The organism is Longimicrobium sp., from assembly GCF_035474595.1.
In the GTDB taxonomy this organism is placed as follows: domain Bacteria; phylum Gemmatimonadota; class Gemmatimonadetes; order Longimicrobiales; family Longimicrobiaceae; genus Longimicrobium.
In genome coordinates this window covers 1-53,542 of the sequence record NZ_DATIND010000121.1, presented here as the reverse complement: position 1 = coordinate 53,542, position 53,542 = coordinate 1, and the positions used below count along the sequence as shown (strand labels likewise).

Genomic DNA, 53,542 nt, shown 5'->3' with positions numbered 1-53,542 from the left:
TTGCGTGCATGGGCGCCGCGGGGATGGCGGTGAGCGACGACAACGAGTTCTCCCAGGACGTGAAGGACGTGTCGAAAGTCGTAGCCATCGCGTGCGCTCTTGCGCTGCTCAGCTCGGATTTCCGGAGCGAGATCGCGGGTGTGCTGGACAGGCTGGTGCAGGCCGACTCGCAGGCGAAGAACCTCCGGTCGCAGATCCGCTCGCTGGACGACCAGATCGCGCAGGAGACGAACGGCTCTGCGGCGGACCAGGCGCGATACGACAGCCTCACCTCCGAGATCCAGCAGCTCCAGCTGCGGCTGCAATGAAACGCATCTCTGCGCCTGAATGACGAAGGGCCCGCGCTCGCCTCAGCGCGGGCCCTTCGCCTCCGGCATTCCGAAGCTGACGCCTACTTCGCGTCGCCGCCCGGCTTGCCGCGGCCGCGGGGCCTGGGGTCGAGCTCGAACTGCTCGTCCATGCTGTAGCGGCGCTTCACGCCCACGATGAACATCAGCAGCCCCGCCGCGCCCGCCAGCAGCGCCGCCGTCTGCATCGCCTTCTTCGCCCTGCTGCTGCCGCCCTTCTCGTACTCGCTCGCCATCTGCCTGTGCTCCCGTGGGTTCCGTGCGCGCCACCGCGATCGCGTCCACGATACCCGCGCCCATCCGTCCGCGCCAGCCCGCCATCCGACAGAAGCCGCGCGGTCGGTGCGGCGGTCACGCTCCCTGGCCGGGCGGCTGAAGCCACGGCAACAACAGCACAAAGTCCCTGCGGGACTGCCAGGCGCTATCTGCTCTCCTCCGAAGCATCTTCGCAGGACCGCGACCCCGGTATTCCCTCCACCCGCTCCGCGGGGGAGCGGGAACTGGTGGCGCGGAGATGTTTTCGGAAAGCCGGGATGCCGGCCCGCAGTCCCGCAGGGACTTTGTGCAGTTGTTGCCGCCGAATTCCATTCGGCGGCGGAGCAAGCAAAGCCGGGGCGCCGCACCTGCGCGACGCCCCGGCTCTTCATCCACCGATCCGATCCCGATCCATCCGGATCCCGATCGCGATCACCCGTTGGTGCGGCCGCCCGGCAGGGTCACGGCGGGGACGGGGATGCGTCGCGCGCCGTCGCTCCCCTGCGGCTCGCCGTCCAGAATGCCGGTCCGGGACACCAGCTGCGCGGCCAGCACCGTCTGGATCACGCTGGTGATGTTCCCCGCGGTGGCGTCCGGCGCGCCGCCCTCGCCGCCACCGGCGCTGATCGTCACCAGGCGCGCGTTCGACAGCGCCTCGGCGATCGCCGGGGCGATCTCCGGCAGCATCTCGATCTGCCGGTAGCGGAAGTACGCCTCGCCGCCCTGCTGGATGGCCTCGTTCACCTTGCGGATGCTCTCCGCGGTGGCCTGCGCCACGGTGGTGATGCGGATGGCCTCGGCGCGCGCGGCCGCCTCGGCCTCGATGCGCACCTTCTCGGCGTCGGCGCGGGCCTGCGCGATCTGCGTGGCCTCGAGCTCGGCGATGCGCTGCGTGGCCAGCGCCTCCTGCTTCTTGGCCTCGGCCTGCGCGATCAGCGCCGCGTTGGCCGCGCGCGTCTGCTCCAGCTCGCGCTGCTTGTCGCTGATGTTGCGCTCCGCCTCGAGCGCCGCGTCCTTGGCGCGCCGCGCCTGCTGCGCCGCCACGATGTCGGAGTTGGCCTGCGCCTCGGCCGCGCTCTGCCGGCGCCGCGCCTCGGCCACCTCGCTCTGCACCACCTTGATGTTCAGCGAGTTGAAGCTGAGCCCCAGGTCCGTCAGCTCGCGGCTGCACGCCTTGCGGATGATGATGGCCAGCGGGTCGTCGTCCTCCTCCAGCGGGCTGCCGGGGGCGGGCGTCTGCACCAGCGCCACGTGCTGCGACTCGCGCTCCGCCAGCGCCGTCTGCGCGGCCGCCGAGATGCGCGGCGCCGTCTTGGCCGAGAACAGCTGGTCGTGCGTCAGCAGGTTGATGGCCCGGCGCCCCGACGAGCTCAGCAGGTCGATCAGGATGTTGATCTGCTCTTCCTGCGGCTTGGGGAAGAAGCGGTTGGCCGCCGTCTTGATCATCGCGTCGCTGTCGCCCACCGACACGATGGCGCTGGCCAGCACGCGCACCTTGATGGGCTGCGGCACGCCGTTCTCGTCCAGGTCGGCCGTCTGGTCGGTGATGTCCAGGTCTACGTTGATGGCCTTGCTGGAGATGGTGGTGCCGGTGGTGAAGAGCGGCACCTCCTTGCTCTTGCCGGGGCCGCGGTAGATGAAGGTGCGGCCCGTGAGCCAGCTCACCAGGCGGATGGTGCCCGCCTCGACGTTGCGCAGGAACGCGCTGACCGTCATGGGGATGAGCACGAATACGGCGAACAGAACGATGATGGCCGTCCAGATCAGGTTCGAGTCCATCGGTCCTCCGGGGTGGGCGGCGCGCTCAGGCGCCGCTGGATTGCCCCGCCGAAACGGGGAGTGAAACGACGCAGCGGTTCCGCACGGGATCGACTTCTTCCACCACCAGGCTGTCTCCCGCGCGCACGCGGATCCCGGTCGCGCGGTCCGCGGGGGAAAGCCGTCCCAGCACCTGCACGATCTGCCCGTCCAGCTCGATCTTCACCAGCCCCTCGCCGTCGTGGTTGAAGCCGGTGACGGCCAGGGCGGTGTCGGTGATGGCGCTCTCCAGCGTGAGCGCGGGCTCGCTGCCGAAGCGGAAGAAGAAGTTCCACACCGGCCGCACCGCGAACAGCTCGAACACCAGCCCGCCCGCCACCGCGGCCACGGCCAGCAGCGGCTCGGGAAGGAACGCCGCCAGCAGCAGCCCCGCGGCGCCCAGGCCGACCAGGATGCTGAACAGCACGCGCGGGGAGAGGAAGGAGAGGAACCAGGTCCCCAGCGCCTTCCCGGCGTCGCCCGCGTGCGCGTGGTCGCCGTGGTGCTGCGCGTGGCCGTGGCCATGCCCGTGCGCGATGGCGTGGCCGGCGTCGTGGCCGCCCACGTGCGCGCCCGCGTGGCCGGTGGTGACGCCGTGGCCGCCGACGCCGTGCACGTTCACGTCGCCGTGGTGGCCGCCCGCGTGCAGGTGGCCGCCGCCGTTGGCGTGGCCGCCGTGGTGCCCGCTGTTTCCGGCCACGCCGCTCACGGCCATTACCAGCAGCCCGGCGAAGCCCAGCAGGAGCGAGAAGAGATAGAAGTCCATCCGTGAGGTCCTTGCCCGGGCGCTTCCCGGGCGAGCGGGACTACGAGGGTGCGGCGGAAGAAGTTGCGCAGCTACTCTGGATTGGCTGGAAGAACGGGGGATGCCCTTCCGTGAGCGTAAATATAAGCAGTTTCGGCGCGTGCGCCACGGCGTGGACGAACCGGGCGATGGATTCGGAAGAGGCGGGGCCGAACGGAGCCGGCGGAGTCAGCGGAGAACTTCCTCCGTCCGACTCCGCCGACTCCTGCCGTCCCGCGGATCAGACGCCGCGCCCCGTCTTCTCCTGCAGCTCGTCGATCTTCTTCGACGCCTCGGCCTTGGTCAGCTCGTCGTCGCCGATCTCCTCGCCCGCCTCTTCGGCGAGGGTGTGGAGATACGAGCGCTGGGCGCCCGTCATCGGCTCGTCGCCCGTGACCCAGTTGTCCGGGTCCTTGATCATGTTGCCTTCGGTCTGCTCGGCCGTGCGCTTGTCGGTCATCGTTCGACTCCTGTGAGAATCCCTTCTATCCCGTTCTCGCAGAAGACTTTACGCACGATCCATACCAAATGAAAACCGAAGATGGATTTCGCCAAGCATTGCGGAGAAGCGGAGGAGGCGAGGCTTCTTCCCGGCTCCTCCGCTTCCCTGCGTGAGATTTTCCCTCAGGCGCGCTGGCGGTCGTGGCGGCCCTCGGCGAACTCCTCCACCATCTTTCGGTTGAAGGCGGGGATGTCGTCCGGCTTGCGGCTGGTGACCAGGCCGTGGTCCGTCACCACCTCCTGGTCCACCCAGTCGGCGCCCGCGTTCTTCAGGTCCGTCTGGATCGACGGGAACGAGGTGACCCTGCGCCCCTCCACCACGCCCGCCTCGGCCAGCATCCACGGGCCGTGGCAGATGGCGGCCACCGGCTTGTGCGCCTGGAAGAAGTCGCGCACGAACTCCACCGCCTCCTGCCGCAGGTGGTCGGGGTTCATCACCCCGCCGGGCAGGAGAAGCGCGTCGAAGTCGTCCGCCCGCGCGCCGGAGAGCGGGCGGTCCACCGGGAACTCGTCGCCCCAGTCGGTGTGCTGCCACCCCTTCACGCTGCCGTCCTTCGGCGATACGATCACCGTCTCGGCGCCCTCGTCCTGCAGCGCCTTCCGCGGCTCGGTCATCTCCACCTGCTCGAACCCGTCGGTGATCAGGATCGCCACCTTCTTTCCCTGCAGCCGTCCCGGCATCTTTCCGTCTCCTTGTTCAGCGTTCGACAATCGCCACGAAGTGCGGAGGCGAGGCAAGGCGCGGGCCGGGCGGGCGTCACGAACCGCCTCCGCCGCACGTTTGAACCACGTCGAACCCGACTTCACCCCACCGTGAGCTGGATCCGATGAGGCGACTTCTGTCCGCCGCCGCCGTCCTCCTCCTCGCCGCCTGCTCCGGCGACCCGGCCGGCTCCGGCACCACCGACGTGATGGTGCGCACCGACCGCTCCGAGTACGACCGCGGCGCCATCGGCGAGGTCCCCGTCACCTTCACCGTCGCCAACCACACCTCCGGCCCCATCTCGCTTCTCTGGTGCGGCAGCGGCGCCATCGCGGAGCTGCAGCTGCTGAACGACGGGGAGTGGATGACCACCTCGCCCCCGTTCTGCCCGTCCATCTACTCCCCCGTCGAGGTCGCCCCCGGCGCGTCGGCCGGCGGGGTGGTGTTCGCCCCCGGCCCGGCGGGAACGTACCGGCTGCGCGTGCAGTACGGCGCGCCGGGGTTCCAGGCGGCGCGCTACGGTGTCTCGCCCATCTTCCGGGTGCGCTGAGCCGGCCCACCGCCTTCCCCGAGGGACGAGATGAAGAAGATCCTGTCCGCCGCCGTGCTCCTGCTGGCCGCCTGCTCCGACCCGTTCTCCTCCGGCGGCGTGCGGGTCGCTTCCGAGGAGGACACCTACGCCGTCTTCCGCCCGGACGAGGCGGTGACGGTGCGCTTCACGCTCACCAACACCACCTCGTCCACCATTCAGCTCCCGCTCTGCGGCTCGCGTTTCGTCGCGCAGGTGGAGCGGCTGGAGAACGGGAGCTGGGTGCTCGGGGAGCCCATCCTGGCCTGCCCGGCGGTGCTGCAGCCGCCGCTGGAGGTGGCGCCGGACGCGTCGGTGACCGACTCCGTGCGGGTGACGGGGTTCGGGACGTGGCGCGTACGGGTGCCGTATTCGCGCTCGGGCGCGGAGCCGCGGGCCGCTGTCTCCGGCGCCTTCCAGACGCGCACTCCGCCGGACTGAGGGCCGCTGGTCGCATCTCGCGCCGCCGCTTACCTTTCGCGCGCCAGGGCCCTCCGCTCCGGCGCGCGACCCTTTTTCCCCGTGCGAACCGATGCGCCCGATCCGCTTCTCCCTCGCCCTCCTCGCCCTGACGCCGCTCGCGGCGCGCGCGCAGACGCCCGCGTGGACGCGGCCGCTGCGCCCGGTGGCCACCTACTCCATCGTCGCGCGCGACTCGGCGACGGGGGAGATCGGGGTCGCCGTGCAGTCGCACTGGTTCTCGGTCGGCGCCACGGTGCCGTGGGCCCAGGCGGGCGTGGGCGCGGTGGCGACGCAGAGCTTCGTGGAGCCGTCGTACGGGCCGCTGGGGCTGGAATTGATGCGGCTGGGGCGCAGCGGCCCCGAGGCGCTCCGCGCGCTCATCTCCACCGACGCGGACTCGGCGGTGCGGCAGGTGGCCATGATCGACGCGCAGGGGCGCGTGGCGGCGTGGACCGGCGGCCGCAACATCCAGGCGGCGGGGAACCACGTGGGGCGCGGCTACAGCACCGAGGCCAACCTGATGGACCGGCCCACGGTGTGGGATGCGATGGCGCGGGCGTACGAGGGCGCGCGCGGCGACCTGGCCGAGCGGCTGCTGCAGGCGCTCGAGGCCGCGCAGCGCGAGGGCGGCGACATCCGCGGGCGCCAGTCGGCCGCCATCATCGTGGTCGCGGGGACCAGCACCGGGCGGCCGTGGGCGGACCGCATCGTGGACCTGCGCGTGGAGGACAATCCCGAGCCGGTTCGCGAGCTGCGCCGTCTGGTCACGCTGAACCGCGTCTACCGCTCGCTGAACGAGGGCGACGCGGCGGTCACGCGCAACGACCTGAACGCCGCCGCGGCGTCGTACGGCCGCGCCACCAGCATCCTCCCCGACTCGGCCACCAACGGCGAGGCGGTGTTCTGGACGGGGATCAGCTTCGCCAGCGCGGGGAAGCCGGACCAGGCGATCCCGTATCTCCGCCGCGCGTACGCCGTCTGGCCGAAGTGGGCCGACCTGGTCCGCCGCCTCCCCGCCGCCGGCCTCCTCCCCAACGACCCCGCGCTCATCGACCGTTTGGTGCGGGAGATGGCGGCCCGGTAGATCTGGAGGAACGATCCCGGGGACGGGGAGCGGGAGCCGGGGTATTCAATGGGAGAAGGTGAGCCGGTTCCTACTCCATCCCGCGAAAGGACGTTTCGAATGACCGCGAGTCTTCAGCACCTGATCACGATTGACCACCCCCTCGTCGCTGCCGGCGTTGGCGGCCTCGCTGCCCTGGCCGCGAAGGCGGTGCAGCGGCTTCCGAAGCTGGCGGCAAGCGCCCCTGTCCGCGCGCTTTGCACGGCGGCTCGCGAGGCACTGCGCGAGGAGCGGCGGGTGGCACACCGTTTGTTTGCGCGCCGTCGCGAGCTGCGCATCCTGCTCTTTGTGCTGATGTCTGCGGACGTGTACCTCGCGGCTGGCGTGCTGATCGCCTATGCGCTGGCTTTTTCGATCCTGCTCGCTGCGGAGCTGACGACCCTGGTCGACGCCTCGATGCCGGCGATGGCGGCAACCGCGGCGTTCACCCTGTTGTCAGCGTGGTTCGCGGTGCGGTCTCTGAATGTGGCGCGCTGGGCGCGGCTTCAGGCGAGGCGCGCTTATCCCCTGCCGGTGCGGCAGTGGGCCCGGGCTCATCCCCTGTTCTGACGCGCAGGTGGGTAATCTGGACGACGTTTTCGCGCGGCTGGCGGGCTCCGCCTTCCGGCGCAGGTTCCGCCTGCGCGGCGACGACCTGTCCTACCTGCGCCGCCGCGGCATGGACACGGTCCTGCGCCACGCCGACGAGATGATCGCCGCGCGCCTCGCTCCCGCCGGGCCGCCCAACGACGGCAGGCAGACGCCGATGCGCGGGCACCCCGTCTTCCTCGCGCAGCACGCCACCGGCACCTGCTGCCGCGGCTGCCTGGCCAAGTGGCACCGCATCCCCAAGGGCCGCGAGCTGACGGAGGACGAGCGCCGCTACGTCGTCTCCGTCATCGCCCGCTGGATCGCCGAGCAGGACCGCGCCGCGCCCCCGCCGCCGGCGGGGGAGGAGGCTGGGGCTGACGGCGAATCCCAATCTCCACCGAGCGATCAGTTGGGGTTGGGGGTGTAGCGGCGAGAGGCTCTGGCGCGCGGAGCCCTCCCCCCGCCGCTCGGGCCGCGTACCCCTGCGGCGAGGCGGACTCCCAATCATCGTTGCCGCACTCACGCACTCACGCACTTTCGCACTTTCGCACTCTCGCACTAGCTTTGCGGCCTCCGCGCGCGGGGGCACGCGCGCATCCACGCCATCACCCCCCATGCACATGCGAGCCACACGCACATCCCTGCTCGCCCTGGCGGCCCTCGCGCTCGCCGCGGGCGCGGCGCGCGCCCAGGCGCCGGGCGCCATCACCGCCAACGAGATCGACGCGCACCTGCGCTTCCTCTCGTCGGACCTGCTGGAGGGGCGCGCGCCGGCCACCCGCGGCGGCCGCCTGGCCACCGAGTACATCGCCAGCCAGCTGCGCGCGTACGGCGTGCAGCCCGCGGGCGACAACGGCACGTACTTCCAGCGCGTTCCCATCGATATCGTGGGCGCCGACCCGGCCACCATCCGCGTCACCGCCTCCGGCAAGGCGACGGGGACGCTGCGCTACCCCGACGACGTGGTGGTGTGGGCCGGCTCGGCGGCGGAGCAGGCCAGCGCGAACGCGGAGATCGTCTTCGTCGGCTACGGCGCCGCCGCGCCCGAGTTCCGCTGGGACGACTTCAAGAACGTGGACGTGCGCGGCAAGATCCTGATGGTGCTGGTGAACGATCCCCCCGCGCCGGCGAGCGAGGCCACGCTCTTCGGCGGCCGGGCGATGACCTACTACGGCCGCTGGACCTACAAGTTCGAAGAGGCCGAGCGCCGCGGCGCCGCGGGAATGCTCATCGTCCACACCACCGAGCAGGCCGGCTACCCGTGGCACACGGTGGTCGGCAGCTGGGCCAAGGAGCAGCGCATGCTGCCGCGCAGCCCGCAGCTTCCCGCGCCGCTCGCCTTCCGCGGCTGGATCACCGACAGCGCCGCTACCGCGCTGCTGCGGCAGGGCGGGCTGGACCTCGCCCGCCTCCGCCAGCAGGCGGCCACGCGCGGCTTCCGCCCGGTGGCGACCGGGATCACGCTGAGCGTGGGCTTCCGCAACCGCGTGCAGCACCTGGAGAGCGAGAACGTGGTGGGCACCATCCGCGGCGGCGACCCGCAGCTGCGCGACCAGTACGTGGCGCTCAGCGCGCACTGGGACCACCTGGGGATCGGGCCCGCGGTGGACGGCGACTCCATCTACAACGGCGCGTCGGACAACGCCTCGGGCGTCGCCGACGTGCTCGCCATCGCCCATGCGGCGGCCATGCGGCCCGCGCCGAAGCGCTCGCTCCTCTTCGTCTTCGTCACCGCCGAGGAGAGCGGGCTGCTGGGCTCCGAATCGTTCGCGCAGCATCCCACCGTCCCCATCGCCAACCTCGTCGCCAACCTGAACATGGACGGCGGCAACGTGCTGGGCGCCACGCGCGACTTCCGCGTGCTGGGCGACACCAAGTCCACGCTGGGGCCCATGTTCTCGCGGCTCGCCGCGCTGCACGGCTGGCGGGTGGAGCCGGACGACCACCCGGAGCGCGGCCACTTCTACCGCTCGGACCACTTCTCCTTCGCCAAGGCGGGCGTCCCGGCCGTCTCCATCGGCGCGGGGAACGAGGTGGAGGGGAAGCCGGCCGGGTGGGGCGCGCGGCAGGAGGACGAGTACACCGCGCACCGCTATCACCAGCCGTCGGACCAGTACCGGGCGGACTTCGACCTGGCCGGCGCGGTGCAGCTCTCGTCGCTGGTGCTGGACTTCGCCACGCAGATCGCGAACGGCGACGTGCTGCCGCGGTGGAATCCCGACGCGGAGTTCGCCTCGGTGCGGCGGTAGCAGGGGACAGGGGACAGGGGACAGGGGACAGGGAAGAGATCGCATCTCCCGTCCCCTCCGGATTCGGCGCTCCCGGGGCTCGGGCGCGAACGTGGATTTCACCTGAACGGGATGGGGCAGGGAAGGGGACTGGATGCGGGCGCGGCGGCGCGAAAGCCGTTGTTCCCTGTAACCTGTCCCTGTACCCTGTCCCCTCGGAGGCATGATGAAGAAGCTGATGCTCACCACGGCCGCGCTGGCGGTGGCCATTCCGTGCGCCGTCGTGGCGCAGGGCACGCCCGAGCAGGTGGCCACGCAGTACCTGCAGACCATGAAGGCGGCCGACTGGGCGGGGAATGCCGCGCTCATCCACCCGGTCGAGCAGGATTCGCTGAAGGCGGCGGTGCTCGAGGTCATCGCCAGCGACACGTCGACGGCGGGCCTGCGGCAGGTGTTCAACGTCGCCTCGGCGGCCGAGCTGCGCGCGCTGCCGGCACAGCAGGTGTACCAGCGCTTCGTGGCCAACACCATCGGCACGCAGCCGGGGATGCGCGAGATGCTGGCGGCCGCCAGCTTCACCGCCATCGGCCACGTGGACCAGGGCGACACCAGCTACGTGGTGTACCGCGTGACCGCGCAGGCCGAGGGGAACACGCTCAGCCAGGTGACGGTGCTCAGCCTGCGCCGCGACGGCGGCGGGTGGAAGGTGCGCCTTCCCGAGGAGCTGAAGGGGATGATGATGGGGATGCGCCAGGCCGCCGCCCAGCGCCGCGCCGCCGCCGCCGCCATTCAGCCGTCCGAGCGTCCGGCGGCTCCGCCCACGGCGCCGCCCGCGCGCCCGGCGACGCCTCCCGCGGCACCGCCCGCGCGCCCGTGACCGACGCGCTCACCGGCCCCGGCGCGGCCGACGGCGGCCTGGCGGAGCTCTGCATCCGCGCGGTCACCACCGCCGCGCACGACCTGGGGCTGGATCCCGCCCTCTTCGCCGAAGAGCTGGCCCAGGGCGAGATCGGGCTGCTGATCCACTACCTGGCCCGGGCGGCCGAGCACGTCCCCGACGTGGAGCTGCGCGAGCAGGCCGGGGCGCTGGTCCACCGGCTGACCGACTGGACCGGAAGCGCGGAGGACGGGTGACCGCCCTCCGCGCCCGTCTTCACCTCATCCCCATCCCGATGATCCCGACACGCTGGATGCACTTCGCCGCCGCCGCGGTGGCGATCGCGCTCGCCGCGGCGCCCGTGCGCGCGCAGGACGCCGGCGCGCGCGACTCGGCGCGGACGCGGCTCCCCGGCGCCCTCGCCGACACCGCCGCCGAGCCGCCGGCCCGCCACCGCGCGATCGACCTCACCGCGGGCGGCGTGGGGATCAGCATCGGCAACTCGCGCCGCGTCACCGGCGTCCGCATCAACACCGTGGACCACCAGGCGGAGCGCGTGAACGGGCTCAACCTCACGCTCTGGATTCCCAGGCGGAATCCCGACCTGGTGGTCACCGGCGCCGCGGTGGGCCTCGTGGCCCCGCGCGCGCGGCGGATCGACGGCGTGGCGCTGGGCGGCGTGGGCGTGCTGGCGTCGGAGGTGAACGGGATCGGCGCCGGCGGCCTGGCGATGATCGCGCGGGAGCGGCTGCGCGGCATCGGGGTCGGCGGGCTGGCCACGGTGGGCGACCACGGGATCGACGGCATCGCCACGGCGGGGCTGGTGACGCTCTCCGAGGGCGGCGTGAACGGCATCACCTCGGCCGGGCTGGCCGCCATCACCGAGGGCCGGCTGACGGGGATCAGCGTGAGCCCGGGCTTCTCGTACGTGGACGGCGAGGTGCGCGGCATCACCGCCGCGGGGCTGGTGAACCGCACGAAGGGGATCGCGCGCGGCGTCACGCTCGCCGGCGTGGCCGTCGTGGCCGACACCCTCGAGGGAATCACCGCCGCCGCCCTCTACGCGCGCTCGGCGGAGATGCGGGGGATCTCCGCGGCGGGGTGGAACGACGTGCGCGGGGTGCAGCGCGGCATCACCATCGGCATCTTCAACTACGCCCGCGACATCCGCGGCGCGCAGATCGGCTTGCTGAACTACGTGCGCAGCAACCCCGGCGGCCTGCGCCTCCTCCCCATCTTCAACACGAGATTCGGGGCGAGGTAGCACTCATCGCGGATGGTGGGCTGATACCAAATCCGGGAGATCAGCTTCTGCATCCGCACTGCACCTGCCCGACGTCATCCTGAGGCCGACCACACCGCAACTCGCATCAGAACAACACTTTGCAGGCCGAAGGATCTGTGGGCGTGGCAGCACGTGAGTTGGTCGGATGCACCAATCCCGTGCGGGGCCACCGACGGTGTGGTCGGCCTGAATCGAAAGTTCGCGGACTAGCCCCTCACCGGCGACTGAAGTCGCAGCAACAACTACGGGAAGCCTCGCAAACTGCGCGAGGCTGTTCAGCTCGGAAGCCAGTTCCAGCGCCGGAGGATGCCTCCCCTTTCACCATCGTGGTCGCGCGAAGCGCGGTGTTCGACTCAGGATGACGTCTCTCTTTGAATGACAGGTAATCGCCAGATCCGGTATGAGGCCTGACGAGAGCTGAGTTCAACCTCTCCCAGCAGTTTGAGAGAGGTCGAAAAAAGAAGGAGGGCGAGACGGCGGTCATGTCTCGTCCTCCTTCTTTTTTCGGGTGAAGGCCCCGGCGGCGCCTCGGGATCACGTCACAGTCGAGGAATCACCCTTGATGGGACCCGGCGGAAACGCGAAGATGCGGACGAGGCTGGTTGCATCGTCCGCATCGGTTTGTGCCGGTCTGGATCAGGTTCGGACCAGCTGCCGGGCGAATCCGCGCAGCCCCTGCACCACGTCGTCGGCGTAGGCGGGCATGTCGCCCACCATCAGCTCGGCGTCGCGGGGGAGGGCCAGCTCCAGCGCCTCGACGGCGCGGATGATGGCTTCGGCGCGGGCGTGGCGCGGGTTGGAGACCTCGGAGTGCGGGTTGACCACGCGGCGGCGGCGCAGCTTCTCGAACTCGGTCTTGCCGGAGTCCGTCAGCGACAGCCACCCCGCCTTCTCCTGCACCAGCCCGCGCGAGCGCAGCGCCCGCACCACGCGGCCGTCCAGGTTGTCGACCAGCACCGGCCCGGTCTGCCGGTACAGGCTCCGCAGCAGGTCGACCTGCTTGTCGTTCAGGGGAATGGTCAGGGACATGGTGTTCATTTTGATGTTCCCCGCGCAAAAGCGCAAGCAGTTTCTGCATGCCGCGCTCGTAACGCGCTATTTAAGCGCAGCGGGCGCAACACAGGTTCCGGCAAACGGATGGGCGGCAGTGAACGGAGGCTGGCAGCACATTGTCCGCTCGATCGCGTCGCTTGCGGGCGTGGGTACACGAAGCATTGCAAAAGGTTCCGGAAAGATGCGCCGCATCTTGAACGCGTGTTTTGTGACGCAGACGTGACGATATCCGGCCGATCCCGCCGCTCCGCGGAGTCGTGGGGCCCGTCGATCCCGGTGCATCGGATTCGCAGGCTACAGCGTGCACTCTTGCAGCAACCCGTTGCGGTTTCCGCGCAATATGGGAGCCGAACCATTGAGGCCGCGATGCGAACGATTTTATTGGCGATGAACGGTTCGCCGGACGTGTGGGATTTCATCGGCCGTGATCGGGCGTCCACGGCCCGGGACGGGCGCGCAAACGGATTGATTCGGGCCGGGCGCGCGTTATACTTCGGGCCAGCCGTCCGCCACCATCCGCGGGATCTCCGCGCATCTCCTCCGGTGGCATCGCTTTGCATCCCCACGGCCCCGGCGCCCGCCCGCGCGGCCCGCATCGCCCTTCCCGATCTTCATCCCCCACCGATGATCCTGATCCTTTACACCACGCTCTACCGCGACGGCGGCGACAAGTTCGCGCGCGCCGCCGCCACCCTGGCCGAAGACAAGCGCCGTGCGCACCCGGGCGCCACCGTGCGCGCGGCCGCGGTGGAGAGCAAGGCCGACGTCGTCGCGCACTTCCGCGCCGCGGAAGAGGAGCCGATCGACGAGCTCCACTTCATCGGGCACAGCGGGATGTACGGGCCCATGTTCCGCACCCGCGCCGTCCCCGAGCAGTTCAGCCCGCACGAGTGGCGCACGCTGCGCATCCCGTTCGCGCCGGGGGCGCGCGCGTACTTCCACGCCTGCCGCACCGCGCGCTGGTTCGCCCCGTTCTTCGCGCGCACCTTCAACGTTCCCGCGTGGGGCTACCACTGGTACACCACCGTCTCGCTCCGCCCCGACCGCTTCCGCTGGGAGCGGATGACGCTGCGCAGGGACGCGCCGGTGTACGTCCTGGGCTGCCCGGGGCGGAAGTCGCACGGCATCGCCGGCTCGCTGGGGAAGTACGTTACCGGCCGCGCGGAGGAGATGAAGCGCTTCAATCCCCATCCCCCCGAGGGCGACCCGACCTACGACTCGGTGGCGGAGCTGTACGACGACGTGTTCCAGGACATCACCGTGCGCGAGGACGAGTGGCGCTGGCTGGAGAGCCGCTTTCCGTGCGAGCCCGCGCGCGTGCTGGACATCGGCTGCGGCAACGGCGCGCTCCTGCTGCAGCTGGGCCGTCGCGTCGCCCGCGGCACCGGTGTGGACGCGTCCGCGGGGATGGTCGAGCGAGCGCGGCGGCGGGCCGCGGGGGCGCCGCACCTGGACTTCGTGCACGTGGACGGCCCCACGCTCCCGTTCCCCGACGCCTCGTTCGACGTGGTGACCAGCCTCCTGTCGTTCCGCTACCTGGACTGGGACCCGGTGATGAACGAGATCCGGCGCGTGCTGCGCCCCGGCGGCCGGCTGCTGGTGGTCGACATGGTGACGGCGCCGGTGCGCTGGCGCGAGACGCCGCGGCTGCTGGCCAGCAAGGGGCGCGGCTACGCCCAGCGCCTGCGCCGCCCCGAGTTCGCGCGGCGCCTGCGCCGGCTGGTGACGGACCCGCGCTGGGCCACCATGCTGCGCTACAACCCCATCCGCGCCGAGCACGAGATGAAGTGGTACCTGGAAAGCCGCTTCCCGGGGCGGAAGGTGGAGATGATCAACGTGGGGTGGAACGCGCGCGTGCTGGCCTTCGACAGCGGCCCGCTGGAGCCCGGCACCGTGCCGCCGCAGAGCTACCCGTGACGCTCGCCGTGGTGGACTGGGGGATCGGCGGGCTGGGGTTCTACCGCCTGTTCGCCGCGCGCCATCCCGGTGTCGCCGTGGTCTACGTCTCCGACACCGGATTCACGCCGTACGGCAAGGTGCCGCGCCGCGAGCTGGCCGCGCGCGTGGACCGCGTCCTCCGCCACGTGGGGGAGATGCACGGCGCCGCGCACGCCGTGGTTGCCTGCAACGCCGCCAGCACGGTGCTGTGCGACCTAAAGATCGTGCGCGACGGGATGCGGGTGACGGGGGTGATCGCGCCCGCCGTGGCCGCGCTCGCGGATGCGGCACCGGCGCGGATCGGGGTGATCGGCGGGCGGCGCACCGTGGTGAGCGGCGTGTACGGGCGGGCGCTGCGCGGCGCGGGGCACCACGTCCGGCAGCGCATCGCGCAGCCGCTTTCCGCGCATGTGGAGGCCGGCCGCCTCGATACGCCTGACGTCCGCGGCGACGTGGCGCGCATCCTGGCGCCGCTGCGCGCGGTGGAGGTGCTGGTGATGGCGTGCACGCACTATCCCGCGCTCGCGCCGCTCCTGGCCGAGCGCTGTCCCGCCGCCGCGCTCTTCGATCCCGCCGCCGCCACGCTCGCGCACGTCGAGCGCGAGTGGCCGCTGGCGGATGGCGGCGCCCCGCATCGCTTCCTCACCACCGGCGATCCGGAGGCCATGCGCCGCTCGGCACGCCTGGCCTTCGGCGTCGGCCTGCCCTCCGTCGAAGCCATCACCATCTGAACCGCTGCTCTTCTCTTCGCTCAGTCCTCGATCATCCGCCGGTGGCCGCGCGGGCAGGTGCCCCAGGTGCAGTCGAAGAACCCTTCGTCGAGATCCATCTCCATCCGCCAGTGGTCGCGGCAGTAGCACGCGTCGCACTCGGGGCAGAAGAACGGCGCCCACTCGAACCAACCCTGCCACAGCGTCCGCGCGTCGTGCGCGTCGATCGCCGCGATGGCTCTGGCGTACCTGCCGTCCTCCGGCATCTCCTGCCACATGGAAAAGAAGATGGAGAGGACCAGCCGGTGGCGGCCCGCGGTGGGGGAGGGAACCACCTCCACGCGCCCCGCGAGGGCACCGCATTCGGCGCAGGTGAACTCGGCGGCGTGAGGCATCAGGGGTGCGAAAGTGCGAAGGTGCGAGAGTGCGGAACCATCGCCGAGATGAAGTCCGCGAAGGCGGACTGCGTGCCGTTGTAGCCGCGAGTTCACTCGCCTTTTCGCGATTCATCTGCATCGCCCGATGCCGTTCTGTCGATAGGGGGAAGCAAAACGGCCGGCGGAACCCTCGTCCGCCGGCCGTCATCCGCCCGCTCAGTCGCGCATCGCGCCGGGGTCCAGCCCCACCTCGCGGCACCAGTCGGCGTAGGCGAAGGGGGAGATCTCGCTGGGCTTGATCTCGCTGCGGCCGCCCCAGAACACGTTGGTGTAGCCCACGTGGATCCCCGCCTCTTCCAGGTGCCGGTCGATGGCGGCCTTGTGAGCCAGCACGGCTTCCTTCTCGGTGCCGTGCGCCACGCCCATGATGTTCACGTTGGCGAACTCCGGCCCGCCCTCGCGCCAGTAGGCGTGCGTCATCACGTAGTGGCGCCCCACCTCGCGGCCGGCGTCGATCTCGCGGCCGGGCGGCACCTGCCAGTGGAAGAGCGCGTTGTAGCGCGTCACCCGCTCGCCCGCGGCGTTCGGCTTGTAGTGCTCCAGGAAGGTGGAGAAGCGCCCGATCACCTTCCGCTCGTTCAGCCCGCGCGCCACGCGCACGAACGTCTCCAGCGGCACGCCGGCCTCCCCGGCGCGCGCGGTCCACGGGTTCTCGCGCACCTCGTCGACGTCCAGCTCGCGCTTCAGCGCGATCAGCACCCGCCACTCCAGCTCGCTCAGTTCCACCACGTGGGTGTCGATCACGGCGCCCAGCTCGGCGGAGCGCGCGCCCGGCTCCAGCCCGCGCCGGCGCACGTGGCCCACGCCCAGCGTGAAGAGGTTCTTCGCGGGAAGGAGCTTGTACGAGAGCGCGCCGGTGCGCTGCGCCAGGTAGTCCGCGTGCTTCCGCATGGAGAAGCCCTGCGGCACCTTCAGCGTGGTCCACAGCCGGTAGCGCGAGCCGGGCGTCTCGCGGTCGGTGGAGCGGATCACCACGTGGCCGGAGAACGGATCGTCGCGGAACAGCGTCTCGAACGCCGCCTCCAGCTTCTCCTGCGGCACCTCCCAGGCGACCAGCGCGCCGGGGGCCAGGTTCGTGGCCATCAGCGTCTGCCGCACGCGGCGGATGGTCCCCGAGGCCAGCATGGCTCGGACGCGCTCCAGCACCGTCTCCAGCTCCACGCCGCTCAGCCGGGCGATCTCGCGGAACGGCTCCTCCTGGAACCCCTGCAGCCGGTCCTCGGAAACCGCCAGGATCGCCGCGTTCACCGGGTCCGCGGTGTCGACGGGGATGGTGGCGGCGGATGGTTCTTGATCGATCATGGTACTTCTTTCTGTTGAACTGAAGTCCTGAGTCCAAAGTCCCAAGTGCCAAGTGGTAAACACTTTCGCACTCTCGCACTTTCGCACTTTCGCACCATCAGTCGTCGCCCGTGGACGGCGCCTCGCCCGGCTTCCTCAGCGTGAGCTTGTATGCCTCGGGCGGGGCGTTGGGCTTCACGCGGACGGACTTGGCGGGGATGCCGACGTTCACGTGGTACGGGCGCACGTCCTTGGTGGCCACCGCCATGGCGCCCACCATGGCGTTCTCGCCCACGTTCGTGCCGGCCAGCACCGTGGGCAGGTCGCTCACGTCCTGCTGGTCCACGATGGAGTGCGTGTGCGAGTAGATGTTGGCGTAGTCGCTGATGGACACCTTGTTGCCGAGGACGATGCCGCCGCGGTCGTCCAGCAGCACGTGGCGGTGCACCACCACGTCGTCGCCCACCTCCAGGTTGTACCCGAAGCTGAACTCCACGAAGTGGAACGCCTTGAAGTTGCGGCCCACGCGCTTGAAGATGTACGGCGCCAGCACCCGCCGGAAGCGCACGCCCAGGTGGATGTTCTGCCCCAGCGGGCTCTTGTCGAACATCTGCCACATCCACAGCAGCGGCTTGCGCTCGCTGAACTTCTCCGCGTCGATCTCGGCGTAGTATTCCGGCTCCAGCGTCACGTTGCGCGCGTCCATCTGCGCCAGCGCCACCCGCGTGGCCAGCGGCAGCGTGGACGGGTCGGCGTTCGCCAGCCCGGGGTGGTAGATCTCCGTCAGCACCCGGCGGCACAGCTCCCAGCGGTCGTCGCCGCGCGCCAGCGCCGCGTCGATCTCGCCCAGCCAGCGGTCGTACAGCTCGGTGGTTTCCGCCGGCAGGTTCACCTGGCGGAGCGGATATATGGGCATGGTGTAAACCGTCCGTCTCGGGGCTCGCGTCTGACTACCGATCACCCCCAAGCTAGGCACCCGCGCAACCCCGCGTCAAACACGCCATGGAGATGAGTTCGCCGCCCGGACGCCGCATCTCCATCCCCCGTTGTGCGTTCGGCCGGATCAGGCGATATTCCGCGCGCCATCCGTTCCCCATCCTCCCGATTCCCATCTCCATCCTCATTTTCCCGGAGTTCTTCGTGTCGACCCAGACCGTTCCCCAGACCAAGTTCTGCACCGCCTGCGGCAACCAGATCCACATGATGGCGGAGATCTGCCCCGTGTGCGGCGTGCGCCAGATGATGGCCCCGCAGCAGTTCGCGTACATGCCCGGGCCGCCGCGCAAGGACAAGGGCCTGGCCGCGGTGCTGGCCCTGCTCCTCGGCGGCCTCGGTGTGCACAAGTTCTACCTGGGCAAGGTGGGCCAGGGCGTCCTGTACCTGATCTTCTGCTGGACGTTCATCCCCGCGATCGTCTCCTTCATCGAGGGCATCGTCTACCTCTCGCAGTCCGAGGAGTCCTTCCAGCGCTCCATCGGCGCGCCCTACCGCACCGGCGGCTTCTCGATGTGATTCGCCGGCTCGCGGCCAAAGACGTCATCCTGAGGCCAGCCACGCCGTAAGTTGCTCCCACACAGAAACTTGCAGGCCGAAGGATCCATAGCCGGTTCAGCACGTCGGCAGAGGAAACGCACGGCGAAATTCGTCGGGTCCACACGCGAAACCGGGCGTGGAGCGCAAATCGCCGCTCCACGCCCGGATTCCGTTTCGGGAGATGGGGATCAGTTTCGGGAGATGGAGATCAGTTTCGGGAGATGGGGATCAGTTTCGGGAGATGGGGATCAGCGCGCGATGCTCACCATCACCCCGCCGGGAAGGGGGGAGATGGCGACGCCCGCGGCCGCCGCCGAATCGCCCCGCGCGCGATGGGCGTGGAGGCGGTGGATGGTGTAGCGGCTCGCCGCAATGCCGATCAGCCCGCCGCCCACCACGTCGCTGGTCCAGTGCCGGTCCTCGTACACGCGCGACCAGCCCACCAGCGACGCGGTGCCGTACGCCAGCGCCGTCACCCACGGCTTCCGCGCCTCCTCGGAGATGGACGCGGCGAGCGAGAACGCCACGACCGCGTGGCCGGACGGAAAGGACTGCCACCGGTCCTGCCGGCTGAACGGCTTGAAGCGGTGCGGATCGTCGGTGAACGACGGGCGCTCGCGGCCGGCGGCGAACTTCACCGCGCCGTTCGCCACGCCCGACGCGAGCAACGCGATGGCCACGTGCTCCGCCGCCTGCGCGGTCTTCGGCGCGTGCGCCAGTCGCCCGGCCGCGTACGTCCCGGCGAGCGCAACGACTGCGTACTGCGGTCGGCCCAGGTAGTTCAGCCGGTCCGACGCCCACTCGTACCGCGTTCCGCCGCCGTCCGGAACCCCGCTCTCGATGGTCCGGTCCAGCAGCACCGAGCCGGCGAAGAGCGCCGCCGCGCCCGCCCACAGCGCCCACTCGCGCGGTGCGTGCGCCTGCGCGGCCGAGGCGTGCGGCGTCGCGAGCGCAAGCATCAGCGCGGCGGAGATCCGGCGGAGCGTCATCGTCAGCGTCGTTGGGTCGTGAGGGGCGATTGGAGAGCGCTGGAAGATGGCGAACGCACCGCGCGCCGCGACAGTGCTGCCGCGGCGCGCGTTCCCGATTCCGATCTCGATCAGCCGATGCGGATCAATCCCCCGTCGCGCCCACGGGGTTGCCGAGCGGCACCTTTCCGCGCCGCGACCGGCCGATCATCTCGAAGACGATCACGGGGATGGCGAGCGGCATGGACAGGAAGAGCGCGATGTCGGCCACGTTGCCGGGCGGCAGCCAGTACTCGCCCCAGCGGAACGAGATGTAGTCCGTCACGCCCCAGTGCACCACGCGCTCGCCCAGGTTGCCCAGCATTCCGCCCAGCACCAGCCCGATGAACACCCACGCCCACGCCCGGTGCTGCCGCGGAAAGCGGTGCCCGCGCCCCAGGATCTGCAGCAGCACGATGGCCCCCAGCACCGCCGCCACCACCGCGATGATCTTGCGCGTGGCGATGGGAAAGTTGTCCCACAGCCCCAGCACCATCGCGGGGTTGCGCACGTGCCAGAAGGCCAGCTTCCCCGGGATCACCTCGCGCAGGTCGTCCAGGGGGATGTTCATGGCGATGAGGAACTTGGTCGTCCAGTCCAGCAGCGCCACGCCCAGCGCGATGCAGAGCGTGGGGATCCAGCCGCGCATGGGCTCGTGGTCCGACTTGCGCCGGCCGGGCGAGCGCTCGGGATCTTCGTAGCCGCGCCGGAACCCCAGCGCATGGCGGACCGCTTTCCTGATCGTGTGGCTCGAAGGACTCACGTGGCAGTGCTCCGGGTGGTTCGATGACCGTTGCACCAGCAAATCATTTCAAGATGCGGGCCGACCGCCGCCAGGGCGCGCGGATGCCGTCGCATCTCCATCGCCACCCCAGCTCGCGTAAATTCCCCACGGATGTCAACCTGAGGGCGCGAACCTGCTTAACCCTTTTTCACGCAAAAAGTTGCCGCGCCTGAAGGATTTCCTCGATTCGAGCAAACGCGCCCGCAACGTAGCAGGCGAGAGAAAATCCTTGACGTGCAAGCCGGGGAACAGCTGTGTAGCGCAGCTGTCCCAATCCGTAGTGATCTGCGAGGTCCGCAGGCCACAGGCGTTGGCCCGACCCAGAAGCCACGAAGCCTCGCCGCGATTGGCGAGGCTTCGTGCGTTGCGGCTGCTGGCGCGTGAGCGCTGCGCGTCAGGGGCAGGGGCAGCGCTGCGGGGCGTCGCTGCCGAAGCTCTGGCAGGCGCCGCAGGTGTCGTTGGCCAGGTTGACCGTGTAATCCTGCGTGGTGCACCCCACACAGCTCAGCGCGCCGTTGTTCGTGGCGCAGTTCGCCGAGGCGCCGCCCGTGCCGCAGGTGCCGGTGCCGCCAAAGCCGCAGTCCGGGCTGTCGGTCTCGATCACGCAGTACGCATTTCCGCAGGTGTGCGGACCGCAGCTGTTCACCGCCTGGCAGGTGTTTTCGCGAAAGGTGCCGTGTCCGCGCACCGTCCCCAGGCCCTGCGCCTGCGAGGCCGTCGCGAACGACTCCACCGCGAGCTCCTCGACCTCCAGCTTCAGCTTCTTCATCCCGATCTCCTGTCGATGGGTGGGTTGCCGTGCCGTTCGCCGGGTGTGGCGCGCCTTTCCTGCCGGACTTCTCACGATGCACGGCTGGCCCCGCCAAGCTAAAGTCGGACGAGGGGCACGGAAAGGGACACGGCAGGAGGATGAATGAACTCGAACCTTCTGCATCGCAACCAGGCGTCTCGTCCGCCGCGGACGCGCGGCGGCGGATGCCGGAAGTGTCCCGCCACGCCTTGGGTAGTGACTCCTTTTGACATGGACGAATCGAACAGGTAGATTGTCGTGCCTGGGTTTCGCTGGTTTCCCCTGCATGGGAGAGGGAGATGGCGCGCCAACGCACGAAGCAGAGTGAGCCGTGCCCGCACTGCGGGGGCACGTCGGTGTGGAGCAACGGAAGCAGCCGGACTCACCGGCGATGGAAGTGCGGGGACTGCCGGAAGAGCTTCGGGACGACGCTGGGCACCCCGATGTACCGGCTGCGGACGAAACCGGACGAGATCGCGAAAGCGCTGCTGGTGGTGATGCGGCGCGGGAGCCTGCGGGCAGCGGAAGAGATCACGCGTCACAAATACGAGACGATCCGCGAGTGGCTGCTTGCGGCGGGGGCGCAGGCCGAGGCGCTGACGGAGGCGCTGGTGAAGGATCTGGAGCTGGACGAGGTGGAAGTCGACGCCTTCTGGTCGTTTGTCGGAAACGCGGTAACAGCGCTCCAGAGGGGCCAGGTAAGGCACCGCGGGTGGGCCGTGCCGCCCTGCGTGGGGCAGCGAAGCAGGCGCGGGATGAGAAGCGAGGGGAGCGGTGGGGGTGCCTGAGCCAGCACCGGGCGAGCCGGTTCGTGGTGGCGTTCAGCGGGAAGCCGACCGAGCAGGAAGCCGCGGCCGAAGTGGTGCCGCTGACGCGCGAACGGACGGCGGGACGGCGCGGCATCCGGTGGATCAGCGACGGCCTGCGCGCGTACCGGGACCTGGTCGGCAAAGTGTACCGCGATCCGGTGCGCGTCGGCCGCTACCGCAAGCGCAGGGTGCTCGCACCCGGCGTGGGGCTGACGCAGATCGTGAAGCACCGGGTGGGTGGCCGGGTCACGAGGATCACGACCCGGCACTGCTTCGGGGAGGAAACCCTCCATCCACACACGGTCCGGGTGGAGCGCCTGAACGGCTGCCTGCGGGACCGGCTCGGCTGCATGACCCGCAAGACTCATGGGTTCGCCAAGCAGGTCGGGACGTGGCATGCGGCTCTGGGCATGGGAATCTTCGAGCACAACTGGCTGCGCCCGCACCCGGCCTTGCGCGAGGAGGCAGCGGAGTTGCCGAAAGGCCACCGCTATCGCAGGCGCACACCCGCGATGGCGATCGGGCTGACCGATCACGTCTGGAGCTGGACCGAGTTTCTGACCCGCAGAGTTAGTCACTGAGTAAGGGAGTCGCTACCACGCCTTGCATTCGCGCCCATCCTCCGCCAAACTACCGGTTTACGCACAGTCCGCCGCGCGCGCCGAAAACCGCCCGCGGCGAAAGAGGCATCCCCCGACTCCGGACCGGCACCCTGTTCGAGTTCCAGGTACAGGCCACGGATGGCGCCGCGCGCGCCGGCGTGCTCAGTCTGCCGCACGGCGAGGTGCGCACGCCGGTGTTCATGCCCGTGGGCACGCAGGCCACGGTCAAGACGCTCACGCCGGAAGAGGTGGAGGGGCTGGGGGCGCAGATCATCCTGGGGAACACGTACCACCTGTACCTGCGCCCCGGGCACGACGTGGTGCGCACGATGGGCGGTCTGCACGCGTTCCAGGGATGGAGCCGGCCCATCCTGACCGACTCGGGCGGCTTCCAGGTGTTCTCGCTGAGCGACATCAGCACCATCGGCGAGGACGGGGTGGAGTTCCAGAGCCACATCGACGGCTCGCGGCACCTGTTCACCCCCGAGCGGGTGATGGAGATCGAGCGGGCGCTGGGGGCCGACATCATCATGGCCTTCGACCAGTGCCCGCCGGGGCAGAGCAGCCGCGAGAAGGCCACCGAGGCGTACGAGCGCACGCTCCGCTGGCTGGCGCGCTGCCGGGTCGCCTTCGACCGCATCGCCGCGGAAGACGGCGACGGGCCGCTGCAGACGCTCTTTCCCATCGTGCAGGGCGGCATCCATCCCGAGCTGCGCGTGGCCTCGGCGCGGGGGACGCTGGCGAGCGGCGACTGGCACGGAATTGCCATCGGCGGCCTCAGCGTGGGCGAGCCCAAGCCGCTGATGCACGAGATGCTCGACACGCTGCGCCCGGAGCTGCCGGACCGGCTCCCGCGCTACCTGATGGGCGTGGGCTACCCGGACGACCTGCTGGAGGCCATCGGCCGCGGCGTGGACATGTTCGACTGCGTGGCGCCCACGCGGAACGGGCGCAACGGCGCGGTGTGGATCACCGCCGAGGGGCAGGTGAACATCAAGCAGCGCCGCTTCCTGACCGACGCGGGGCCGCTGGACCCGGAGTGCGGCTGCTACACCTGCACCCGCTACACCCGGGCGTACCTGCGGCACCTGTTCGTGGCGGGCGAGGGGCTCAGCATGCGGCTGCTCTCGATCCACAACCTGCACTTCCTGGTGAACCTGGCCAACCAGGCCCGCGACCACATCATCGCGGGCGACTACGCCGGCTGGAGCCGCGCCTGGCTGGACCGCTTCGCCGCCGGGAAGGCCGCGGCCGTGGCGGCCAGGGGCTGAACGGGCGCATCGATGCCCGGGATTGGAAATCCCGGGCAACAACGGCACAACGTCCCTCCGGGACTGCTCCCCCGCATCGGGGTGATGTAAAGGATTTTTGTGCTCGCTGTGAGTGAAGCGGGCCAGCAAGGCGGGCAGGATGCAGCCGCGAGCACCAATGTGGTCACGCTACCTCTCCCGGTACGGGAGAGGTGGATGGCCTGAGCCGGCCGGAGAGGGCTCGATGGCGAGGGCCGCGCGAATGCAGGCGACGGGCAGGACCGATCCAATCAACCGAAGCAAATCAACCGAGTTACGGAGACGGCTTAGATGAACACCGCGATGCTGATGCTGGCGCAGACGGGGTCGAGCGCGATCGGGACGCTCGTGTTTCCGCTCGCCATCCTGGCCATCTTCTACTTCATCCTTATCGTCCCCCAGCGCAGGCAGCTGAAGGAGCACCAGAACCTGGTCTCCGCGCTGCAGAAGGGCGACCAGGTGGTGACCGCGGGCGGGCTGATCGGCGAGATCACGGGGATCAAGGACGACGCCGTGCAGCTGCGCACCGGCACCAGCACGGTGGTGGTGGAGAAGAGCCGCATCGTGAAGCGCACCGGCGGCCCGGGCGTGGAAAAGCCGGCCGCGGAGAAGTGAGGCCATGCCGCTGCTGAAGATCGAGACGCTGGGCTCGGACGTGCTGCGCCGCCGCGCGGGCGAGATGGAGGTGCCGGCGCAGGACGCCGAGCTCGACCAGCTCATCAGGGACATGTTCGAGACGATGTACGACGCCCGCGGCATCGGCCTGGCCGCGCCGCAGATCGGCCTGAGCAAACGCCTGATCGTGGTGGACGTGGGCGACGAGTCGGGGAAGGAGATGGGTCCCTTCGCCCTGTTCAACCCCAGGGTCGTGGAGTCCAGCGCCGACACCGAGAAGCAGGAGGAGGGGTGCCTCAGCATCCCCGGTGTGACCGGCGCGGTGGAGCGGCCGTACAGCGTGACCGTGGAGGGCGTGGACCGGCAGGGGAACCCCGTGCGCATCGAGGCCGACGCCATGCTGGCGCGCTGCCTCCAGCACGAGATCGACCACCTGGACGGCATCCTGTTCATCGACCGGATGTCGCCGCTGAAGCGCAACATGGTGCTGCGCAAGTACCGCAAGCAGGCCGCGTCGTGAGAGTCGTCTTCTGGGGTACCCCGGAGTTCGCGCTTCCCGCGCTGCGCGCCCTGGGCGACGAGGGGCACGACGTGGCCGCGGTGGTCACCCAGCCCGACCGCCCCGCCGGCCGCGGCCGCGAGATCGCGAAGTCGCCCGTGAAGGTGGAGGCCGAGGCGGAAGGAATTCCCGTGCTGCAGCCGGAGAAGGCGCGCGGCGACGAGTTCATCGCGCAACTGCGCTCGTTCGACGCGGACCTGTCCGTGGTGGTCGCGTACGGGCAGATCCTGAAGCCCGAAGTGCTGGAGGTGCCGCGGCTGGGGTCGGTGAACATCCACGGGTCGCTCCTGCCGGGGCTGCGCGGCGCGGCGCCGGTGCAGTGGGCCATCATCAACGGGCTGGAGACGACCGGCGTCACCATCATGCGCATGGATGCCGGGCTGGACTCCGGCCCCATGCTGCTGCGCGTGGAGGAGCCGATCGAGCCCGACGAGTCGGCGTGCGAGCTGGCCGGGCGCCTGGCCGAGATCGGCGCCGAGGCGCTGGTCGAGGCGCTGGCGCTGCTCGAGGCCGGGCAGCTGGTGGAGGAGGCGCAGGACCACGCGGGGGCCACCTACGCGCCCAAGCTCACGCGCGAGCTGGCGCGGCTCGACTGGACGAAGCCCGCCGCCGAGGTGGCACGCTGGATCCGCGGGCTGGACGACGTTCCCGGCGCCTGGAGCCCGCTCGGCACGCGTGGCCCGGTGAAGCTCTTCCGCCCGGCGATCGAAACGGCGTCCGGCGAGCCGGGGACGGTGCTGGACGCCGGCGACCGGGTGGAGGGAATCCTGATCGCCTGCGGCAGCGGCGCGGTCCGCGTGCGCGAGGTGCAGCCCCCCGGGAAGCGCCGCATGAACGCCGCCGAGTGGGTGCGCGGCCGCGGCGTCTCCGCGGGCGACCGCTTCGGCGTTGGCGCCTGAGCGCATCCCCCTCCTCCACGCGGTGACGGACGATTCCGTCATTGCGCGCGCGGATTTCGCCGAAAGAGCGGGGGAGGTGCTCGCGGCCGGCGGCGCGGACGTCGCCCTGCACCTGCGCGCGCCGCGGGCCTCCGGGCGGCGGATGCACGCGCTGGCGGTGCGGTTGATGGAGATCGCGCGCGCGTCCGGCTCGCTCCTCGTGGTCAACGACCGCGTGGACGTGGCGATGGCGGCCCGCGCGTACGGCATCCAGCTCGGCGCGCGCGGGCTCTCTGTCGCCGACGCGCGGCGGATGGTGGGCGATGCGATGCGCATCGGCGCATCGGTGCACGCGGTGGACGAGGCGCGGCAGGTGATCGAATCAGGCGCGGACTGGCTGATGGCGGGGACGATCTTCGCATCCGCCTCGCACCCGGGCCGCAGCGGCGCGGGGGTGCGGCTGATCGGGGAGCTGGCGGCGCTCGGGCGGCCGGTGATCGCCATCGGCGGGATGACGCCGGAGCGCGCGGCGGAGGTGCGGCGCGCAGGCGCGACGGGGATCGCCACGATCCGGGGCATCTGGGACGCGCCATCGCCCAACGATGCGGCGAGGCGATTCATCGACACCTGGCGCCAGGAGGAAGCGTGAACGGACGCAATTGGCAGGTTCTTCTCGTGCTGGCGATCGTGGCGGCACTGGTCGCGTATCTCGGTACTCTTTCCGAGAACGTGGGCGATCTGCTACAGGGAATGGCTATCGGTCTGGCGATCGGGGCCTTCGGTTCCTGGATGGCCGAGCGGCGCGTCGGTGAACGGGTGTAGGGGAGCATGGCAGAGATGATCACCGCCGCCGCGGCGCAGGTCCGCGTGAACGGCGACGAGCGCGAGGTGCCCGCGGGCCTCACCGTGGCGGGGCTGCTGGAGCACCTCGGCCTGCACCCGCGCATGGTCGTGGTCGAGCGCAACGGCGAAATCCTCCGCCGTGACACGCTCGACGGCCTCCGCGTGGAGCCGGGCGACGCGTACGAGCTGGTGCACTTCGTCGGCGGCGGGTGAAGTCGCAAGTCCAGGCTTCGAAAGGGCGAATGAATTCGCGGCAACATCGGCCCGAAGTCCGCCTTCGCGGACTCGCTCGGCAGCATCCCGGCGACGCACTGCCATCTGTGCTGCACTGAGTTCTCCCCCTCCCCCGCGGAGCGGGCGGAGGGACCGGGGGGAGGGGCCAGCCAGGCGGGCAGGATGTCTCCACCATGCGCTGTCAGCTCTCCTCGCACTGGGTTCCAGTCCTGTGAAGACCGATCTCGAACGATCTTGGAGGGATACATGGCCACGCTGATCGCCGACCCCATCACCGATTCGCCGATCGCCGGCGCCGCGCAGGCGGACGACGCGCCGCTCGTCATCGGCGGGCGGGCGCTGCGCTCGCGGTTGATGGTGGGGACGGGGAAGTACCGCTCCAACGAGCAGATGGTGCGGGCCATCGAGGCCTCCGGCGCCGAGGTCGTCACCGTCGCCGTCCGGCGCGTTGATCTCGACCGGACGAAGGAGGAGGGCGTCCTCTTCCATCTCGATCCCCGGCAGTATCTGCTCCTTCCCAACACCGCCGGGTGCTACACGGCCGGGGACGCCGTCCGCTACGCGCGCCTGGCCCGCGCCGCCGGCTTCACCGACTGGGTGAAGCTGGAGGTGATCGGCGACCAGGAAACGCTTCTCCCCGACGCCGACGCCACCCTCCGCGCCGCGAAGGAGCTGGTCGCCGACGGCTTCACCGTGCTGGCGTACACCAACGACGACCTGATCACCGCGCTGCGGCTGGAGGACGCCGGGTGCGCGGCGGTGATGCCGCTGGCGTCGCCCATCGGCAGCGGACTCGGGCTCGTGAACCCGTACAACATCCGGACGATCAAGTCGCGCCTCTCCGTCCCCGTGATCGTGGACGCAGGGGTTGGGACGGCGTCGGACGCGGCGGTCACGATGGAGCAGGGCGTGGACGGGATCCTGATGAACACCGCGCTGGCCGAGGCGCGCGACCCCGTCCGCATGGCGCGCGCGATGGCGCTGGCCACCGAGGCGGGGCGGCTGGCGTACCTGGCCGGGCGGATGCCGCGGCGCGAGCGGGCGGTGCCGTCGTCGCCCCTGGCGGGGATGCTGGACTGACCGCGGCGATGGCGGGCGGCGGGCAGGTCACCGCGAGCCGGCGCGCGGCGCTGGAGGTGCTGCAGCGCGTGCGCGGCGGCGACCTGGCGGACCGCGCCTTCGACCACCTGGCGCAGCGGCTGGACTCGCGCGACCGCGGCTGGGCGCAGGAGCTGGTGTACGGCACCTTCCGCCTCCGCGGCCGCATCGACCACATGCTGGGCGCGCTGCTCCGCGACGGGCTGGCGTCGCTCGACCCCGACGTGCTGGACGTCCTCCGGCTGGGCGCGTACCAGCTGCTGGAGATGGACAGCGTTCCCGCGTACGCCGCCGTTTCGCAGTCGGTGGACCTGGCGCGGATCGCCGGGGCGCCGCGGGCGGCGGGGCTGGTGAACGGCGTGCTGCAGAACCTCCAGCGCCGCCGCGAAACCCTCCGCTTCCCGGACTTCGATCGCGATCCGGCGGCCTACCTGGAGACGTGGGGATCGCACCCGCGCTGGCTGGTGGAGCGGTGGATCGCCCGCTGGGGCGCCGACGACGCGCGGGCGCTGGTGGAGGCCGACGACCGCCGCCCCGAGCTCTACATCCGCCCGCTCGGCATCTCCGCGGACGAAGCGCGCGCCCGGCTCGGCGAGGCGGAGATCGCCTCCGAGCCGGTGGCCTTCTCGCCCGACTCGGTGAAGATCCTGCCGCCCGCGGGGGCGCTGGAGGCGCTGGCCGCCGTCCCCGCGGTGGTGCAGGACCCGGCGGCGGCGCTGGTCGTCCGCTACGCCGCCGTCCCCGAAGGAGCGACGGTGATCGACCTGGCCGCCGCGCCGGGCGGGAAGGCGCTGGGGATGGCGGAGCGCGCTGCCCACGTGGCCGCCGCCGACCTGTCGCCGCGGCGGATCGCGCGGGTGGCCGAGAACGCGGCGCGCATTGGCTGGGGCGGGCGCATCGGCCCGGTGGTCGCCGACTCGCGGCATCCCCCCTTCCGCGCGGCCGGCGCGGTGCTGCTGGACGCGCCGTGCACGGGAACGGGCACCTTCCGCCGCCACCCCGACGGCCGCTGGCGGGTGACGCCCGACGACCTGGCCGCGCTCGCCGCGCTGCAGACGGAGCTGCTGGAGGCCGCGGCGGCGCTGGTGAAGCCGGGCGGCGTGCTGGTGTACTCGACGTGCTCGCTGGAGCGAGAGGAGAACGAGGAGCGAGTGGAGGCTTTCCTGGCGGACCATCCCGACTTCGAGCCGCGCCCCGAGCCGGGCACCGTTCCCGCGGAGCTCGTGGACGCGGCGGGGCGGCTCTGCGTGCTGCCGCAGCGCCAGGGCGTGGACGGCGCCTTCGCCGCGCGGCTGGGGAGGCGCGGGTGAAGGCCGCCATCCGCAAGAAGGCGGTGCCGCCGCGCCCGCGCGGGCCCGGCGTGCGCCAGCGGGTGAAGGCGTACTTCGACGAGCGCAGGCTGCTGAAGTACATCATCTACTGCGGCCTGGGCGGCTTCTTCGCGGGCTACCTCTTCATCACCCTGCTCTTCTTCCCCGGCTTCGGGCGCTCGGCCATCGTCACCGTGCCCGACGTGCGGGGGATGAACCAGGCCGCCGCCCGCCGCGCGCTGTCGAAGGCGGGGCTGGAGGTGCAGCGCGGGCCCACGCTGAACCATCCGCGCGTCCCCGCCAACCGCGTGCTGAGCCAGGTGCCGCTCCCCGGGCAGGAGGCGGCGCGGGGAAGCGCGGTGCGGCTCATCTTCAGCGCGGGGCCCGACCGGCGCGCCGTGCCGTCGATCGAGGGGATGGACAAGGACGACGCGATCGGGCTGCTGCAGCGGATGGGATTCCAGGTGCGGCTGCGCACCGTCCCCAACATGAAGGATGAAGGTTCGATCCTGGCGATGGACCCGCGCGCCGGCTCGCAGGTGCCCATGCCGGGGATCGTGGTGCTGACGCTGAGCGCGGGCCCGCCGAAGATCCTGGCGCCAGGCGTGACGGGGATCTCGCAGGACGAGGCTGCGGCGCGGCTCGAGGCCGCGGGGCTGCGGGTGGGGCGCATCTCGTACGACTCCGCGTCCACCGCGCCGCTGGGCGACGTGGTGGGGCAGAGCCCCGAGCCCGGCGACAGCGTGCGCATGGGCGGCTCGGTGCGGATCACCATCTCCGGCCGCAACCCCCACCCGCCGCCCCCGCCCGCCCCGGTCGATTCCGCCGCGGCGATGCCGGACACGGTGTTCCTGGGCGACGAGCCGCCCGCCGCGCCCGCTCCGCCCCCGCCGCCTCCCGCGCCGAACGACGGCGGGACAAAGCGCGGGGGACGGGGGTAGAGCGGGGCGATCGGCACCGCGCCCTCGTGAACATGGGCGCAACAAGAGGCTCCCCGTAGCGCGGATGCCACCGAGCCACCCTCTCCCGGAACGGGCCCCGGAACGGGAGAGGGTCGCGCCCTCCGGCGCGGGGTGAGGGCGGCGCGAGGCCCGCGGAAACGCACCTCCGGCACGGCTGCGCCGACGCGCTTCCGGGTGCATCGAGGGAACGGGGATGCGCCCGGATCATGGGGATGCGCCCGGACATGCAGTTCCAACAGGCTCCGACCGACACATGAGCGAGAGCAACCGCAGGCAGTGGATCATCGTGGGCGCCGTCGTGCTCGTGCTGGCGGCGCTCGTGGGCGTGGGGTGGATGTCGCGCTCGCGCTTCCTTCCCGTGGACGTGGGCTCCAGCGCGCCCGAGGTGCACGCGAAGGACCTCCGCGGCCGCCCCGTTAAGCTGAGCGATTTGCGCGGCGAGGTGGTGCTGCTGAACATCTGGGCCACCTGGTGCGGCCCCTGCCAGCAGGAGATGCCCTCCATGCAGCGGCTGTACGAGAAGATGCGTCCCGAGGGGCTGCGCATCGTGGCCGTGAGCATCGACGCGGGCGAGGGCACGGTGGACCCCGACGGGCACGCCGGCGGCGACGTGGCCGGGTTCGCGCGCGACTACGCGCTGACCTTCGACATCTGGCACGACCCGTCGGCCGCCATCGGGCGCGACTACCGCACCACCGGCGTGCCCGAGAGCTTCCTGGTGGACCGCGACGGGAGGATCGTGAAGAAGGTGATCGGGGCCACGGAGTGGGACGACCCGGCCACCGTGGAGCTGATCCGCCGCATCCTGAAGGGATGAAGGGCGTGCGGCTCTCGCTGCGCCGGCTGACCGCGCGCTGGAAGCTGAAGCTGGCGGCGCTCGCGCTGGCCATCCTCCTGTGGGTGGTGGTCAGCGCCGAGCAGACGACCACGCAGTGGATTCCCGTGCGCGTGGACCCGGTGGTCCGCGACCCCGAGTTCGTGCTGGCCGGCGGCCCCGAGCCCGGCGTGGTGCGCGTGCGCTTCCAGGGCCCCGGCCGCGAGCTGTGGGAGCTGGCGCTGGAGCGCCCCGTGCTGGTCCTTCCGCTCCGCGAGGTGGGGAACGCCCGCTCCTTCGCCATCGACCCCGCGATGGTCACCCTCCCCGAGGGCGTGCGCAACGTGCGGGCGACCGACGTGCGCCCGGCCATCGTCCGCGTGGAGCTGCAGCGCCTGGCCACGCGCAGCGTTCCGGTCCGCCCGCGCTTCGGCGCCCAGTCGCTGCAGCGGTACGTGGTGGGCGACTCGCCCGCCGTCTTCCCCGCCGAGGTGCGGCTCACCGGGCCGGAGGAGGCGCTGGCGCAGGTCGAGTCGGTGCCCACGCGCGCCTTCGAGATCGTTCCCGACGACAGCGCCTTCTCGCAGCGCGTCTTCCTCGACACCGCCGGGCTGCACGGGATCACCCTCTCCACGCAGGAGGTGCGGGTGCGCGGCCGCGTGGACCGGCGCGTGGACCGCGTCTTCGCCATGGTGCCCGTCTCCGCGCCGGAGAAGCTGATGGTCTCGCCCGCCCAGGTGCGGGTGACCGTATCCGGCCCCGACCGCCGCGTCCGGCAGATCGCGCCGCCCTCGCTGCGCGCGAGGGTGCCCCGCGATTCGCTCCCGGCCACCGTCCCCGGCGGGGGGATGCAGGCCCCGGTGGTGGTCGACGGGCTGCCGCCGGGCGTGACGGCGCACGCCGTTCCCGGCCGCGTCCAGGTGATGCCCGAACCGGCGATGCCGGGGCTCCCCCCCATCCCGCCCGACAGCGGCGTCGTGAGGCCGCGGTGAGCGCGTCGCTGGTGCTGGGGATCGAGACCTCGTGCGACGAGACCTCCGCCGCCGTGCTGCGCGGCGAGACGGAGCTGCTGGGGCACGTGATCTTCACGCAGGACATCCACCGCCTCTACGGCGGCGTGGTCCCCGAGCTGGCCAGCCGCGCGCACCTGCGCACGCTGGACGACGTGGTGGACGGCGCGCTGCGCGAGGCGGGCGTGGGGCTGGGCGACGTGGACGCCTTCGCTGTGACCACGGGGCCGGGGCTGATTGGAGCGCTGCTGGTGGGCGTGGCCTGGGCGAAGGCGGCGGCGTGGGCCGAGGGGAAGCCCGTCGTCGGCGTGCACCACATGGAGGCGCATCTCTTCGCCACGCAGCTGCAGTACCCGGACGCGGCGCCGCCCTTCGTCGCCCTGCTGGTCTCCGGAGGCCACACCATGCTGCTGTGGGTGCCGCGATGGGGCGAGTACCACCTGCTGGGGGCGACGAGGGACGACGCGGCGGGCGAGGCGTTCGACAAGGCGGCCAAGCTGCTGGGCCTCGCGTACCCCGGCGGCCCGTCCATCCAGGCGGCGGCGGAGCAGGGGGAGCCCAGGCGGCACCCGCTCCCGCGCCCGCTGCTGAACCGGGGCCAGCGTCCGGGCGAGGCCGGGTACTACGACATGTCGTTCAGCGGATTGAAGAACGCGCTCCGCCTCCTGGTGCGCGCCCTGGAGAAGGAGGGGCGATTGGAGGCCGAGATCCCGCACGTGGCCGCCGCCTTCCAGGCCGCCGTGGTCGACGTGCTGGCCAGCAAGACCATGCGCGCGGTGAAGGAGTTCGGCTGCCGGCGCGTGGTGCTGGGCGGCGGCGTGGCGAACAGCCGCGCGCTGCGTGAGGCGATCCGCTGGCGGCTGGGCAAGGGCGGCGACGTGTTCGCCCCCGCGCCGCGCCTTTCCACCGACAACGCCGCGATGATCGCCCGCGCCGGCGTATTCCGCCTGGAGCGCGGCGAGACGTCGGGGCTGGACCTGAACGCCCGCGCGGACCTGCCGTTTCCCGGGCTGGTGAAGGGGTAAGCCGCGGCTGGCGTGTTTCGACGGACGGGGATAACCAATCGCGAGGAGAGCCGGCGTCGATCAAAACGGCATCCTGCCCGCCCGGCCGGCCCCCTCCCCCGGCCCCTCCGCTCGCTCCGCGGGGAAGGGGAGCACACAACGCGGGGGACGCGCCACCGGCACACCGCTGCTTGCGTTGGACCGGAGGCGGCAGGCCGCGCCCGAGGCTGGGCCACCCCCCTCGCCCGGTACGGGAGAGGGCGAGCGCTCTAAGGCGCGGGGAGAGGGCCGCGCGAGGCTGCGGACGCACACCTGCGTGAGGGATGCGCGCCCGAAGGGCCGGGACACCGCCGCGCGCGCATCGAGGCTGGAGAAGCGCGCCGATGCCAGGCGCGGCGGGGGCCCGGCGCGGTTGGGCACAGTCGTATCGTGCCCTACCGCGCGCGCAGCCCGGTTTGGCGTCTCGGCGCCAAACACGCCCAGAATCGCAGTTGAAATCGGTTCTTCCGACGATTGGCACGCGCGTCGCATCTGCCGTGTGCGAATGCGCGCCTGAGACGAACACACCCGAGGCCCGGCCGCCGGTTGATCACGCTTCTCCACGTTTCGGACCTGCACTTCGGCCCGCCCTACCTGCAGCACGTGGGCGAGGCGGTGCAGGCGTTCGCGGCGCGGCTCAAGCCCACCGCCATCATCGCCTCGGGCGACTTCACGCAGCGCGCCAAGCCCGAGCAGTTCGCGGCCGCGCGGGCGTTCCTGGACCGCTTTCCCCCCGTGCCCACGGTGGTGACGCCGGGGAACCACGACGTGCCGCTGTACCGCGTGGCCGAGCGGATGCTGGACCCGTACCACCACTACCGCGCGCACATCCTGCGCGAGCTGGATACGGTCACGAAGATCCGCGGCGCGACCATCGTGGCGCTGAACTCCACCGCGCCGCGCCGCGCCGTGACCAACGGGCGCATCCACGGCTGGCAGCTGGAGATGGCGCGCGAGGCCTTCGCCGGGCTCCCCGACGAGGAGCTGCGCATCGTGGTGGCGCACCACCACTTCGCGCCGCCGCCGGACTTCGAGGGCGGCGAGGCCATGCCCAAGGCGCAGCGCGCGCTGGACGCCTTCACCGCCATGAAGGTGGACATGATCATGGGCGGCCACCTGCACCGCGCGTACATCGGCAACTCGCTGGACGTGTACGCCGGCACCGACCGCGAGCACGGCATCGTGATCGTGCAGAGCGGCACCAGCACCTCGCGCCGCGGCCGCGCGCGCGAGGCCGAGAAGAACTCGCTGAACGTGCTGCGGCTGGACGGCCGCACCATCCGCGTGACGCACTACATGTACTTCGACGAGGCGCACGACTTCGTGCCGACGAGCCGCCACCTCTTCTTCCGCCGCGGCCGCCCGCCGATCGACGCCGCGGGGCGCGCCGAGGTGGAGGCCATCTTCACCGACGACCGCGAGGAGCCGCGCCGATGAGCCAGCGCACCGGCCGGGTGGGGCGGATCGCCGCCGCCGCGGGCGCCGTGCTGGCGGCCGGCGCCGCGGCGCTGTACGTGGTCCGCGCGCTCCGCCGCCGCGCCAGCGAGGCGCCGATGGTGGCGTCGACCCACCGCGGGCCCACCGCCGGGCGGCCGCTGCGGGTGATCCGCGGCGGGGCGGGGGAGGGGTAGATGGCGCGCTCGCGCGGGATCCGGCTGGCGTCGTGGGCGCTCGGGGGGCTGCTCCTGGGTGCGGCGCTGGCGTTCCTGCTGGGGAACATCGTCGCGCGCACGCGCCCCGGCCACGAGTGGGTGCTGCGGCAGACGCTGCGCGCGCTGGGCGGCTCCATCAAGGGCGGCAGGCTGGTGGTGGCCCGCGTGGACGGGAACCTGTTCGAGGGCGCCAAGCTGTACGGCGTGACGCTGAAGGACACGCAGGGACGCGCCTTCATCCTGGCCGACAGCGCGTACGCCAAGTACGACGTGCGCACCCTGCTGGCGCCCAAGATCGTCATCGACTCGCTGACGCTGTACCGGCCGCGCATCTGGGTCTTCCGCATGCCGGGCGACTCGCTGTGGAACTACCAGGCGATCTTCGCCGACACCACGCCGGTAGACACCACGCGCCCCCGCGTGGAGCGCTCCACCGACCTGGGCTTCGTGCGGCTGGTGAACGGCCGGGTGACGGTGGAAACGCCGTTCCGCGCCGACACCACCCTCTCGCCCGCGGCGCAGCGCCGGCAGATGCGCCAGTTCCTCTCCGACACCTCGGACGTGGTGATCCACGAGGTGAAGGGCGGCAAGGGCGGCTACGTCCGCACCGTGGACCTGCTGCAGGTGAACGGCTCGCTCTCCTCCGTCCGCTTCGCGCCGGGCTCCAGCCTGGGGACCAAGGCGAAGATCGACTCGCTGCGGACGAACATCCACTTCTACCGCCGGCCCATCGTCGTCACCCACATGGAGGGGCAGTTCGCGCTTCCCGGGGCGGAGATGAGCAGCACCGGGTACGCGAAGTACGGCGGCCTGAAGACGGGGTTCGCGGAGTTCGACATCCCCCTCGCGCGGTTGCCGCACAGCAGGCTGGCGCTCTCGGGCGTGGTGCGCTTCGACAACTATCCCCGCTGGTTCAACCCCGCGCTGGGGCCGATGTACGACATCGCCTTCCGCGGCGACTCGGTGAGCTTCCGCGACTTCCAGTGGCTCTACCCCCGCTTCCCGGGCGACCTGGGCGGCTCGCTGAACCTGTTGATCGAGACGCGCCCCGCGGGGCTGATGATCGACACGCGCAACGCCCGGCTCAGCGCGCCGGGAACGCGCATCGTGGGGAACTTCGGGATGATCCTGGGCGACACGCTGCAGTTCGTGGACGTGAACGTCGAGTCGCAGCCCATCCGCGTCTCCCTCATCGAGCGGATGATGCCCACGGGGCTCCCCGTCCGTGGCCTGGTCCTGGGCGGCGTGGCCATCCGCGGCAACAACGCTCCCGATCGCGCGAACGAGTCCCCCGCCGACACCACGGCCGGCGGCGACACCGCGGCCGCGCGCCCGCAGCGCCGTCCGGGAGCGACCCTCCGCTGATCGTCCGCGCGTCGTGGATGAAAACGAGCCCGCCCGGCACTCGCCGGGCGGGCTCGATCGCTCCGGGCGAGCCGATCAGCTCCCGCTCCCGATCACCGGGCCCTCGGGCGCGTTGCCGGAGCCGAGTTGCCCGGTGTTCGCGTCCGCCGGAGCGGCGATGCCCACGCCCGCGCCGATGCCGGGGCTCGCGTCGAAGAGGGCGCCCGAGCCGAGCTGGCCGGAGTTGGCGTCGGGTGGGGGAAATACGCCCGCGCCGCTCCCGATCCCCGGGTTGCCGTCGCGGGAGATGCGGGCCGATGCGGGGGTGGTGGGGCTCGCGGCGCACGCGGCCAGCGCGAGGAGCGCGGCGGCGGGGATGATCCTGCGGGTCATGGAGAGGCTCCGGATGCGGGTCGCTGCGGACGCCGCGCTTCGGCGTCCTGCACCCGAGTCTATCCGCGTCTCCTGCCGCGGTCGCCCTCCGCGCCGCGTGATGCGCCGCGCGCGGGCACGAGGCTGCGCCCGCGCGGAACGAGACGGCCGGCGCCGGACCGCCGCCCGGGACAAACGTCGAGCGCGCCGGAGCATCGGCCCCGGCGCGCCCTGGTCCTGCAGGATGGGAGATGGATCAGCCGAACGCCATCGCCTGCGGCGCCACGGCGGCGAAGGCCGTGCGCGGGGGGAGGGACGGCTCCTCCGCCGGCCCGATCACCCTGCGGACCACGTCGCGGATGCGCGCCAGGTCGCACGGCTTGGAGATGTGCCCCGCGAAGCCCTCGCGCAGCGAGCGCGACTCCGGCCAGGCCAGCACGTCCGCGGTCACGGCCACCACGGGGATCTGCCGCGTCTCCGCGTCCGCCGCGATCATCCGGAAGGACGAGATACCGTCCAGCTCCGGCATGCGGAAGTCCATCAGCACCAGCGACGGCCGCGCGGCGCGCGCGAGCTCGTATCCCTCGCGCCCGTCCCGCGCGTGCAGCACGGCGTACCCGGCGTGCTCCAGGTACAGCCCCGCCAGGATGTGCTGGTCGGGATCGTCGTCCACGATGAGAACGGTCTTGGCCGCCATGGCGCGAGACTCCTCGTGCGCCCCGGGCCGCGGACCCGGAGCGTTGGTTCGGACGGACATGTGGGGATTGAGCAAGATACGAGGTGCGCGCGCGTCCACCAAGACTTTTTTTCGCGCGCGCCGGGGTGATACGCGACGGCGTTCCAGTGCGGCAAACGTGCGATGCGAAAGGAGGCGCCGCGGGCCTCCGTCACCCCTCGCGGTTCTTGTCGATGATGGCGAAGAGGATCAGGAGAAAGGCCACGAGCCGCAGCGCGTAGATCCACACCGAGCCCGTGTCGCCCTCGTGCACGGCGATGGTGAGGGCCGCGCGCTGGACCGCCAGCAGCCAGAACGCCCCCGCGAAGATGGCGAACAGCCGGTCGCGGGTGTCGCGCCAGAAGCGCAGGAAGAAGAGCCCCGCGGCGAGGTACGCCATCACCATGGCGCCGGACACCAGCGCCTTCAGCGCGTCTCCCATACCAGCCCAAAGATCAGCACGAGGAGCCCGGCCAGCGCGGGAAGCGACCGCCAGAGCGAAAGGTCGACGTCGGGAACCATCCGCACGTCGACGAACAGGAGAACGTTGTTCAGCGCCAGCCCCACGAAGCACAGCCCCACCCACAGCAGCAGCCGCACGCGGTTGCGCGCGTAGCCGCGCAGGAGCAGGACCGCGCACGCCGCGCTGGTCAGCGCGCATAGGACGTAGACGAGGGTGGCCATCAGTCCTTCCTCAGCCGGAACGCGTCGGCCAGCGAGCGCACGGGGTCGCGCCGCGCGAACAGCAACCGGATCACCGCCGCGCGGTTGGCCCGGTACGCGGCGGCCACCCGCTCTACCCGCTGCGCGTCGACACCGTCGGCGGCGTAGCGGTACGTGGGCGTGGGCGCGTCGTCCGACGTGGCGAACCCCCGCGCGCGCAGCCGCTCCAGCGTCTTCGCGGCGGACTGGGGGACGGAGAAGAGCGCCTGGCTCAGCGCGTCGGCGGTCCACCCGCGGTCGGGGCTGGAGCACAGCAGCACCAGCGCGTCGAGCTGCTCGGCGCTCTCGACGTGCTCCGCCAGGAATCGTTCGACGTCTTCGGGGATCGCCGGGTCGGGCAACCGTCTCTCCGTCCGCGTGCAGGGCGCGTTCCGCGGCCGGGGCGGCGGAAGCACGGAAGCCGGCACCCGGATGAGAGGTGCCGGATCGATCGGTGTGCACCCCTGCGCCGATGCAGGCACCGCACCTCCGGAGATTCACAGGCCTCCGCGCGCGACGCGTGTGTTACGCGTCGCGGACGCATGGGTCTACGCCGCGTCGCGCTTGCGCGGGCGCCCGCCCTTGCGTCCGTTCTCGCGCGCCGCGCGCGCCTTGGCCGTGCTCGTGCGCCCGCCCAGGTACTTGGGCGCCCACGCCGCCAGGTTCACGACGTGGGCGATGATCCCGGGGACGTCGATGTGCACGTCGGCCCCGGGCCAGTGCAGCACGCTCCCGCCCGAGCCCACGCGCACCGACGCCAGCTCCTCGGCCGCCAGCCCCGCCAGCGCGGGCTCGCTGTCGGCGCGGAAGCCGAAGAGCGCGCCGTCGGCCAGCTCCACCAGCACCCGGCCGGACTCCGCGTCGTAGCGTGCGGCCGAGGCACGCGGCTCGTGCGCGTCGGCCAGCGCCGCGCGGCGGCGCGCGCCCTCGATCTGGGCCAGGATGGCCGCTTCGGAAAGCCGCTCAGTCTTCATGGATCTCCCTCCAGCAGTCGATGAGGTACGCGACCTCGTCCTCCACGATCTCCACCGCCTCGACGACGTGCCTGCTCCGCATCCCGCGCACCTCCCGCACTCCTACCGGCAACAGGTCGATCACCACTTCTTCCTCGTCGCCGGAACAGAGCACGTGCACGTGAGGCGGCTCATGGTCGCGAGTCCGGATGACCACGCTGAACCCATCCACCCGCAGCACCGTCCCCATAGAATAACCCATCGCTAGGTTAACGTCAAGTGATCAGAAGGCAGGTACGATAAATCGATACGCGGTATCACGCAAGGACGTATTAGGTGCGATAAATTGTACGGACGGTGTCCTCTTCGACTCGCAGGTTCCGTGCGTCCAAGCTCTTGGAGAATAACGCGTTAGCTTTGACGAGGATTGCCGTGGGCTGGCGATTTTGTCCAGCGCGCTACCCGAGGTGGCGCAGAAAGGCCCGGCGGGATTTCCCCGCCGGGCCTTCTCTGCCTGTCTTGGTCGCGAGTCCGGATGACCTGATGCGGCTGCGGTCAGCGCAGGGCGACCGGCGCGTCGACCGGAGCCGGCGCCTGGCCGACCTGCTCCGCCGGCGGCGGGGGCGGGAGGGCGGGCGCCGGGGGACGCGTCACCGCGATGTGCGGCGCGATCACCAGCGACACGATGGACATCAGCTTGATCAGGATGTTCATCGACGGGCCGGAGGTGTCCTTGAAGGGGTCGCCCACGGTGTCGCCGGTCACGGCCGCCTTGTGCGCGTCCGAGCCCTTGTACACCGTCTGCCCCTCGATCTCCACGCCCTTCTCGAAGCTCTTCTTGGCGTTGTCCCAGGCGCCGCCGGCGTTGGACTGGAACATGGCCATCAGCACGCCCGAGACGGTGACGCCCGCCAGCATCCCGCCCAGCACCTCGGGGCCCATGGTGAAGCCCACGATCACCGGCGCCAGCAGGGCGATGGCGCCCGGCGCGATCATCTCGCGGATGGCCGCCTGCGTGGAGATGGCCACGCAGCGCTCGTACTCCGGCTTCCCCGTCCCCTCCAGGATCCCCGGGATCTCGCGGAACTGGCGGCGGACCTCCTGCACCATGGCCATCGCCGCTCGGCCCACCGCGCTGATGGCCAGCGAGGAGAAGATGAAGGGGATCATGGCCCCCACGAACAGCCCGGCCAGCACCCGCGCGTTGGAGATGTCGATGCGGTCGATGTTGGCCGTGCCCATGAACGCCGCGAAGAGCGCCAGCGACGTCAGCGCCGCCGAGGCGATGGCGAAGCCCTTGCCCGTGGCCGCCGTGGTGTTCCCCACCGCGTCCAGGATGTCGGTGCGCTGCCGCACCTCCTTGGGCAGCCCGCTCATCTCCGCGATCCCGCCCGCGTTGTCGGCGATGGGCCCGAAGGCGTCGATCGCCAGCTGCATGGCCGTGGTGGCCATCATCCCCGCCGCGGCGATGGCCACGCCGTACAGCCCCGCTGCCTCGTACGAGCCGATGATCCCCGCCGCCAGCACCAGGATGGGCAGGGTGGTCGACTCCATCCCCACCGCCAGGCCGCCGATTACGTTGGTGGCGTGGCCGGTCGACGAGCCGCGCACGATGGAAAGCACCGGGCGCTTCCCCATCGCGGTGTAGTACTCGGTGATCAGGCTCATCAGCGCGCCAACCACCAGCCCGATGGCCACCGCCACGAACACCCCCATCGCGGTGAACGAGGTCGAGTCGGCGCGCCGGAGCGCCATGGTCCCCGAGGGGAGGAGCCACTGGATGAGGGGGAACGAGACGATGGCGGTGAGGACGATCGAGGCCCAGTTCCCCAGGTTCAGCGCCTTCTGCACGTCGCTGTTGTCGTCCTTCGCCCGCACCAGCGCGATCCCCACGGCCGAGAACACGATCCCCAGGCAGGCGATGAGCATGGGCAGCAGGATCAGCGAGAAGCCGCCCACCGCGTCCTCGTTGCGCCCCACCACCACCTCCTGGCCCAGCACCATGGTGGCCAGGATGGTGGCCACGAAGCTGCCGAACAGGTCCGCGCCCATCCCCGCCACGTCGCCCACGTTGTCGCCCACGTTGTCGGCGATGGTGGCCGGGTTGCGCGGGTCGTCCTCGGGGATCCCCGCCTCGACCTTGCCCACCAAGTCGGCGCCCACGTCGGCCGCCTTGGTGTAGATGCCGCCGCCCACGCGGGCGAAGAGCGCGATGCTCTCGGCGCCCAGCGAGAAGCCGGTGAGCACCTCCAGCACGCGCTTGACCGCCGGGGTGGCGGCGGGCATGTCGCCGGCCAGCACGTAGTAGAGCGCGATGAACAGGCCGCCCAGCCCCAGCACGGCCAGCCCCGCCACGCCCATCCCCATCACCGAGCCGCCCGCGAACGACACCTTCAGCGCCTCGGCCAGCCCGGTGCGGGCCGCGTGGGCGGTGCGCACGTTGGCCTTGGTGGCGATGATCATCCCGATGCGCCCGGCGGCCACCGAGAAGAGCGCGCCGATGGCGAACGACAGCACGATCAGCGGGTGCGAGCTCTCGCTGGTGGAGCCCAGGTAGAACAGCCCCAGCGCCGCGATCGCGGCGAAGATCAGGAGCACGCGGTACTCGGCCGCCAGGAAGGCGCGCGCGCCGGCCGCGATGTGGCCGGCGATCTCGCGCATCGTCTCGTTGCCCGCGTCCTGCCTGGTCACCCACGCCGAGCGGACGAAGGTGTACCCCAGCGCCAGCGCGCCCAGCAGGGGAACCAGGTAAACTAAACCGTTCATGGATGGATGTGCGGAAATGCGAAAGCCCGGCGCGCCCATCCCCCCTCCCTGCGGGGGCGGGCACGCATGTGGTCGCCAGTCGGCGCCGCGCACGGGAAGTGCCCGAGCGCGGCGGCCCGTGAAGATATCCGCGGATCGCCCGCGCGCCAGTCCCCCCGGCCGGTTTTCGCCGAAAAAAGCGCCGGGCCCGCCGTCGAGACTGCGGGCCCGGCTCCGTTCACGCGATCGCGAAGCCGCTCAGCTGCGGTCGCGCTCGCGGGGATCGCGCGGGCCGGTGTAGCTGTCGCCCTCGGGCGGGAAGTCGGCCGAGCGCGAGATGTGGCCGGTGCGGGCCAGCACGCTGTGGCTGCGGCTGTAGGTGAAGTAGATCACCAGCCCCAGCGCCATCCAGATGATCAGGCGCAGCCAGGTGTCGCCCGGCAGGCCGGCCATCATGTAGCCGCAGATCAGGATCCCCAGGATCGGCACCACCGGCACCAGCGGGGTGCGGAAGGGGCGCTCGCGGTTGGGCTCGGCGTAGCGCAGGTAGATGATCCCGCCGCAGACGATCACGAAGGCCAGCAGCGTGCCGATCGACACCAGCTCGCCCAGGATGCCGATGGGGAAGAGGCCGCCCACGATGGCCGCCACCACGCCGGTGACGATGGTGGTCACGTACGGGGTGCGGAAGCGCGGGTGCACCTTGCCGAAGGCCGGCGGCAGCAGCCCGTCGCGCGCCATCGAGTAGAAGATGCGCGGCTGGCCCATGAGCATCACCAGCACCACCGAGGCCAGGCCGGCGATCGCGCCGATGTTGATGAAGTAGGTGAGCCACTTGAGCGCCGGACCCGCCGCCTCGATGGCCACGAACACCGGGTGGGGCACGTTCAGCTTCTCGTAGTGCACCATTCCCGTCATCACCAGCGACATCAGGATGTACAGCACCGTGCACACCGCCAGCGAGCCCAGCATGCCGATGGGCATGTCGCGCTGCGGGTTCTTGGCCTCCTGCGCCGCGGTCGACACCGCGTCGAAGCCGATGTAGGCGAAGAACACCACCGCCGCGCCGCGCACCACGCCGCTCCAGCCGAAGTGGCCGTACTCACCGGTGTTGGCGGGGAGGAAGGGGTGCCAGTTGGCCTTGTTCACGTACTGGAAGCCGAAGATGATCACCAGCAGGACGATGGCCACCTTCACGTACACGATGACGTTGTTGAAGCGCGCCGACTCCTTGATCCCCACCACCAGCAGCGCGGTCATCAGCAGCACCAGGATCACCGCCGGCAGGTTCATGAACGCGCCGGTGGAGACGAAGTGGCCGCCCTCGTAGTTCAGCGGGGCGCTGCTGAACGCCTTGGGGATGTGGACGCCCAGCTCGTCCATGAAGGCGGTGAAGTACCCCGACCACCCCACCGACACCGTCGCCGCGCCGAACAGGTACTCCAGGATCAGGTCCCACCCGATGATCCACGCGATCAGCTCGCCCAGCGTGGCGTAGCCGTAGGTGTACGCGCTGCCGGCGATGGGGATCATGGCCGCGAACTCGGCGTAGCACAGCCCCGCGAACAGGCACCCCAGCCCCGACAGGATGAACGAGTAGACGATGGCCGGTCCCGCGTAGTTGGCCGCGGCGCTCCCGGTGAGCACGAAGATGCCGGCGCCGATGATGGCGCCGATGCCGAGCAGCACCAGGTTCGTCGCGGTCAGCGCGCGTTTCAGGCTGTGCTCGCCTTCCGAGAACGCGTCCTGCCGCAGCTCGTCGATGGACTTGCGAGCGAAAAGGCTCATGGAGGCTCCTGTGGGGGCGGATGCTGCGTGCTCCGCCGTGGGGGGTTGGCCGGGCGCCGCATGCGTGCGGCGCGCCGCGTCGTGGTCCCGCCGTCGGCGGAACCGGTTCCAGTGCTCCGTACCGGCTGCGTACGCGCGCCGCCCGGGCCGCGGGGAGCGGCTGTGGGGGGGATGGAGCTCCGGCGCGGGTGCAGCGGACGGGTAACGGCTCGGAAAGGCAAGCAAACTGGCGCCGCCCGGCCACTCCGTCAAGCATACGGGCGGCGAATCGCCCGCATCTCCCCCGCCGCCCCCGCCGCGGCGCGTGCCGGGCGACCGCAAAGACACCCTCCAGCGCGCGCGGAGTTCCACCGCGGGCGGGCGGAATCGCGGGAGATTCGTGGAGAGACGGGAAGTACGGAGGGCTTGGGGAATACGGAGGCGTCGCGGATCAGCGGGACGTGTGACGCGCCGGAGGTTTCCGCGTCATTTCGTCGGCAGCGATGCGTCACCCCGGCTTCCACGATCCCGATCCCCTTCCGGCGTTCGCGAGACGGATTGCGCTCGGCGGGCGGGGCGCATAGCATCCGTACTTTCCTCACGCGGCCGATTTTTCCTCGCAACGGAGCCCGATGCCCAACGCTGGTCTGCTGGACGTGCCCGACTCGCGCTCGTTCACGCTGCGCCGCGTGGCGCAGCGCCTGCTGGGCGTGCGCCGCGTCGTCCTCACCACGCACGTGAACGCCGACGGCGACGGGTGCGGCTCCGAGGCGGCGGCCGCCGCGTGGCTGGAGGAGAACGGGGTCGAGGCCACCATCGTCAACCCCACCGAGTTCCCGCAGACCTTCCGCTTCCTTCTCCACCGCCAGGACGTGGTCGCCGAGCTGGGCACCGCCGACGCCGACGCCGCGATCGACGCGGCCGACCTCTTCCTGGTGCTGGACACGGCCGAGCCGCAGCGCGTGGGCGACCTGGCCCCGCGCCTGCCGCGCGAGCGCACGCTGGTGGTGGACCATCACCCCGCCGGCCGCGAGGTGGTGGGCGACACCGCCGTGCAGGACCCCAGCGCGGCCGCCACCGGCGAGATGGTGTACGACCTGATCCGCGTCACCGGCGGTGAGGTGCCGGCGGCCTCGGCGCTGGGTGCGTACGTGGCCATGGTCAGCGACACGGGCTCGTTCCGCTACAGCAACACCACGCCGCGCGTGCACGCCGTGGCCGCTGACCTGCTGGGGCGGGGGATCGACCCCGAGGTGGTGTACCGCCGCCTTTTCGCCACGGCGCCGCTGCGGCGGCTGGAGCTGCTGCGCGAGGCGCTCAGCACCCTTCGCTTCGACGAAGAGGTGGGGCTGGCGTGGATGATCGTCACGCGCGAGACGGCCGACCGGCTGAACGCCGACGGCGAGGACTTCGACGGGCTGATCGAGCACGCGCGCTCCATCGCCGGCACCGAGGTGGCGCTCCTGTTCCGCGAGACGGAGGAGGGGAAGACGAAGATCTCCTTCCGCTCCAACGGCCACGCCGACGTGAACCGGATGGCGCGCAAGTTCGGCGGCGGCGGGCACGTGAAGGCGGCCGGCGCGCTGGTGGACGGCCCCGCCGACAAGGTGGCGCCCCCCGTCATCGCCTCGGTGCACGAGACGCTGCACGGTTCCGGCGGCCCCCGGGGCTGAAGGCGGCTTCCAGAGTCACGACAAGCGAGAGGGCGCGTGGTGGACGCGCCCTCTCGCTTTGGCTTCCTGCAGCGCTTCCCCGCGCGACGAGGCTCCGCCTACTCCGGAGAGAGCTGGAGGCAGGCCATGTTGTTCCTCTGCTGCGGGTAGAAGGTTTCCGAGTAGTAGGTCGTGAACGCGCTCCCATCCCAGTCGCCGATCGACACCGTGTACGCCGAGCCGCTGTTGGTGTAGTTGATCCCGTCCACGTCCTGCGCCACCAGCACCCCGTCGACCTCCCAGTCCAGCCCGTAGACGGGCATCCCGTCGTAGGTCGCATAGTGCCCGCAGGTCGCGCCCGCCGGAATGATGCTCTGCGCGACGATGTCGTAGCCCGCCCCGAGCGTCGCGCGCGGAACGGCGTGTTCGGGCATGCGCGCGGCCGGAGCCGTCGCGTCGGCGCACGCCGTAGCCACGGCGGCGAGCGGAATCAGGATCCAGAGACGTCCACGCACTGCGCACCTCCATCAGCCAGGTGAAAATCGGAAGATGAGATCAGGGCAGGGATAATCCCGCACGATCTATTCCATCTTATATGTCGTAAATAGGAATGCAACGGTCACAATAAACGAGCGGGGCGCGCCATCGCCGGCGCGCCCCGTCTTCCGTTCTCCGACCCGCGAAGCTCAGGCGTACGGGTGCTTCTTGGCGTAGTTGTACGCGCCCCAGGCGGACAGGGCGTGGATGATCCACCCCAGGGTGCCGAGCGAGAACACCCACACCGCGGTGTTCAGCACCGCGACGATGAACCAGAGGATGCCGCGCAGGATCTTGCCGTTGTACAGCTGCCCCAGACCGGGGATCAGCAGGCTCAGGACCGCGGCCGTGCCGGGATTGCGATAGCTCGCCATCGTTCTGCTCAGGTCGGGGGACGGTGGTTCGGATGCACGCAGTCGCATCTCGTGTGGGGAGATACGGCGGTGCCGCGCAGGAAGTTTCAGCGGAACGGAAGTACGAAGGTACGGGAGTACGGAAGTATGACGCTCATCGCGATCTCACGGCTTCCTCTCACGTCGCGGACACCGTGGGATCTCACGCGGAGACGCGGAGTCGCGGAGAACTCGGTGGCGCGGTGAGTTCTCTGCGTCTCCGCGTCTCCGCGTGAGATCAACGTGGTTTGGGATCGCCCGCAGAGCCATCGGGCGCGACGAGCCCATGCAGTTCCGTACTCTCGTACTCTCCGTACTTTCGTACTTCGGTTCAGTCCCAGTCGCCCTCGAGGTACGTGTATCCGTCCAGCCCGGCCACGTAGTCGGCGATGAAGGTGTTCGCCTCGGCGCGCTTCAGCTTGGCGTTCTGCACCTTGCGGCGGAAGGTGGCGACGAGGTCCGGCGCGTTGAACTGCACGTAGTTCAGCACCTCGGTCACGGTGTCGCCGTGCACCATGTCGCCGATCTCGTAGCCGTGGTCGGCCAGCCGCACGTGCACGGCGTTGGTGTCGCCGAACAGGTTGTGCAGGTCGCCCAGGATCTCCTGGTACGCGCCGGTGAGGAAGATCCCCAGGATGTACGGCTGCGCGGGGTCGAATGCGTGCAGCTCCAGGCTGGGCTTGGACTTCCGCCACCCGGTGAAGTGGTCGATCTTCCCGTCGCTGTCGCAGGTCATGTCCTGCAGCGTCCCCCGCCGGCTGGGCTCCTCGTCCAGCCGGTGGATGGGCATGATGGGGAAGAGCTGGTCGATGGCCCACGAGTCGGGCAGCGACTGGAAGAGCGAGAAGTTGCAGAAGTAGCGGTCGATCAGCACCGCCTCCAGCTCGGGGAGGATGTCGTCGTACTCCTCCGGGTCCTGCGCGGCCAGGACGGCCACGCGGTTCATGATCGCCAGCCAGAAGCGCTCGGCCGCCGCCCGCTCGCGCAGCGTCATCGCCCCCGAGTTGAAGTGGCTCTGCGTCTGCTCCTTCGCGAACGCGGCGTCGTGGTACACCTCGCGCAGGTTGCGGTGGTCCACCTCGCGGTAGGTGGCCGCCAGCTCCAGCACCAGCGGGTGCTCGTCGTCGCCCACGTCCTCCATCGGGTCGGGGGCCTGCGTCTCCAGGTCGATGACGTTGATCAGCAGCAGCGCGTGGTGCGCCGTCAGCGCACGCCCGCTCTCGCTGATCACGTGCGGCATCGGCACCTCGTTCTCGCGGCTCGCCTCGGCCAGCGAGTAGATGATGTCGTTGGCGTACTCCTGGATGGAGTAGTTCACGCTCCCCGGCGTCACCGAGCGCGAGCCGTCGTAGTCCACGCCGAGGCCGCCGCCCACGTCCACGTACTGCACGTCCACCCCCAGCTGGCGCAGCTCCACGTAGTACCGCGACACCTCCGCCATCCCCAGCTTGATGTTGCGGATGTCGGGGATCTGCGAGCCCAGGTGGAAGTGGATCAGCTTCAGGATGCCCAGCTTGCCGGCCGACTTGAGCTTGTCCAGCACCTTCACCAGCTGCGCCGAGTTGAGGCCGAACTTGCTCTTCTCCCCCGCGCTCTCGCTCCACTTTCCCGCCCCGGCGGTGGAGAGCTTGATGCGCACGCCCACGGTGGGCTCCAGCTCCATCTCGGCGGCCACGCGCAGGATGGTGTCGACCTCGCTGATCTTCTCGATCACGATCAGCACGTTGTGCCCCAGCCGCTGCCCCATCAGCGCCAGCCGCACGTACTCCTCGTCCTTGTAGCCGTTGCAGACGATCAGGTGGTCGGTGCGCTCGCTGAGCGCCAGCACCGCCATCAGCTCCGGCTTGCTTCCCACCTCCAGCCCCACGCCGTAGGGACGCCCGTACTCGGCGATCTCCTCCACCACGTGGCGCTGCTGGTTCACCTTGATGGGGTACACGGTGGTGTACTGCCCCTGGTAGCCGAACTCCTGGATCGCGTTGGCGAACTTCTCGGACAGCGTCTGCACGCGGGTGCGCAGGATGTCGGAAAAGCGCAGCAGGAGCGGCAATCCCACCCCCTGCGCCTCCATGTCCACCGCGAACTCGTACAGGTCGATCCCGCGCGACTCATCCTTGGTGGGGTGAACGGTCACGTGCCCGCGCTCGTTCACGCCGAAATAGCCGATCCCCCAGCCCTCGATGTTGTACAGCTCGCGGGAGTCGTCGATGGTCCACTTGCTGGCGATGATGCCCTCCTGCCCATCCGGCTTAAGTGGTTTTGGAAGGCGGTGATAATGCGGGCGCGGAGCGGCGCGCGAAAGAGCCGCGGCGGAGCAGGGGAGATGCCGCGCCGTCCAGCGGCGGCCGCATCGCCGCCCGCGCCGCCGCGTCGGGGCACGTCCAGCGCCAGCCGGTCGGCGCGCCGGCATCGATGGGGAGGCTGTGTACCGCGGACGCGGGGCCGGCCGGCGCTACGGCCGCACGATCAGGCAGGTGCTCGTGGCGTGCGCCAGAAGCCGTCCCGCGGCGTCGGTGATGCGGGCCTCGGCGAGCGCGGTGGTGCGGCCGAGATGGATGAGCGTTCCCTCGCACGCCACCGGGCCGGTGTCCAGCGTGATGGCGCGCAGCAGGTTGATCTTCATCTCCAGCGTGGTGTAGCCCACGCCCGCGGGAAGGCGCGTGTGCACGGCGCACCCCATCGCCGAGTCCATCAGCGTGGCCGCCACGCCGCCGTGCACCATCCCGATGGGGTTGTAGTGGAACTCGGCGGGCTCCATCCCGAACACGGCGCGCCCGTCGTCCACCTCGTCCAGCGTAAAGCCCAGCGTCATGGCGACGGGCGGGGGAGGGAACTCGCCGCGCATCATCGCGCGCAGGTACTCCATCCCGCTCATCGACGGCGCGGCGCGGGCGCCCACCAGCGGGTCGCCCCACGCGAAGGTGCGTTCGCGAAGCGTATCGGTCGGCATCGTTCTCACCCCGGGGTGAATAGCAGAAAAAGAAGTCCTGAGTCCTGAGTCCCAAGTCCTGAGTGGGAACAGCTAGGAAATCCCATGTCACTCAGGACTTAGCACTTAGCACTTAGGACTTAGGACTTTCCCTCAGACTCGCTCGATGATCGTCGCCACGCCCTGGCCGCCCGCGATGCACAGCGTGACCAGCGCCGTGGCCAGGCCGCGCCGCTCCAGCTCGTCCAGCGCGGTGCCCAGCAGCATGGCCCCGGTGGCGCCCAGCGGGTGGCCGAGGGCGATGGCGCCGCCGTTCACGTTCACCCGCGCCGGGTCCACGCCGAGCGTGCGGATGGTCTGCAGCGGCACCGTGGCGAACGCCTCGTTGATCTCCCACAGGTCGATGTCGCCCACCTCCATCCCCGCCTTGCGCAATGCCTTGCGCGCCGTCTCGGCCGGGGCGGTGAGCATGATCAGCGGCTCCTCGCCGTGGGTGGAGATGGCGCGGATGCGGGCGCGCGCCTTCAGGCCGTGCGACCTCACGTAGCCGTCCGACGCCAGGAGCACGGCCGCGGCCCCGTCCACGATGCCGCTGGAGTTGCCCGCGGTGTGCTGGTGCTTCATTTGCCCGGCCTGCGGGTAGATGCGCAGCGCCATCTCGTCCATCGTCTCGCCGTTCGGCCCCACCGGCTTGGCGCCCAGCTCCGCGAACGCGGGCTGCAGCTGCGACAGCGCCTCCATCGTGGTCTCGGGGCGCGGGTACTCGTCGTGGTCCAGCGCCACCTGCCGGGTGACGGGATCGACCACGGGGAAGAGGCTGCGCGCGAAGCGATTCTCGCGCTGCGCCACCGCGGCCTTCTGCTGCGACTCGAGCGCGAAGCGGTCCAGCTCCTCGCGGGTGAAGCCCTCGAGCGTGGCGATCAGGTCGGCGCTGATCCCCTGCGGCACCTGGAAGTGCTTCGCGGCCAGCAGCGGGTTGTGGCCGTCGGAGCCCGACTGGTCCGAGCCCATGGGCACGCGCGACATGCTTTCCACGCCGCCGCCCACCACCAGCTCGTGCATCCCGCTCATCACCCCCATGGCGGCGAAGTTCACCGCCTGCAGGCCGCTGCCGCAGAAGCGGTTCAGCGACACGCCCGGCACCTCGATGGGCCAACCGGCGGCCAGCACGGCGTTGCGGGCGATGTTGCCGCCCTGCTCGCCCACCTGGCTGACCACGCCCACCACCACGTCTTCCACCTGGCCGCGCTCGATGCCGCCGCGCTCGGCCAGGCAGTTCAGCGTCTGCGCCAGCAGCTCCTGCGGGTGGATCTCCGTCAGCGAGCCCTTCCCCTTCTTCCCCCGCCCGCGCGGCGTTCGCACCGCGTCGATGATGTAGGCCTCCGCCATCCTCGCCTCCCCGTGCGATCACGTCGAATCCGCGTTAGAGACCGTTCGGTCTCGTTCAATGCTAATCATCCGCAACCCCAACGGCAAGGGCAGGGGATGGGGATTGGATGACACGGGGATGGAGATTGGCGACGGGGCGCGCCGGAGGGTATTCTGTGGGCGAGTTCCTGCCCTCGCGGCTGGATGCGAGGCGGGAGGGGCGAATGAATTCGCGGCAACAACGGCCCGAAGTCCGCCTTCGCGGACTCGCGCCCCGGGCATTCGCGCGAGCGGCAAAACCCTGGTGCTGCCGCCATCGAAGACCACTGGACAACAGCAACCACCACCGCACTCCATGCGCATCGGCAACGGTTACGATTCCCACCGCTTCGCAGCGGGGCGGCGGCTCATCCTGGGCGGCGTGGAGATTCCGGCGGAGCGGGGGCTGGACGGGCACTCCGATGCCGACGCCGTGGCGCACGCGGTGACCGACGCGCTGCTGGGCGCCGCCGGGCTGGGCGACATCGGCCGCCACTTTCCGCCCACCGACGCGGAGTGGAAGGACGCCGACTCGATGCAGCTTCTGGCGCGCGTCGTGCGCCTGCTGGAGGGGCGCAACTACCAGGTGGTGAACGTCGACGTCACCGTGGTCGCCGAAACGCCGAAGATCGGGCCCCACGCACCCGCCATGCAGCAGAAGATCGCGCAGGTCCTGGGCATCGCGCCGGACCACGTGTCCATCAAGGGCAAGAGCAACGAGGGCCTGGGATGGATCGGCCGCGGTGAGGGAGTCGCCTGCTACGCCGTGGCCCTCATCGACGACATGGAGGGGGTCGACGAGGTGCACGCCCGCCACCGCCGCGACACGGGGCTCTGAGGCGTGATCGACTCCATCCTCAACTGGCTGGGCGGGCTTCCGCCGCTGCTGGTGTACCTGGTGGTGGGCGTGATCTCGGCGGTGGAGAACGTCTTCCCCCCCGTTCCCGCCGACGTGGTGGCCCTCTTCGGCGGCTTCCTGGCGGGGAAGGGGAACGGAAACCCGGCCGTCATGTTCCTCGTCGTGTGGCTGGGGAACCTTTCCACCGCGCTGCTGATGTACTGGGTGGGGCGGAGGAAGGGGACGGAGTTCTTCCGCGGCCGCATCGGGCGCATGATCCTGCAGCCGAAGCAGATGGAGAAGCTGTCGCGCTTCTACCAGCGCCGCGGGACGATCGTCATCTTCATCTCCCGCTTTCTGCCCATGTTCCGCGCGGTAGTCCCCATCTTCGCGGGCACCAGCAAGGTGGGCTTCTGGCGCGCGGCCATCCCGATGGCGCTGGCATCGGCGGCGTGGTACGGGCTGATCGTCTACCTCGGCGCCACCGCGGGGGAGAACTGGGAAGAGATCCGCGCCACGGTCGAATCTTCGGGGAAGTGGCTGGCGATCGCCGCGGCGGTGCTGGCGACCGGCGTGGGCTGGTGGTGGTGGAAGTCGCGCAGGGAAGGCGCGGAGGAGAAGTGAGCCCGCGCGCTTCGGTGGAGGAGGGGGACGACGCCGGCGCGCGCCGCTTCCTGCTGGAGCCGTTCCTGGACCACCTGCGCTTCGAGCGCGGGCTGGCGGGGAACACGCTGGACGCGTACCGCCACGACATCGTGCGGATGGCGGCGTTCGCGCGGCAGGCCGGCCGCGCCACGCCGGCGGAGGTGACGACGGCGGACCTGCGCGCGCTGCTGATGGAGCTGAAGGACCTGGGGCTCGCCCCCAGCTCCATCGCCCGCAACCTGTCGTCCATCCGCACCTACTTCCGCTTCCTGCTGGGCGAGGGGGAGGTGACGGGCGACCCCAGCGACCGCATCTCCATGCCCCGGCAGTGGCAGCGGCTGCCGGAGGCGCTGTCGGTGCCGGAGATGGAGAAGCTGCTGGAGGCGCCGGACCTGCTGCAGCCGCTGGCCTGGCGCGACCGCGCGATGCTGGAGTTCGCGTACGCCACCGGCGTTCGGGTGAGCGAGCTGATCGGGGTGCGCGTGCGCGACCTGCACTTCGACGACCAGTTCGTGAGCGTGTTCGGCAAGGGAAGCAAGGAGCGGCTGGTGCCCATCGGCGCGCGCGCGGTCGGCACGGTGTCCATCTACCTGCGCGAGACGCGGCCGCGGCTGGACCGCGGCAAGGGCGAGGGTCGCGTGTTCCTGAACGCCCGCGGCGGCCCGCTGACGCGGATGGGCGTGTGGAAGATCCTGCGCGAGCACGTGGAAGCCGCGGGGATCGGGAAGCGGGTGACGCCGCACACGCTGCGGCACTCGTTCGCCACGCACCTGCTGGAGGGCGGCGCCGACCTGCTGGCGGTGCAGGAGATGCTCGGCCACGCGGACGTGTCCACCACCCAGATCTACACGCACGTGGACCGCAACTACCTTGCGCAGGAGCACCGCGCCCACCACCCGCGCGAGCAGCAGTGGGAGCGCGAGGCGGGCGCGGCACGCGCGGCGAAGCGGAAGGAGGGGTGAGATGAAGATCGAGGTCCCGCGCGAGCGGATCGAGGAGTTCTGCCGGAAGTGGCACGTGAGCGAGCTGGCGCTTTTCGGCTCCGTGCTCCGCGACGACTTCCGCCCCGACAGCGACGTGGACGTGCTGGTGACGTTCGAGCCGGGCGTTCGGGCGACATTCCGCAGCTGGCTTGCCATGGAGGACGAGCTCAGGCAGCTGTACGGCAGGCCTGTCGACCTGGTGGAGAAGTCGTCGGTTACCAACCCGTTCAGGCGCCACCACATCCTGCGGAATCATGCAATCCTATACGCCGCCTGACGATCGGGACGCAGCACAGCTCTGGGACATGCTGCAGGCAGCATGGGACGCCGAGGCCATTGCGCGCGACCTGACGCTGGAGCGGCTCGAGGCCGACCGCAGGACGCAGCTGGCGCTTTCGAAGGCGCTGGAGCTGGTGGGGGAGGCTGCGGCGCGCCTGTCTCCCGAGTTCCGCAACCGGGAGGCGAGCATCGACTGGGTTCCGATCATCGGCATGCGGAATCGGCTGGTCCACGAGTACTGGAGGATCAACTTCGGGATCGTCTGGGATGTAGCCACGAGCGAGATCCCCGCGTTGATCGCAGCTCTCGAACGGCTTCTTCCCGAATCTCCGGACGCAGCATTGTAAGCAGCCTTTGCCAACACGAGCCCGAAAGCCGGACGAGGAAACGAGGGGTGAGATGAAGATCGAGGTCCCGCGCGAGCGGATCGAGGAGTTCTGCCGGAAGTGGCACGTGAGCGAGCTGGCGCTGTTCGGCTCCGTCCTGCGCGACGACTTCCGCCCGGACAGCGACGTGGACGTGCTGGTGACG

65 protein-coding genes and 1 pseudogene (1 of these 66 cut by a window edge) are annotated in these 53,542 nt (G+C 70.8%); 40 read left to right on the top strand and 26 right to left on the bottom strand.

Translation table 11 applies throughout. The features are described 5' to 3' along the window. Positions 1 to 308: the final stretch of a hypothetical protein gene (locus tag VLK66_RS21650; protein ID WP_325311568.1), read on the top strand. The gene continues 328 nt to the left of window position 1, outside the view; the window shows 308 of its 636 coding nt (coding positions 329-636); the start codon falls outside the window, past its left edge; its stop codon occupies positions 306 to 308. Positions 309 to 391: 83 nt separating this feature from the next. On the opposite strand, the gene VLK66_RS21645 is transcribed toward VLK66_RS21650, so the two are convergent. From VLK66_RS21645 to VLK66_RS21625, 5 genes are all read right to left on the bottom strand, one after another. Beyond that, a complete protein-coding gene (locus VLK66_RS21645; RefSeq protein WP_325311567.1) occupies positions 392 to 583 on the bottom strand; it encodes a hypothetical protein in 192 nt (63 codons plus the stop codon). Between the two features lie 451 nt (positions 584 to 1,034). Then, positions 1,035 to 2,381 (bottom strand): hypothetical protein, encoded by a 1,347-nt coding sequence (locus VLK66_RS21640; RefSeq protein ID WP_325311566.1) that lies wholly within the window; start codon positions 2,379 to 2,381, stop codon positions 1,035 to 1,037. 25 nt (positions 2,382 to 2,406) lie between these two features. Further along, a complete protein-coding gene (locus tag VLK66_RS21635; RefSeq protein ID WP_325311565.1) occupies positions 2,407 to 3,165 on the bottom strand; it encodes a hypothetical protein in 759 nt (252 codons plus the stop codon). A gap of 259 nt (positions 3,166 to 3,424) precedes the next feature. After that, positions 3,425 to 3,643, bottom strand: a complete 219-nt coding sequence (locus VLK66_RS21630) for a DUF3072 domain-containing protein (protein WP_325311564.1) — start codon at positions 3,641 to 3,643, stop codon at positions 3,425 to 3,427. Between the two features lie 164 nt (positions 3,644 to 3,807). Next, positions 3,808 to 4,365, bottom strand: coding sequence for a type 1 glutamine amidotransferase domain-containing protein (locus tag VLK66_RS21625; protein ID WP_325311563.1), 558 nt, complete (start codon positions 4,363 to 4,365; stop codon positions 3,808 to 3,810). Positions 4,366 to 4,511: 146 nt separating this feature from the next. Here VLK66_RS21625 and VLK66_RS21620 point away from each other — a divergent pair, with 146 nt between their 5' ends. From VLK66_RS21620 to VLK66_RS21580, 9 genes are all read left to right on the top strand, one after another. Next, entirely contained in the window at positions 4,512 to 4,937 is a 426-nt protein-coding gene (locus VLK66_RS21620) for a hypothetical protein (protein ID WP_325311562.1), read from the top strand. A gap of 30 nt (positions 4,938 to 4,967) precedes the next feature. Continuing rightward, a complete protein-coding gene (locus VLK66_RS21615; protein ID WP_325311561.1) occupies positions 4,968 to 5,396 on the top strand; it encodes a hypothetical protein in 429 nt (142 codons plus the stop codon). Positions 5,397 to 5,487: 91 nt separating this feature from the next. Then, complete coding sequence (locus tag VLK66_RS21610; RefSeq protein WP_325311560.1) at positions 5,488 to 6,501, top strand: DUF1028 domain-containing protein; 1,014 nt, start codon at positions 5,488 to 5,490, stop codon at positions 6,499 to 6,501. 99 nt (positions 6,502 to 6,600) lie between these two features. Continuing rightward, entirely contained in the window at positions 6,601 to 7,089 is a 489-nt protein-coding gene (locus VLK66_RS21605; protein WP_325311559.1) for a hypothetical protein, read from the top strand. 7 nt (positions 7,090 to 7,096) lie between these two features. After that, positions 7,097 to 7,537 carry a DUF4186 domain-containing protein gene (locus tag VLK66_RS21600; RefSeq protein ID WP_325311558.1) on the top strand — a complete coding sequence of 147 codons (441 nt, stop codon included), beginning with the start codon at positions 7,097 to 7,099 and terminating at the stop codon, positions 7,535 to 7,537. A gap of 193 nt (positions 7,538 to 7,730) precedes the next feature. Continuing rightward, the gene (locus VLK66_RS21595; RefSeq protein ID WP_325311557.1) at positions 7,731 to 9,359 is read left to right on the top strand and encodes a M28 family peptidase; all 1,629 of its coding nucleotides are present in this window, start codon (positions 7,731 to 7,733) and stop codon (positions 9,357 to 9,359) included. A 205-nt stretch (positions 9,360 to 9,564) separates the two neighbouring features. Further along, on the top strand, positions 9,565 to 10,215 hold the full coding sequence (locus tag VLK66_RS21590) for a hypothetical protein (RefSeq protein ID WP_325311556.1): 651 nt from the start codon (positions 9,565 to 9,567) through the stop codon (positions 10,213 to 10,215). Further along, positions 10,212 to 10,472, top strand: coding sequence for a hypothetical protein (locus VLK66_RS21585; RefSeq protein WP_325311555.1), 261 nt, complete (start codon positions 10,212 to 10,214; stop codon positions 10,470 to 10,472). Before VLK66_RS21590 ends, VLK66_RS21585 begins: the two co-directional genes overlap by 4 nt. A gap of 38 nt (positions 10,473 to 10,510) precedes the next feature. Then, positions 10,511 to 11,479, top strand: a complete 969-nt coding sequence (locus tag VLK66_RS21580; protein ID WP_325311554.1) for a hypothetical protein — start codon at positions 10,511 to 10,513, stop codon at positions 11,477 to 11,479. Positions 11,480 to 12,136: 657 nt separating this feature from the next. Here VLK66_RS21580 and VLK66_RS21575 read toward each other — a convergent pair. Then, positions 12,137 to 12,538: a hypothetical protein gene (locus tag VLK66_RS21575; protein WP_325311553.1), complete on the bottom strand. Its 402-nt coding sequence runs from the start codon at positions 12,536 to 12,538 to the stop codon at positions 12,137 to 12,139. Here VLK66_RS21575 and VLK66_RS21570 point away from each other — a divergent pair. The 3 genes from VLK66_RS21570 (at position 12,528) to VLK66_RS21560 (ending at position 15,222) form a co-directional block, all read left to right on the top strand. Then, on the top strand, positions 12,528 to 12,776 hold the full coding sequence (locus VLK66_RS21570; protein WP_325311552.1) for a hypothetical protein: 249 nt from the start codon (positions 12,528 to 12,530) through the stop codon (positions 12,774 to 12,776). The genes VLK66_RS21575 and VLK66_RS21570 overlap by 11 nt on opposite strands. A gap of 401 nt (positions 12,777 to 13,177) precedes the next feature. Beyond that, entirely contained in the window at positions 13,178 to 14,470 is a 1,293-nt protein-coding gene (locus VLK66_RS21565) for a class I SAM-dependent methyltransferase (RefSeq protein WP_325311551.1), read from the top strand. Further along, positions 14,467 to 15,222, top strand: a complete 756-nt coding sequence (locus VLK66_RS21560) for a glutamate racemase (protein WP_325311550.1) — start codon at positions 14,467 to 14,469, stop codon at positions 15,220 to 15,222. Before VLK66_RS21565 ends, VLK66_RS21560 begins: the two co-directional genes overlap by 4 nt. 20 nt (positions 15,223 to 15,242) lie before the next feature. On the opposite strand, the gene VLK66_RS21555 is transcribed toward VLK66_RS21560, so the two are convergent. From VLK66_RS21555 to VLK66_RS21545, 3 genes are all read right to left on the bottom strand, one after another. Then, entirely contained in the window at positions 15,243 to 15,596 is a 354-nt protein-coding gene (locus VLK66_RS21555; protein WP_325311549.1) for a hypothetical protein, read from the bottom strand. 198 nt (positions 15,597 to 15,794) lie between these two features. Further along, the gene (locus tag VLK66_RS21550; RefSeq protein ID WP_325311548.1) at positions 15,795 to 16,940 is read right to left on the bottom strand and encodes a hypothetical protein; all 1,146 of its coding nucleotides are present in this window, start codon (positions 16,938 to 16,940) and stop codon (positions 15,795 to 15,797) included. A gap of 97 nt (positions 16,941 to 17,037) precedes the next feature. Then, positions 17,038 to 17,835 carry an acyltransferase gene (locus VLK66_RS21545; protein WP_325311547.1) on the bottom strand — a complete coding sequence of 266 codons (798 nt, stop codon included), beginning with the start codon at positions 17,833 to 17,835 and terminating at the stop codon, positions 17,038 to 17,040. Between the two features lie 284 nt (positions 17,836 to 18,119). On the opposite strand from VLK66_RS21545, the gene VLK66_RS21540 reads away from it, so the two are divergent. Further along, on the top strand, positions 18,120 to 18,431 hold the full coding sequence (locus tag VLK66_RS21540; RefSeq protein ID WP_349260531.1) for a TM2 domain-containing protein: 312 nt from the start codon (positions 18,120 to 18,122) through the stop codon (positions 18,429 to 18,431). 269 nt (positions 18,432 to 18,700) lie between these two features. Here the strand turns inward: VLK66_RS21540 and VLK66_RS21535 are convergent, their stop codons facing one another. From VLK66_RS21535 to VLK66_RS21525, 3 genes are all read right to left on the bottom strand, one after another. Continuing rightward, positions 18,701 to 19,441, bottom strand: coding sequence for a phosphatase PAP2 family protein (locus VLK66_RS21535; RefSeq protein WP_325311545.1), 741 nt, complete (start codon positions 19,439 to 19,441; stop codon positions 18,701 to 18,703). A 124-nt stretch (positions 19,442 to 19,565) separates the two neighbouring features. After that, on the bottom strand, positions 19,566 to 20,222 hold the full coding sequence (locus VLK66_RS21530) for a signal peptidase II (protein WP_325311544.1): 657 nt from the start codon (positions 20,220 to 20,222) through the stop codon (positions 19,566 to 19,568). A 415-nt stretch (positions 20,223 to 20,637) separates the two neighbouring features. Continuing rightward, positions 20,638 to 21,012: a hypothetical protein gene (locus VLK66_RS21525; protein ID WP_325311543.1), complete on the bottom strand. Its 375-nt coding sequence runs from the start codon at positions 21,010 to 21,012 to the stop codon at positions 20,638 to 20,640. 320 nt (positions 21,013 to 21,332) lie between these two features. Here VLK66_RS21525 and VLK66_RS28830 point away from each other — a divergent pair. The 19 genes and pseudogenes from VLK66_RS28830 to VLK66_RS21435 form a co-directional block, all read left to right on the top strand. Further along, positions 21,333 to 21,443, top strand: a pseudogene (locus VLK66_RS28830) (hypothetical protein); the annotation flags it as partial. A gap of 33 nt (positions 21,444 to 21,476) precedes the next feature. Beyond that, positions 21,477 to 21,821 (top strand): hypothetical protein, encoded by a 345-nt coding sequence (locus tag VLK66_RS21520; protein WP_325311542.1) that lies wholly within the window; start codon positions 21,477 to 21,479, stop codon positions 21,819 to 21,821. Positions 21,822 to 21,844: 23 nt separating this feature from the next. Further along, positions 21,845 to 22,423: a hypothetical protein gene (locus VLK66_RS21515; RefSeq protein WP_325311541.1), complete on the top strand. Its 579-nt coding sequence runs from the start codon at positions 21,845 to 21,847 to the stop codon at positions 22,421 to 22,423. Positions 22,424 to 22,554: 131 nt separating this feature from the next. After that, positions 22,555 to 23,715, top strand: a complete 1,161-nt coding sequence (gene tgt, locus VLK66_RS21510; RefSeq protein ID WP_414676519.1) for a tRNA guanosine(34) transglycosylase Tgt — start codon at positions 22,555 to 22,557, stop codon at positions 23,713 to 23,715. Between the two features lie 309 nt (positions 23,716 to 24,024). Beyond that, positions 24,025 to 24,348: a preprotein translocase subunit YajC gene (gene yajC / locus VLK66_RS21505; protein WP_325311540.1), complete on the top strand. Its 324-nt coding sequence runs from the start codon at positions 24,025 to 24,027 to the stop codon at positions 24,346 to 24,348. A gap of 4 nt (positions 24,349 to 24,352) precedes the next feature. After that, positions 24,353 to 24,868 carry a peptide deformylase gene (gene def, locus VLK66_RS21500; RefSeq protein ID WP_325311539.1) on the top strand — a complete coding sequence of 172 codons (516 nt, stop codon included), beginning with the start codon at positions 24,353 to 24,355 and terminating at the stop codon, positions 24,866 to 24,868. After that, entirely contained in the window at positions 24,865 to 25,806 is a 942-nt protein-coding gene (gene fmt / locus VLK66_RS21495; protein WP_325311538.1) for a methionyl-tRNA formyltransferase, read from the top strand. Before def ends, fmt begins: the two co-directional genes overlap by 4 nt. Then, complete coding sequence (locus tag VLK66_RS21490; RefSeq protein WP_325311537.1) at positions 25,796 to 26,434, top strand: thiamine phosphate synthase; 639 nt, start codon at positions 25,796 to 25,798, stop codon at positions 26,432 to 26,434. The genes fmt and VLK66_RS21490 overlap by 11 nt, the downstream gene beginning before the upstream one ends. Next, positions 26,431 to 26,607, top strand: coding sequence for a hypothetical protein (locus VLK66_RS21485; RefSeq protein ID WP_325311536.1), 177 nt, complete (start codon positions 26,431 to 26,433; stop codon positions 26,605 to 26,607). Before VLK66_RS21490 ends, VLK66_RS21485 begins: the two co-directional genes overlap by 4 nt. A gap of 6 nt (positions 26,608 to 26,613) precedes the next feature. Further along, on the top strand, positions 26,614 to 26,841 hold the full coding sequence (gene thiS / locus VLK66_RS21480) for a sulfur carrier protein ThiS (RefSeq protein WP_325311535.1): 228 nt from the start codon (positions 26,614 to 26,616) through the stop codon (positions 26,839 to 26,841). A 267-nt stretch (positions 26,842 to 27,108) separates the two neighbouring features. Continuing rightward, positions 27,109 to 27,942 (top strand): thiazole synthase, encoded by an 834-nt coding sequence (locus tag VLK66_RS21475; protein WP_325311534.1) that lies wholly within the window; start codon positions 27,109 to 27,111, stop codon positions 27,940 to 27,942. 8 nt (positions 27,943 to 27,950) lie between these two features. After that, on the top strand, positions 27,951 to 29,270 hold the full coding sequence (gene rsmB, locus VLK66_RS21470) for a 16S rRNA (cytosine(967)-C(5))-methyltransferase RsmB (RefSeq protein WP_325311533.1): 1,320 nt from the start codon (positions 27,951 to 27,953) through the stop codon (positions 29,268 to 29,270). Further along, a complete protein-coding gene (locus tag VLK66_RS21465) occupies positions 29,267 to 30,211 on the top strand; it encodes a PASTA domain-containing protein (RefSeq protein WP_325311532.1) in 945 nt (314 codons plus the stop codon). Before rsmB ends, VLK66_RS21465 begins: the two co-directional genes overlap by 4 nt. Positions 30,212 to 30,485: 274 nt before the next feature. Then, positions 30,486 to 31,049: a TlpA disulfide reductase family protein gene (locus VLK66_RS21460; protein ID WP_325311531.1), complete on the top strand. Its 564-nt coding sequence runs from the start codon at positions 30,486 to 30,488 to the stop codon at positions 31,047 to 31,049. Next, on the top strand, positions 31,046 to 32,038 hold the full coding sequence (locus tag VLK66_RS21455) for a hypothetical protein (RefSeq protein ID WP_325311530.1): 993 nt from the start codon (positions 31,046 to 31,048) through the stop codon (positions 32,036 to 32,038). Before VLK66_RS21460 ends, VLK66_RS21455 begins: the two co-directional genes overlap by 4 nt. Continuing rightward, positions 32,035 to 33,081 carry a tRNA (adenosine(37)-N6)-threonylcarbamoyltransferase complex transferase subunit TsaD gene (tsaD, locus tag VLK66_RS21450; protein ID WP_325311529.1) on the top strand — a complete coding sequence of 349 codons (1,047 nt, stop codon included), beginning with the start codon at positions 32,035 to 32,037 and terminating at the stop codon, positions 33,079 to 33,081. Before VLK66_RS21455 ends, tsaD begins: the two co-directional genes overlap by 4 nt. A gap of 564 nt (positions 33,082 to 33,645) precedes the next feature. Next, the gene (locus VLK66_RS21445) at positions 33,646 to 34,536 is read left to right on the top strand and encodes a metallophosphoesterase family protein (protein ID WP_325311528.1); all 891 of its coding nucleotides are present in this window, start codon (positions 33,646 to 33,648) and stop codon (positions 34,534 to 34,536) included. After that, entirely contained in the window at positions 34,533 to 34,730 is a 198-nt protein-coding gene (locus VLK66_RS21440; RefSeq protein ID WP_325311527.1) for a hypothetical protein, read from the top strand. Before VLK66_RS21445 ends, VLK66_RS21440 begins: the two co-directional genes overlap by 4 nt. Then, positions 34,731 to 36,116, top strand: coding sequence for a hypothetical protein (locus VLK66_RS21435; RefSeq protein ID WP_325311526.1), 1,386 nt, complete (start codon positions 34,731 to 34,733; stop codon positions 36,114 to 36,116). Positions 36,117 to 36,191: 75 nt separating this feature from the next. Here the strand turns inward: VLK66_RS21435 and VLK66_RS21430 are convergent, their stop codons facing one another. The 9 genes from VLK66_RS21430 to VLK66_RS21390 form a co-directional block, all read right to left on the bottom strand. Beyond that, on the bottom strand, positions 36,192 to 36,488 hold the full coding sequence (locus VLK66_RS21430) for a hypothetical protein (RefSeq protein ID WP_325311525.1): 297 nt from the start codon (positions 36,486 to 36,488) through the stop codon (positions 36,192 to 36,194). Positions 36,489 to 36,723: 235 nt separating this feature from the next. Continuing rightward, the gene (locus VLK66_RS21425; RefSeq protein ID WP_325311524.1) at positions 36,724 to 37,164 is read right to left on the bottom strand and encodes a response regulator; all 441 of its coding nucleotides are present in this window, start codon (positions 37,162 to 37,164) and stop codon (positions 36,724 to 36,726) included. Positions 37,165 to 37,354: 190 nt separating this feature from the next. After that, positions 37,355 to 37,624 (bottom strand): DUF5985 family protein, encoded by a 270-nt coding sequence (locus VLK66_RS21420; RefSeq protein ID WP_325311523.1) that lies wholly within the window; start codon positions 37,622 to 37,624, stop codon positions 37,355 to 37,357. After that, positions 37,609 to 37,866, bottom strand: coding sequence for a DUF5985 family protein (locus tag VLK66_RS21415; protein ID WP_325311522.1), 258 nt, complete (start codon positions 37,864 to 37,866; stop codon positions 37,609 to 37,611). The genes VLK66_RS21420 and VLK66_RS21415 overlap by 16 nt, the downstream gene beginning before the upstream one ends. Further along, positions 37,866 to 38,246: a hypothetical protein gene (locus VLK66_RS21410; protein ID WP_325311521.1), complete on the bottom strand. Its 381-nt coding sequence runs from the start codon at positions 38,244 to 38,246 to the stop codon at positions 37,866 to 37,868. The genes VLK66_RS21415 and VLK66_RS21410 overlap by 1 nt, the downstream gene beginning before the upstream one ends. Before the next feature lie 186 nt (positions 38,247 to 38,432). Beyond that, on the bottom strand, positions 38,433 to 38,858 hold the full coding sequence (locus VLK66_RS21405) for a DUF2442 domain-containing protein (protein WP_325311520.1): 426 nt from the start codon (positions 38,856 to 38,858) through the stop codon (positions 38,433 to 38,435). After that, positions 38,848 to 39,099 (bottom strand): DUF4160 domain-containing protein, encoded by a 252-nt coding sequence (locus VLK66_RS21400; protein ID WP_325311519.1) that lies wholly within the window; start codon positions 39,097 to 39,099, stop codon positions 38,848 to 38,850. Before VLK66_RS21400 ends, VLK66_RS21405 begins: the two co-directional genes overlap by 11 nt. Before the next feature lie 293 nt (positions 39,100 to 39,392). Continuing rightward, the gene (locus tag VLK66_RS21395) at positions 39,393 to 41,603 is read right to left on the bottom strand and encodes a sodium-translocating pyrophosphatase (protein ID WP_325311518.1); all 2,211 of its coding nucleotides are present in this window, start codon (positions 41,601 to 41,603) and stop codon (positions 39,393 to 39,395) included. Between the two features lie 237 nt (positions 41,604 to 41,840). After that, positions 41,841 to 43,370 (bottom strand): amino acid permease, encoded by a 1,530-nt coding sequence (locus VLK66_RS21390; RefSeq protein WP_325311517.1) that lies wholly within the window; start codon positions 43,368 to 43,370, stop codon positions 41,841 to 41,843. Positions 43,371 to 43,981: 611 nt separating this feature from the next. Between VLK66_RS21390 and VLK66_RS21385 the strand changes: the two genes are divergently transcribed. Further along, a complete protein-coding gene (locus tag VLK66_RS21385; protein ID WP_325311516.1) occupies positions 43,982 to 45,022 on the top strand; it encodes a bifunctional oligoribonuclease/PAP phosphatase NrnA in 1,041 nt (346 codons plus the stop codon). Positions 45,023 to 45,120: 98 nt separating this feature from the next. Here the strand turns inward: VLK66_RS21385 and VLK66_RS21380 are convergent, their stop codons facing one another. The 5 genes from VLK66_RS21380 to VLK66_RS21360 form a co-directional block, all read right to left on the bottom strand. Beyond that, the gene (locus VLK66_RS21380; RefSeq protein WP_325311515.1) at positions 45,121 to 45,516 is read right to left on the bottom strand and encodes a hypothetical protein; all 396 of its coding nucleotides are present in this window, start codon (positions 45,514 to 45,516) and stop codon (positions 45,121 to 45,123) included. Positions 45,517 to 45,687: 171 nt separating this feature from the next. Continuing rightward, complete coding sequence (locus VLK66_RS21375) at positions 45,688 to 45,912, bottom strand: DUF5683 domain-containing protein (RefSeq protein ID WP_325311514.1); 225 nt, start codon at positions 45,910 to 45,912, stop codon at positions 45,688 to 45,690. A 349-nt stretch (positions 45,913 to 46,261) separates the two neighbouring features. Then, on the bottom strand, positions 46,262 to 48,340 hold the full coding sequence (gene speA, locus VLK66_RS21370) for a biosynthetic arginine decarboxylase (RefSeq protein ID WP_325311513.1): 2,079 nt from the start codon (positions 48,338 to 48,340) through the stop codon (positions 46,262 to 46,264). A 42-nt stretch (positions 48,341 to 48,382) separates the two neighbouring features. After that, a complete protein-coding gene (locus VLK66_RS21365) occupies positions 48,383 to 48,880 on the bottom strand; it encodes a PaaI family thioesterase (RefSeq protein WP_325311512.1) in 498 nt (165 codons plus the stop codon). A gap of 132 nt (positions 48,881 to 49,012) precedes the next feature. After that, positions 49,013 to 50,248, bottom strand: coding sequence for an acetyl-CoA C-acetyltransferase (locus VLK66_RS21360; RefSeq protein ID WP_325311511.1), 1,236 nt, complete (start codon positions 50,246 to 50,248; stop codon positions 49,013 to 49,015). A gap of 334 nt (positions 50,249 to 50,582) precedes the next feature. Here VLK66_RS21360 and ispF point away from each other — a divergent pair, with 334 nt between their 5' ends. From ispF to VLK66_RS28650, 6 genes are all read left to right on the top strand, one after another. Beyond that, on the top strand, positions 50,583 to 51,104 hold the full coding sequence (ispF, locus tag VLK66_RS21355) for a 2-C-methyl-D-erythritol 2,4-cyclodiphosphate synthase (RefSeq protein ID WP_325311510.1): 522 nt from the start codon (positions 50,583 to 50,585) through the stop codon (positions 51,102 to 51,104). Positions 51,105 to 51,107: 3 nt separating this feature from the next. Continuing rightward, positions 51,108 to 51,728, top strand: a complete 621-nt coding sequence (locus VLK66_RS21350) for a DedA family protein (RefSeq protein ID WP_325311509.1) — start codon at positions 51,108 to 51,110, stop codon at positions 51,726 to 51,728. After that, complete coding sequence (gene xerD / locus VLK66_RS21345; RefSeq protein WP_325311508.1) at positions 51,725 to 52,711, top strand: site-specific tyrosine recombinase XerD; 987 nt, start codon at positions 51,725 to 51,727, stop codon at positions 52,709 to 52,711. Before VLK66_RS21350 ends, xerD begins: the two co-directional genes overlap by 4 nt. A gap of 1 nt (position 52,712) precedes the next feature. Beyond that, positions 52,713 to 53,009: a nucleotidyltransferase family protein gene (locus VLK66_RS21340; RefSeq protein WP_325311507.1), complete on the top strand. Its 297-nt coding sequence runs from the start codon at positions 52,713 to 52,715 to the stop codon at positions 53,007 to 53,009. Continuing rightward, positions 52,987 to 53,358, top strand: a complete 372-nt coding sequence (locus VLK66_RS21335) for a DUF86 domain-containing protein (protein ID WP_325311506.1) — start codon at positions 52,987 to 52,989, stop codon at positions 53,356 to 53,358. Before VLK66_RS21340 ends, VLK66_RS21335 begins: the two co-directional genes overlap by 23 nt. A gap of 52 nt (positions 53,359 to 53,410) precedes the next feature. Further along, a partial coding sequence (locus VLK66_RS28650) for a nucleotidyltransferase family protein (protein ID WP_349260529.1) occupies positions 53,411 to 53,542 on the top strand: 132 nt, incomplete at its 3' end.

Bases quoted from the DNA above. Each gene is read 5' to 3' on its own strand.
- VLK66_RS21645 (WP_325311567.1), bottom strand. From the start codon at position 583: ATGGCGAGCGAGTACGAGAAGGGCGGCAGCAGCAGGGCGAAGAAGGCG.
- VLK66_RS21640 (WP_325311566.1), bottom strand. From the start codon at position 2,381: ATGGACTCGAACCTGATCTGGACGGCCATCATCGTTCTGTTCGCCGTA.
- VLK66_RS21635 (WP_325311565.1), bottom strand. From the start codon at position 3,165: ATGGACTTCTATCTCTTCTCGCTCCTGCTGGGCTTCGCCGGGCTGCTG.
- VLK66_RS21630 (WP_325311564.1), bottom strand. From the start codon at position 3,643: ATGACCGACAAGCGCACGGCCGAGCAGACCGAAGGCAACATGATCAAG.
- VLK66_RS21625 (WP_325311563.1), bottom strand. From the start codon at position 4,365: ATGCCGGGACGGCTGCAGGGAAAGAAGGTGGCGATCCTGATCACCGAC.
- VLK66_RS21620 (WP_325311562.1), top strand. From the start codon at position 4,512: ATGAGGCGACTTCTGTCCGCCGCCGCCGTCCTCCTCCTCGCCGCCTGC.
- VLK66_RS21615 (WP_325311561.1), top strand. From the start codon at position 4,968: ATGAAGAAGATCCTGTCCGCCGCCGTGCTCCTGCTGGCCGCCTGCTCC.
- VLK66_RS21610 (WP_325311560.1), top strand. From the start codon at position 5,488: ATGCGCCCGATCCGCTTCTCCCTCGCCCTCCTCGCCCTGACGCCGCTC.
- VLK66_RS21605 (WP_325311559.1), top strand. From the start codon at position 6,601: ATGACCGCGAGTCTTCAGCACCTGATCACGATTGACCACCCCCTCGTC.
- VLK66_RS21595 (WP_325311557.1), top strand. From the start codon at position 7,731: ATGCGAGCCACACGCACATCCCTGCTCGCCCTGGCGGCCCTCGCGCTC.
- VLK66_RS21590 (WP_325311556.1), top strand. From the start codon at position 9,565: ATGAAGAAGCTGATGCTCACCACGGCCGCGCTGGCGGTGGCCATTCCG.
- VLK66_RS21580 (WP_325311554.1), top strand. From the start codon at position 10,511: ATGATCCCGACACGCTGGATGCACTTCGCCGCCGCCGCGGTGGCGATC.
- VLK66_RS21570 (WP_325311552.1), top strand. From the start codon at position 12,528: ATGGTGTTCATTTTGATGTTCCCCGCGCAAAAGCGCAAGCAGTTTCTG.
- VLK66_RS21575 (WP_325311553.1), bottom strand. From the start codon at position 12,538: ATGAACACCATGTCCCTGACCATTCCCCTGAACGACAAGCAGGTCGAC.
- VLK66_RS21565 (WP_325311551.1), top strand. From the start codon at position 13,178: ATGATCCTGATCCTTTACACCACGCTCTACCGCGACGGCGGCGACAAG.
- VLK66_RS21555 (WP_325311549.1), bottom strand. From the start codon at position 15,596: ATGCCTCACGCCGCCGAGTTCACCTGCGCCGAATGCGGTGCCCTCGCG.
- VLK66_RS21550 (WP_325311548.1), bottom strand. From the start codon at position 16,940: ATGATCGATCAAGAACCATCCGCCGCCACCATCCCCGTCGACACCGCG.
- VLK66_RS21545 (WP_325311547.1), bottom strand. From the start codon at position 17,835: ATGCCCATATATCCGCTCCGCCAGGTGAACCTGCCGGCGGAAACCACC.
- VLK66_RS21540 (WP_349260531.1), top strand. From the start codon at position 18,120: ATGATGGCGGAGATCTGCCCCGTGTGCGGCGTGCGCCAGATGATGGCC.
- VLK66_RS21535 (WP_325311545.1), bottom strand. From the start codon at position 19,441: ATGACGCTCCGCCGGATCTCCGCCGCGCTGATGCTTGCGCTCGCGACG.
- VLK66_RS21525 (WP_325311543.1), bottom strand. From the start codon at position 21,012: ATGAAGAAGCTGAAGCTGGAGGTCGAGGAGCTCGCGGTGGAGTCGTTC.
- VLK66_RS21520 (WP_325311542.1), top strand. From the start codon at position 21,477: ATGTACCGGCTGCGGACGAAACCGGACGAGATCGCGAAAGCGCTGCTG.
- yajC (WP_325311540.1), top strand. From the start codon at position 24,025: ATGAACACCGCGATGCTGATGCTGGCGCAGACGGGGTCGAGCGCGATC.
- def (WP_325311539.1), top strand. From the start codon at position 24,353: ATGCCGCTGCTGAAGATCGAGACGCTGGGCTCGGACGTGCTGCGCCGC.
- thiS (WP_325311535.1), top strand. From the start codon at position 26,614: ATGGCAGAGATGATCACCGCCGCCGCGGCGCAGGTCCGCGTGAACGGC.
- VLK66_RS21475 (WP_325311534.1), top strand. From the start codon at position 27,109: ATGGCCACGCTGATCGCCGACCCCATCACCGATTCGCCGATCGCCGGC.
- rsmB (WP_325311533.1), top strand. From the start codon at position 27,951: ATGGCGGGCGGCGGGCAGGTCACCGCGAGCCGGCGCGCGGCGCTGGAG.
- VLK66_RS21460 (WP_325311531.1), top strand. From the start codon at position 30,486: ATGAGCGAGAGCAACCGCAGGCAGTGGATCATCGTGGGCGCCGTCGTG.
- VLK66_RS21455 (WP_325311530.1), top strand. From the start codon at position 31,046: ATGAAGGGCGTGCGGCTCTCGCTGCGCCGGCTGACCGCGCGCTGGAAG.
- VLK66_RS21440 (WP_325311527.1), top strand. From the start codon at position 34,533: ATGAGCCAGCGCACCGGCCGGGTGGGGCGGATCGCCGCCGCCGCGGGC.
- VLK66_RS21435 (WP_325311526.1), top strand. From the start codon at position 34,731: ATGGCGCGCTCGCGCGGGATCCGGCTGGCGTCGTGGGCGCTCGGGGGG.
- VLK66_RS21430 (WP_325311525.1), bottom strand. From the start codon at position 36,488: ATGACCCGCAGGATCATCCCCGCCGCCGCGCTCCTCGCGCTGGCCGCG.
- VLK66_RS21425 (WP_325311524.1), bottom strand. From the start codon at position 37,164: ATGGCGGCCAAGACCGTTCTCATCGTGGACGACGATCCCGACCAGCAC.
- VLK66_RS21420 (WP_325311523.1), bottom strand. From the start codon at position 37,624: ATGGGAGACGCGCTGAAGGCGCTGGTGTCCGGCGCCATGGTGATGGCG.
- VLK66_RS21415 (WP_325311522.1), bottom strand. From the start codon at position 37,866: ATGGCCACCCTCGTCTACGTCCTATGCGCGCTGACCAGCGCGGCGTGC.
- VLK66_RS21405 (WP_325311520.1), bottom strand. From the start codon at position 38,858: ATGAAGACTGAGCGGCTTTCCGAAGCGGCCATCCTGGCCCAGATCGAG.
- VLK66_RS21400 (WP_325311519.1), bottom strand. From the start codon at position 39,099: ATGGGTTATTCTATGGGGACGGTGCTGCGGGTGGATGGGTTCAGCGTG.
- VLK66_RS21395 (WP_325311518.1), bottom strand. From the start codon at position 41,603: ATGAACGGTTTAGTTTACCTGGTTCCCCTGCTGGGCGCGCTGGCGCTG.
- VLK66_RS21390 (WP_325311517.1), bottom strand. From the start codon at position 43,370: ATGAGCCTTTTCGCTCGCAAGTCCATCGACGAGCTGCGGCAGGACGCG.
- VLK66_RS21385 (WP_325311516.1), top strand. From the start codon at position 43,982: ATGCCCAACGCTGGTCTGCTGGACGTGCCCGACTCGCGCTCGTTCACG.
- VLK66_RS21375 (WP_325311514.1), bottom strand. From the start codon at position 45,912: ATGGCGAGCTATCGCAATCCCGGCACGGCCGCGGTCCTGAGCCTGCTG.
- speA (WP_325311513.1), bottom strand. From the start codon at position 48,340: ATGCCGGCGCGCCGACCGGCTGGCGCTGGACGTGCCCCGACGCGGCGG.
- VLK66_RS21365 (WP_325311512.1), bottom strand. From the start codon at position 48,880: ATGCCGACCGATACGCTTCGCGAACGCACCTTCGCGTGGGGCGACCCG.
- VLK66_RS21360 (WP_325311511.1), bottom strand. From the start codon at position 50,248: ATGGCGGAGGCCTACATCATCGACGCGGTGCGAACGCCGCGCGGGCGG.
- ispF (WP_325311510.1), top strand. From the start codon at position 50,583: ATGCGCATCGGCAACGGTTACGATTCCCACCGCTTCGCAGCGGGGCGG.
- VLK66_RS21340 (WP_325311507.1), top strand. From the start codon at position 52,713: ATGAAGATCGAGGTCCCGCGCGAGCGGATCGAGGAGTTCTGCCGGAAG.
- VLK66_RS21335 (WP_325311506.1), top strand. From the start codon at position 52,987: ATGCAATCCTATACGCCGCCTGACGATCGGGACGCAGCACAGCTCTGG.